The sequence below is a fragment of the Salinimicrobium marinum genome, from assembly GCF_014651535.1.
In the GTDB taxonomy this organism is placed as follows: Bacteria; Bacteroidota; Bacteroidia; order Flavobacteriales; family Flavobacteriaceae; genus Salinimicrobium; species Salinimicrobium marinum.
Genome location: NZ_BMXB01000001.1, coordinates 807,400 through 865,070 on the forward strand (window position 1 = coordinate 807,400; position 57,671 = coordinate 865,070).

Below are 57,671 nucleotides of genomic sequence, written 5' to 3' on the forward strand. Positions count from 1 at the left end.
TAAAGCTGTTTTTGAACTTATATTGACAATAGTGCCACCGGAATGTTTCAGCGCGTTAAGACAAAAATGTGCCATATCATAATAATGGTTCAGGTTAGAGTTGAGAGATTCCTTAAAAGCATCGGGCGAACCATTTTCCAGTCCTATGCTATCATTTCTTCCTGCGTTATTTACCAGGCCATAAATAGTTCCGAATTTGTCAAGGGTTTTTCGGACTACCTGCTCACAAATACCCGGTACATTAAGGTCACCTTCAATGAAATAGCATTTTTTTCCGGCATCCCGCAGTTCTTTTTCCAGCTTTTTACCACTTTCGGGAGTACGGCCTATGAAGACTGGAATTCCCTGTTCCCCGGCGATCTTTCGGGAAATAGCTTCTCCTATTCCTTTGGTGCCTCCCGTGACGATAATTACCTTATCCCTGAGCTGTAGGTCCATTTCTACTTATTTCCATTGAGTAATTCGCCGGTTAAGATAACAGGATTATTTTTTTTGAGCTCAACCCTTATTTCTTTTTCTCCATATTTTATTCTTATAGTTTGATCTTCAGGGGAATTTAAAATTAATTCCTGAAGCTTTCCTTCTTTCCAGGAAATATTCACCTCAATGTTTCCTCTTGCTTTTAAACCTTTTATACTCCCGGTTTTCCATTCCTCCGGAAGAGCAGGAAGAATGCGTAGAAAACCTTCGTGTGATTGCAGGAGCATTTCGGCTATTCCTGCCGTGAATCCGAAATTTCCGTCTATCTGAAAAGGTGGGTGTATGTCCAGGAGGTTTGGATAGATCGATCTTTGCATGAAGAGATTGACATGTTCTTTTGCTGCTTTGGCATCAAGCAGACGGGCATAGAAATTAATGACCCAGGCCCGGCTCCAGCCCGGACCGGCTCCTCCGTGCTCAAGCCGGTGTTCAATGGTTTTGCGCGCAGCTTCGAATAATTTCGGATCCTGACTCGTAATATCATCCCCGGGATGTAAGGCGTATAAATGAGAAATATGACGATGCCCTTTTTCAGGTTCTTCATATTCCCGATCCCATTCCAGAAGTCTGCCGTCTGCGCCTATCTGTAATCCTGGGCGCAGCTGTGCTCGTTGTGCTTTTATCTTCTGAATAAATTCATCCGATTTCCCCAGAATATTTGCAGATTCAATAGTGTTGTCAAATACTTCTGTAATGATCTGGTGACCCATGGCAGTGCCTCGGGATAAAGCTGCAGGCTCGCCATCGGGAGCCAGGTAACGGTTTTCCGGGGAAGTTTCGGGGGTGGAGATGAGGCTGCCGTCCCGCGGATCTTCAGTTAACCAGTCCGAATAAAACTCGGCGTAGGCTTTCAGAGCGGGGTATGCACGTTCTTTTAAAAAGGTGGTATCCTGGGTGAATCTATAGTGCTCCCAATAATGTTGTGCCAGCCAGCCTCCACCGTGGATCCATGATCCCCAGTAGGCTGTTTCGGCCTGCATCCAGGGTGCAGCCCAGAGATCGGTAGTTTGATGCGCTACCGTTCCGCTCATACCGTATTGCTCCCGGGCAAGGATTTTTCCCCGTTCGATCAGGCGGTCTGTAAAGTCAAAAAGCGGCTCCTGGAATTCGCTCAGATTTGCCGGCCCTGCAGGCCAGTAATTCATTTGTAAATTTATATTCAGGTGGTAATCTGCATTCCAAGGTGCCTGGATATGCTCGTTCCAAAGACCCTGCAGGTTGGCGGGATTTGTTCCGGGACGGGAACTGGAGATCAATAAATACCGGCCAAACTGGCATAGCTTTGCCACCAGGTCACGGTCTTTTTTTCCGTTTTTTACCCGCTGAAGCCGTTCTGTTGTAGAGAGTTTATTGAGTTCGTGATGGCCAAGATCAATGGAGGTACGGTTGTAATATGTCTTATGATCCTTCGTGTGTTCTAAAAATACTTTTTCAAAATCTTTGTTATCAAGGTTTTCCAAAGTTTTTTCGTTGTTTCTAGAGTAATCGTCATGATAAAAACTAGTACTGCTAACGATATACAGCGTAGTTTCCTGCACATTTTCAAACGTCATTGTATCGCCACCGGAGGTAACAGTACCAGGTGTTGATTCTGCTTTCAGGATGGTTTCAAAAGATACTCCATAATCTATTTCTACAGGTTCAGAATTGCGGGCGCCCCCGTACTGGGTGATCATTCCCTCCATTTTTAGCATATTTTGTTTCGGAGAGGAAACCTTAACGGTTGGGTGCCCTTGATCTTTAGGTCTACTAAGGGAAAGTTTGAAATCCATTCCTTCAGGATTCTCAGTTTTGATCCTTACTACCAGAACGTCATTGGGAGCAGAGGAGAAGATCTCCTGGGATACCTTATGCCCATCTGCTTTGTAAGTTGTTGTGGTAATTGCTTTTTCAAGGTTCAGTTCTCGCCTGTAATCGGTGATATTATCGTTCTTATATTCAATAAATAGATCACCCATAGTTTGATGGGAACGGGCGACTCCTTTATAGGAAAAACGTTCTACGATAAGACTGTCTGCCAAATGAAACTGGCCGGTTTCAATAAATTTCCGGAGTTCCGCAAGGTCTTCGGGAGTGCCTTTGCTGTTTCCCCAATCGGGGCCGCCCGGCCACAAGGAATCTTCATTCAACTGAATCCTTTCGTTCTTCGGATCTCCGAAAACCATCGCACCGAGTCTTCCGTTACCTACCGGTAAGGCATGATCCCAGCTCTCTGCAGGGGATTCGTACCATAAAATGTGCTGATTTTCAGGAAGGGATTGGGCCGTAGCGGGAATGGAAGATAAAAGCAAAACCAGTAAAGAGGCAAAAAATCTGAAAACATGTAGGTGGTATTTCATGAGCTAAATATTATAAATATATGTGAGTCTTACTGAATTCGGAATTTATTCTGCATAAAATATTCTATCGGAGGCCCTTCCGAAATAGGCTTTTCGTGAATTTAAAATCCTGAAACATTTATTAGGAGAAGTGCAAAAAAAACGATCACTCCTCATAGGCTTTGACATGCTGCCTCGAACTTCCCAATCCGTCAATACCCAGTTCAACCACATCTCCGGATCTGAGGTAACGCTGAGGTTTTAATCCCATTCCGACACCGAATGGAGTTCCGGTGGAAATTACATCTCCGGGTAGAAGGGTCATAAACTGACTAATGTAGCTTACCACTTCAGCGATGTTAAAAACAAAATCTGAGGTATTGCTGTCCTGCATCGTTTTTCCATTCAACTTTAACCATAGGTTGAGGTTGTTGGGATCCTTAATTTCATCTTTGGTCACCAGATATGGCCCGAGAGGAGCGAAGGTATCACAGCTTTTCCCTTTCACCCACTGGCCTTCACGTTCCAGCTGAAATTCACGTTCGCTGTAATCGTTATGTAATACATATCCTGCAACAGCATCCATCGCTTCAGATTCACTACAGTAGGAAGTTTTCTTCCCAATTACCACTGCTAGTTCCACTTCCCAGTCTGTCTTTTTGCTGTTCTTGGGTATAATAAGATCATCGTTAGGACCGACAATTGCTGAAGTTGCTTTAAAGAACAAGACTGGCTCCTGTGGTGGTTTCATTCCACTTTCTTCTGCGTGTTTTGCGTAATTGAGTCCGATACAAATTAGCTTTGAAGGCCTTTTTAGTGGACTTCCCAATCTTATATCTGAAGGAATTTCAGAGCAGGAATTATGGTTAGATGAGAGCCATTCTTTTAATTTTTGGATACCATCTTCTGCAAAGAAATCTTCGTTATAATCTATGGTGAACGAGGAAACATTTAATCTTTTCCCGTCTTCCAATTCAACTCCCGGTTTTTCTCTATTTAAATCTCCAAAACGTATTAATTTCATATAATTTTTATCTTCAACAGTTGTTAGCTTTTCAGCTGTTCAATTTAATGAATCCTCCATCTATGGGGAAATCTGTTCCGGTAATAAAAGAAGCCTCATTCGAGCACAGGTAGACGGCAAGATCTGCCACTTCTTTTGGTTCTCCCATACGACCAATGGGTTGTGTAGCAGATAATTTTTTAAACATTTCTTTTTCCTTTCCAGGATAATTTTCTGAAAGGAAACCGTCCACAAACGGGGTGTGGATCCTTGCGGGGGAAATACTGTTGCAACGAATACCGTAATCGAGATAATCTTTAGCAACCGAGTAAGTCATCGTCAGTACAGCACCTTTAGTCATCGAGTATGCAAATCTTTCTGAAATACCTACCGAAGAAGCTATGGAGGCGATGTTGATGATCACAGCATTCTTATTTTTCATCCGCGGAATGCAGGCATACATACAGTTGTAGGTTCCTTTGATGTTTACCTGGTACAATCTGTCGAGATCTACTTCTTCAGTTTGTTCGATCGTTCCCACATGTGCAATTCCGGCATTATTGATCAGGATCTGAAATTCCGGAAGTTTTTGAATTACAGCTTCCACCTCCTTTTGTTTACTAATGTCACAGGTATGAACAACAACAACTTCTCTCTCTTTGTTCAGTGCTGAAGCCAGTTTCACACCAATTTCAGAATTTATTTCAAGGATATGGACCGTGGCACCTTGTTCTACAAAAGCTTCAGTAATTGCTTTTCCAATTCCGCTGGCGCCTCCTGTTACAATGGCTATTTTATTTTTTAAACTGAATTTCATTTAATTAATTATTGGAGTCTTTATAATATTCTCCAATTCTGACTTCCAGATGGCTCCAGATGGAAAAGAATATTCTTTTAAAGATTCTTTTTTCATGGTAACACTGTAGCCGGGTGCTGCTGGAAGGAGATAATTGCCGTTTTTAATCACCACGGGATCAACAAAATGTTCGTGCAGATGATCCACATATTCAATTACCCTGTTCTCGATTCTTCCACTTATGGAAATATAATCTATCATGGATAAATGCTGTACATATTCGCAAAGACCTACACCACCGGCGTGAGGACAAACCGGAATTGCAAATTTTGCAGCCATAAGCAAAATTGCAAGAATTTCGTTTACACCACCAACCCTGCAACTGTCGATCTGGCAAATTCCCATGGCATCTGCCTGCATGAGTTGTTTAAAAATAATTCGGTTTTGGCAATGTTCTCCCGTTGCAACATGAATTGGAGCTACGGCTTTTGCAATTTTAGCATGCCCCAGTATGTCATCTGGGCTGGTGGGTTCTTCGATCCACCAGGGATTAAATTGGGAAAGGATTTTCATGTTTTCAATGGCTTCATCCACATCCCATTTCTGGTTGGCGTCCATCATTAGTTTCAGGTCTTCACCAATTTCATCTTTTATGATAGAGGCCCGACGAATATCTTCCCCCAGATTAGAACCTACTTTCATTTTTACATACTTCCAGCCGGCGGCTTTGGCTTCACGACACAACTCCCGGAGTTTTTTATCTGAATACCCCAACCAACCCACTGAGGTATTATAAGCGGGATAACCATTTTTTTCCAGATAGGTGATGCGCTTCTGTTTGGTGCTTTCTTTTTCCTTCAGCATAGCAATGGCTTCTTCAGGAGTAATGACATCTGTAATATATTTGAAGTCCACGCAGGAAACCAGTTGTTCCGGAGTCATATCGGCTAAAAGTTTCCAGAGAGGTTTTTCTTCAACTTTGGCATAAAGATCCCAAACTGCATTTACCACGGCTCCCGTTGCAAGATGAATAACCCCTTTCTCGGGCCCCAACCATCTCAACTGACTGTCGCCGGTGATCATCGTCCAGAAGGCTCCCATATCTTCAGTGAATGAACTAAGGGTTTTATTGAGAAGCAGAGGAGATAAGGCTTCAATGGCTTTCGCACAAATTTCATTTCCACGGCCAATTGTAAAAGTGAGTCCGTGGCCTTCCAGGTTGTTGGGATGATCCGTTTTCAAGATAACATAGGCTGCAGAATAATCGGGATCTGTATTCATAGCATCGGAACCAATAAAATTCCGGCTGGTAGGAAAGCGCACATCATGCACCTCAATATCTACGATCTTAATTTGTTGTTTCATAATCTAATTTCTTGAATACACACGACTGTAATCCTGGAGGTATTCTGTAGGTGAGTAGTTGGTGATGGCTTTGAACTGCCTGTTGAAATTGGAGAGGTTGTTAAAGCCAGATTCGTAACAAATATCTGTTACACTATATTTTTGTTCCAAAAGCATTTTGCATGCATATCCCACCCGTATCTCATTGAGGTATCGGGAAAAAGTTTTTCTGCTAACTTTTTTAAAAAACCTGCTAAATGCCGACGGATTCATATGGGCAATTTCTGATATCTCTTCCAGAGAAATGGGTTTTTTAAAATTGTTGAAGACATAAGAATATACCTTGTCCAGGTTGTTGTTTTCACTGCGATGGAAGGTGCTTAAAAAGCCTGTACTCGATAACAGAACGTAATCTTCCCATTTTGACAAAAGATTAAGGATCTCAAGCATTTTAATGACTCTTTCAAAATCATCAAGTGCTACCATCTGTTTTATTTTTCCAATGATCTCCTCATTTTTATCTTTAAATTTTATTCCCCGCCGCGCTTTTTCAAAAAGCTGACCGATATGTTTCATCTCTGGAGTTTCTAAAAAATCTTTTCCAAGAAACTCCTGTTTGAAATGAACAGCTATGGCTTCGGCTTTCAGCTCTGAACCTTCAGCAAAATAAGCTTTGTCATTTAGCCACATATGAGGCAAATTCTTGCCCAGAAGAATAATTTCCCCCTGGCTAAACTTTTCGATACTGTCCCCGACAAATCTCGTTCCTGTACTTTTAAGCACCACTACAAGCTCCAACTGTTCATGGTAGTGCCACAGCTTTAAAAAATTTGAATAGCTGTTGTAGTGTACCGAAAGAGATTTATTCCGGAGATCGGACCTGTCTAAAAAATGTAATTTCATGGTGTTAGCCTTTGACTTTTTTCGATCCTTATTCCGATTTCAGGAAATGATCAAGAATTCTTTGAAAGTTGGAAGAAACATTGGTGGGTTGTCTTGTAGAGTATAGCCATGGTCTAATCCTCCCGGTTAACTATTGCCTTCAAAAGATTTGGATAAAGCACTTCCCCGGTTTCCCTGTCAAAAATGGCAAAACCATGAGCGTCTTCATCACCGTTATCCCAATAAAAAGGAACTAGTCCATGTTCTATGGCAGATTCAGTGACATACTCCATGTAATATTGACGGTATTCTTCATGTCCATCTACGCTTGGCCTTGCAATTGCGCCGTACTCGCCAAGAATCACGCCTACTCCATTATCAATGAATTCGGTTTTCATCCGGTCGAACTGATTATCGACGTAAGATTCATTTGCCCAGTCTTCAGATTCCAGTGCATCATCTCCCCATTGATAAACATTGCTCTCTTCGTTTAATGTGAAATTAAAAGGATCGTAATAATGAACTTCCATCATTAGCCGCTCATTCACAATATCTTCAGGAATTTCAGCAAAATTTAGAGTGTGGTCAATATTGGTATTGAATCCCTGTGCCACTAGATGGCGATAATGATTTCTTCCTCCTGTAGCCCTTACAGCATCCACGAAGGTTTGGTTGAATCCATTTTGTACAGTATAGTATTCCTCAGTAGGCGTTCCATAATCACCTTCTACCATTACTTCGTTGGTACCTGCAAAAAGGAGGCGGTCGTCATAATCTCGGAAGTTTATGGCAATTTGTTGCCACATGATTTCCAATCGATTATTTACATATTCTTCATCATCATAGGTGGGCTGCATCCAGCCATTATCCCAATGGATGTTGATGATGGCATACATATTATTGTCAAGTACCAGATTCACAACTTCCTCTACACGGTTCATCCATTCTTCTGTAATGACAAAGTTCTCTTCATCTGAAAATTTGCTCCATGCAACAGGAATTCGTACTGCATTGAATCCGGCATCCTTTACAGATTGTATTAATTGCTCATTCACTCTTGGATTTCCCCATGCGGTTTCGCCACCTATGGCATCAAGAGAGTTTCCTAAGTTCCAGCCTATTTCCATTTCATTGGCAAGTTCAACGCTCGTAAGATCACGCATGCCAGTTTCATCGGGTTCGATGGTAGCTTCAGGAGTTTCGGCTGGCGGAGCTTCGGCAGCGGCTTGAGTTACTGTGATTTCCTGCGTATCATTTTCAGCAGAAACAGTTAGGGTTGCAGTTCTTTCTTCGGTAGCTTCATTAGCTTCTGCGGTAACCACCACATCACTTGTTTCCAGCCCTGATTCCGCAGATAAAGAAATCCAGTCTGCACCACCGGAAATGTTCCATTCTGCTCCACTGGTTATTTCAAATGTACTTTCACCTCCTGCCGCTTCAAAATCAATGGTAGTAGGAGTGACACTAAATTCAATTGGATCGGGTGGGGCAACGGTTCTTGATGCATCATCATCTTCTGTGCACGATACAAAACCAATACTCGTGAAGAGCATTAACAGAATCCTAAAGACACTAAATGCTAGTTTTTTCATCTCGGTTGTTTTTTGGTTAATATTTTTATTTGATTTTAATATGTATTTCCTCCAGAATATTTCTTGAAGAATTCCCTATTTTAAAGGTATAGGTGCCTGGTTCCACAGACCAGGATTTGTTTTTCGCGTTGTAGTATGCCAGTTCCTTTACCGGAATTTCTATGGAAACTGTTTCTGAACTTCCTGCTTCAACAGTTACTTTTTTGAATCCTTTCAGCTCCTGGGCGGCACGTTCTATTTGAGAATCAGACTTCGACATATATACCTGTACCACTTCTTTTCCATCTACTTCACCGGTATTTTCCACCTCAATCTCAAGGGTGATCGTGTCATTTTCTGTATAGGTTTCTTCCTTATTTACTTTTGGACTTTTGAAGTCAAAAGAGGTATAGGAAAGTCCGTAGCCAAAAGGATACATTGGCTCTATATTTTTGGTGTCGAACCAACGGTAGCCCACAAGAATACCTTCTTCATACGTGACAGATTCGTCTCCCGGAAAGCTGTTTGTGGCATGAGCGGGAGAATCCTCAAGACGTAAAGGCATAGTCCATGGAAGTTTTCCGGAAGGATTAATTTCTCCTAAAAGCACATCCACCAGGGCATTTCCTCCTTCCGAACCGTTGAACCAGCTCCATACAAGGGTAGAAGCATTTTTCTCTACCTTCTGAAGATCAAAAGGTGCACCGGCAATCATTACAATAATGGTATTTGGATTGGCTTCTTTTACACGGTCAATCAATTCTTCCTGCCCAAACGGAAGCTGAATGTCTCTTCTATCTGCAGCCTCCGATTCGTAATCTCTGTTGGATCCGGCAAAAATGATCGCCACATCTGAACTTTTTGCAGCTTCTACTGCTTCCTGAACCATGTTTTCATCTAGTTCGTCAATGGTCGCCCTGCCATAATTTTGATTTTGATCGTTTGCAGGAACATAATTTTCCTCATAACCTTTTGCGTAATTAATACTAACCGACTCCGGAAGCTTGTTTTTCAAAGCATCCAGCGGAGTGATTTCATCGCGGGTTTTTACTCCGGCACCAAATCCACCCTGAGCGTATGTCCTGGTGGCGTTGTTCCCAATCACGGCAATACTGTTGATTTCTTCAGCATTTACCGGAAGTAAATTTTTCTCATTTTTCAGCAGTACTACAGATTCTGAAGCTATGTTGTAGGCGTCCTGAAGATGAGCTTCGGTATTTCTGCTTCCTTTGGCGCGACCTGTAGAATCAATGCTTTTGATGTTGTACATTACCCTAAGTACGCGGCGTACATGTTTATTTACTTCTTCTTCCGAAAGTTTTCCTGCCTGCACAGAATCGATTAGAGGCTGTGCGAAATAATACTCATCAAAAGGAGCATTGGTACCCATCTCTACATCGGCTCCCGCTTTCAATGCTTTGACGGTGCTGTGGATGGCATCCCAGTCGGAGATGACAATACCTTTAAAGCCCCATTCATCTCTGAGAACATTCTGCAGCATATATTCGTTCTCGTTGAGATAATCTCCACGTAGTTTATTGTACGCTCCCATTACACTGTAGGCGTGACCTTGTGTAATGGCAGCTTCAAAAGCCGGAAGATAAATCTCCCGCAGGGTTCTCTCATCCAGAAGTACATCTACCGTTCCTCGATTTGTTTCCTGATTATTGACGGCGTAATGCTTTATACAGGCAGCGACATCATTTTCCTGTACCCCAACAATATAAGGTACAGTGATCATTTTGTTTAAAAACGGGTCTTCAGAAAAGTATTCATAGGTACGACCTCCCAGCGGAGTCCGGATGATGTTGAAGGCAGGAGCCAAAAGCACGTCCTTATTCCTGTCGCGGGCTTCTGCGCCCATCACATTCCCGAAGGTATATGCTAAATCAGGGTTCCATGTGGCGGATAGTCCACCACCGGCAGGCAGAAAAGTAGCGTAATCATTCTCCCAGCCTGCATTTGCCCAGGAATCCCTGGAAATTTCTTCGCGGACGCCCAGAGGGCCATCGGCCATGGTTAATTCCGGAATTCCCAGTCGTGGTACACCCGAAGTGGCAAACATACTGGTCCCATGAAGCATTCCGGATTTTTCTTCGAGAGTCAGTTGTGCGATAAGGCTGTCAATTTTCTCTTCGTATTCCATACTCAGCGGTTCACCTTCAAAAATTTCCTCTTTTGATGTTCTGGCTGAATCTCTGTTTTCGCTTTGAGCATTTCCTTCACAGCCAACAATGGCAAAGAGGCCGAGGATACTCAAAAAAGGTATTATTTTAGTTTTCATTCAATTGGAATTTATAATGCAAGCCTAATGATTCAGTTTACAGAAAATTTTATTTCCTTTAGGATCTTCTTTTTTATAGTTTTTTAAATCGTATTGCCGTTCCTCCACTTGCACCCAGCTCGAGTGTAAGCTTGTCTTCGGCTGTTACTTCTTTGTTGGTGATTTTTACTTCTAAAGGATTATTTTGATATCCTGTTCCTTCAGCATCTGCATACATCTGGGCTTCGTAAGTTGCTCCTTCATCAAGGAAGGAAAGGGAAATTTCCAGATCACGTTCATTTTCATCTGTAATGCTTCCCAGATACCAATCATCACTGTCTATATCTTTTCTTACGGTGGTAATATAATCTCCTATTTCTCCGTTCAGCACTTTAGTGTCTTCCCAGTCCATTGGTACATCTTTCAAAAACTGAAATTCCGGTTTGTCCACGTAGTTTTCCGGTAGGTCGGCCAACATTTGAATGGGTGAATATACAGTTACCAATAAAGCAAGTTGTTTGGCTGCAGTGGAATGAACCCTTCTGCCGGGATATCCCTGGCTGACTTCTACATCAAGAATTCCTGCGGTAAAATCCATAGGGCCTGCAAGGAAGCGTGTGAAGGGGAGGATGGTCACGTGATCTGGTGGGTTACCATCGCTCCAGGCATTATATTCAATTCCGCGGGCACCCTCGCGGGCCAGCATATTAGGATAGGTACGTCTTTCTCCGGTGTCTTTTATAGGCTCATGGTAAAGGACGGTCAAATTATAATCGGCTGCTTTTTCCAGAACATATCTAAAGTAATTGACTCCGAATTGACCGTGGTGCCATTCTTCCATGTTCAACATAGAGCCAACATGTCCGATTTTTACATCACGGATGCCCATTTCTCTATATAGGGCAAAAGCACTGTCAATCTGTTTCAGGTAATTGTCGATGTTCGAGCCCGTTTCGTGGTAGCCTATGATTTGCACTCCGTTTTCAGCAGCATAATCGGTTACTTCTTTAAGATCAAAATCATCTGTGGACTCTGTGAAACTGAACTGGTGCAGGGCATTTTCATACCATGAAGGAGTCCAGCCCTTATTCCATCCCTCAATTAGCAGGTGGTCAATTTCCAATTGATTGGCATAATCTATATGTTCTTTTGCATTTTTGGTAGAAGCCCCATGATTTTCACCTTCCCAGAAAGTGTATTTACCAATGTGCATTCCCCACCAAATTCCAATGTACTTTACAGGCTCTATCCAGCTGGTGTCTTCAATCTTGTTAGGTTCGTTCAGGTTTAGGATTAGGTAGGAAGTAATAAGGTCTGTTGGTTCTTCCCCGATTTGAATTGTTCTCCACGGGGTAGTAAATGATCCGGTGGTACGTACTTTCACTCCGTCTGCCCAGGGAACTAAATTTGCTTTAAGCTCAGTTCCTGAAGTCATTTCCAGGGTCATGCTGGCAAAATCTGTCAGGTTTGCTTCGTGAAAACTTATTGCCAGTCCGCTTTCACTTTCTATGGTTAACGGAGTGTGCACCGTATCTAACTTACTTACAGGAGTGGCTTCGAAAAGATTTTCATAGCGCTGCTCGTGATAAGCAGGGATCCACCAGGCTTTACCATCATCTTTTAATCTGAAAGTGGTAAGCTCATCCATTATGAAAATACTGTCGTTGATTCCCTGCTCCGGAAAAACATATCTGAAAGCCACTCCATCATCAAAAGCCCGAAATTGAACCTGAAGTTTTCGCTGTTTTTCGTTTTTCTCCTGAAGGTTTACAACCAGCTCATTATAATGGTTTCTGATGTTCCTTTTTTCACCCCAAACCTGCTCCCAGGTTTCATCAAAAGAAGATTCCTCTACAGAAGTAATTTCGAAGTTTTTACTCAGGGAATCATTATTCCTGAGAACAAAACCCATTTCTGAAGGAGAAATAATTTCAGTATCCCCGTGTGAAACAGAATATTCGGGGCTGTCATTAGTAAGTTCAAACATTATTTTATTCTGTCCATCGGGCGATGAAAGTTCGTGTACATTCGTTTCTTCCTGTTGTCCACAAGAGATCAACGAGATGAAAAGTGCGGGGAGTATGCTTAATCTTTTTATCATTTTTTTATTACTTAGCTGTATATGAAATTTATTTCTGCCATTGGGTTCTGAAAGTGGTTTTTCCACTCAAAGGATTCTCTGTAACTTCAAAATTGTTTACTCTTTTTGAAACTGTTATGGTTTGTACGGCGTCACCTTCAGGAAGGAATATTTCACCTGAAGCAGAATTAGTGCCTTCCGCAGCAAAAACTCTTAAATCAAGGTTTGTCCAATCCATCGCCTGGGTGGACTGTGCTAACTTAATATGTGGAATTACAGTTCCGTCTTTTACCAGAACAATAATTGGAATATCACCTGCTTCAATCGTATGCCATCCGGTTTCATAAACTTTGTTTGTCTGATAGTCGATCCATTTTCCTTCCGGAAGATAAACCTGTCTTCCTGAAACTTCTTCAAATAGCGGCGCAACAAGCATGCTGGATCCAAAGAGATATTGATCATCCACTAACCAGGAACCTGCATCGTCTGGATATTCCACAAACAAAGCACGCATCATCGGAAGCCCTTTTTCAGAACTCTCTTTTGCCTGGGCGTAGATGTACGGCATCAGTTCGTAACGCATATTATCGGCTTTTCTAAAGGCTTGTAAAAAGCTTTCATTGTACAGCCATGGCTCTGTTGGTGGTTCGCCGTGGCTTCTTACGTGCGAAGACAACATTCCAAAGGGCGTCCATCTTCTGTAAAGGTCTTCGGGAGCGGCAGTTACGAATCCGCCAACATCATGGCTCCAGAAACTGAATCCGCTAAGACCAATTGATAGTCCGCCGCGCAAAGTGGCTGACATGGCAGTGTTTGTGGTGGCGGCGTCACCGCCCCAATGTAAAGGATATCGCTGACTTCCAGCCCATGTACTTCTTGCCCAGATCAGGGAGTAGCCTTTTTCTTCTTTTGTCAATTCGGCGACCGCTTTGTTGTAACGAAGCGGATATAAATTGTGCTCATAAAATCCGGTTCTGCCGGAATGGTAAATTCCGTTTGAAGGTGCCGCTTCCCCAAAGTCCACTTTAAAAACGCCCACTCCCTGATCGAACAGGTGGCGGAGTTTTCCCTGATACCATTCCACTGCTTTAGGATTAGAAAAGTCGAGCACAGCATCCTCGTAAGGAATATTTCCTTTTCGGTCTTTTACAGCAAGCTCATTTTCAACAATTTCATCAAAAAGAGTGTTTTTTGGAGTGAAGTAGGGGAGTTGCCATAAAGAAACATGGAAGCCGTCTTCTCTCATATCTGCCATCATATCTACAGGATCATCAAATCGATCTGCCGCAAACTCATAGTTGTTGCGCCAGTCCACATCAAACCAGCCGGTATCGAAATGGATCACATCGCTTGGGATCTTATGCTTTCTAAGGTTGCTGGCTATTTCCCGGCCTTCCTCTTCAGAAAAGTAAGTGATTCTGCTCATCCAGAATCCGAAAGACCAAAGCGGGGGCATTTCAGTTTTACCCGTTAGGTCTGTGTACTCATCCAGAATATCTTTAGGTTCACCAAGGAAGAAGAAAAGATCGGCAACATCATCCCCAATCATCATGTTGTTGGCAGCATTAAAATATTTTCCGAAGTCGACTGTAATAGGAGAAGAGGTATGCATAAATACTCCATATCCACGGCTGCTCATGTAAAATGGAATTGGTTTATACATGGTCTCGTTTTGTACTCCGTTGGCATCATCAACCCAAAGAACCACTTTTTGTCCGCGTTTGTTGAATTGGGTAAAAGATTCTCCTAGTCCGAAGATCTTTTCGCCGGGTTCCATGCTTAAAACTGCTGCCATACTCCGAGAATAATCGCTGTTTCTTCTCACGTATGAAAATGGTAAAACAGGAGTATACGTATTTTGTAAGTCTGTTTTATGAAGTGTACTGGTCAATAATTTACCATTTTTGTCATAGAGTTTTACATGCCATGGCTGAGTAAGGATTTCCACCTTTCCATGTTCGCCGATATATTGGTGGCCGCCTTCTATTTTTGAGTAAGTCCATGCTTCGGGATTGCTTGGAGCTGTACCATTGATTAACATCAGGGATTCTTCCTGGTTGTGGAATTGCGGCCCCGAAGCCATTTTAATTCTGATAGTACGATCTGAAACAAACTGTATTTTAAATGGCAATTCTGGTGAGGCTTCATATTCCGTAGCGGGAAATTCATTTGCTGCAACCGTGTCCGGCTTCATCAGCATGTTGTTGAATGCCTGGCTTGTTTGATAGGTATGCCGTTTATATTTTACTGTTCCTTCTCCAGCTTCAGGATTAAAGGATACCAGTTCATCGGCAAAATAGAAGGTATTTGAGTAATCCTCGAAATCTTTGCTGACATCTATCGGTTCGTTAAGGACGTTTGCATTTTGAATCTGTGCACCAGCCTGTAAAATTCCGACGGTTAGACAAATCAGCCCGAGGGATATTTTACCTTTCCATGCGTTTTTCATAATTGCTGTTTTGGTAGTTTTATTTCTCATAGTCTTATTCAAAAGTAATAGTAGTCGACGCTGATTCTAATCCTTCGGAAGTCGCGGTAAGTTCAACCGAACCAGCATCTTTTTCGGATTGCACGATCACAAGCAATTTTCCATTAAGGGCAGAATGCTTTGTGCCTTGAAAGGATTCATGGTTTGTAGGATCACCACTTGCGACTCCTACTATCTTTCCGCCTCCATTCAATTCGAAATGAACCAGATTGTCTGCCCTTGGAGCTAAAGTACCATCTTCATCTGTGATGGTAACGGTAATAAAAGAAAGGTCCTGTCCGTCAGCTTTAATGCCTTTACGGTCGGCTTCCAGATTTAATACCGCAGGTTCCCCGGCAGTTTTCACCACCTTTTCCAGAACCGTTGCTCCGTCTTTTCGGGAGACAGCTTTTAAAGTTCCTGCTTCGTAAGGGAATCTCCACATTACGTGCAGGTCATCTCCTTCTTTTCTTTTTATTCCTTTGGATTCCCCGTTCACGAAAAGCTCTACTTCGTCGGCATTATTGTAATAAGCCCAAACATCTACCGTTTGTCCTTCTTCCCAGTTCCAGTGTGGCAGGATGTGCAGCAAATCTTCATCTGTCCATTCACTCTTGTACATGTAATAGGAATCTTTTGGGAATCCGGCGAGATCTACAATTCCGAAGTAGGAACTTCTTGAAGGCCATGTATAAGGAGTGGGTTCCCCTAAATAGTCGAATCCTGTCCAAATGTAGAATCCTGAAAGAAAATCATGTTTTTTGATAATTTTCCAAGTCTCTTCATGAGTAGAACCCCACGGGGTCCTTACCTGATCAAAAGCTGAAATGGTATTGTCCGGATTCCCTCCGACAAATGGAATGTCCCAGCGTACCGGCCATATTTTGATAGTGTCTGAAGGAAACTCGTAATATCCCCTAGTCGCTAAAGCCGAAGTTGTTTCGGTAGCAATAAAAGGTGTGCTCGGGAAATTTACCTGGTGTTTAGGATAGGTTTGATGTGCATAGTTGTAGCCAATGATATCCAAAGCTCCCGATCCCGCAAGGGCATTAGGCTGCTGAGGTTCATCAAACTGAAGTGTCACATCATCATCACTGGTATGGACGGGCGGATTCATTGCTGCCGTAAGAGGCCTGGTGGAATCAATTTCACGGGTAATAGCAGCCAGTTCCCTTCCTATTTCTGCACCACGCTCGCTCCATTGTTCCGGAATTTCATTTCCTATGCTCCACATAAAAATACTCGGATGGTTGCGGTCCCGTAACAGCATATCGGTATGATCACGTTCGTACCATTCATCCCAATGATTGCTGTAGTCGTGTTCTGTTTTCCCTTGCTCCCAGATGTCAAAAGATTCGTCCTGAACGATAAAGCCCATTCTATCACATAGCTCCAGTAATTCCGGTGCCGGTGGGTTGTGGGCAGTCCTGATTCCGTTAACGCCCATTTTCTGCATAATTTCCAGCTGGCGCTCTATAGCACGTGTGTTAATCGCTGCACCTAACGGCCCCAAATCGTGGTGAAGGCAAACCCCTTTTATTTTGACTTGTTTTCCGTTTAAAATAAACCCTTCTTCAAGATCAAAACGGAAACTTCTGATTCCAAAAGTGGTTTCATACCTGTCCACGATTTCATCGTCAAGCTCAATTTCGGTGACTGCAGTATAAAGTTCAGGATTTTCTACCGACCATAATTCAGGCTGCTCCACTGTAGCCGTTTGCTGAATTTTATGTTCTCTATCCTTATCAATGCTGAATTCCTCGCTGGCGGAAGTGACTTCGGAACCATTCCGGAGAATAATGGTCTTGATTACTGCATTTTTAGCTTCGGGATACTTGTTTGCAATCGTAGTCTCAATGTTAACAGTAGCACTATCTTTACTGACTTCCGGGGTGGTAACAAAGGTTCCCCATTTTGTAACATGCAATTTATCTGTGCTGATGAGCCAAACATTTCTGTAAATCCCCGATCCGGAATACCAGCGTGAATTCGGTTGCTCTGAATTATCAACTTTTACAAGAAGTTCATTTTCCACTTCTCCGTAGTTAAGATAGGGCGACAGGTCATACTGAAATCCCATGTATCCGTTAGGACGTTTTCCGAGGTAATTTCCGTTGATCCAAACTTCACTGTTATGGTAAACCCCGTCAAACATTACAGAAGTTACTTTTGTGCTGTCGCTTTCCTCTATAGTAAAGGACTTTTTGTACCAGCCCATCCCTCCGGGTAAAGCACCGCCACCTGTACCTGCAGGATGCTCGGGACTAAATTCACCTTCAATGCTCCAGTCATGGGGAACATCCAAAGTTCTCCACTCTTTTCCAAAACTGTCGATTCCTACGGAATCACCTAACCGGAACTGCCAGTTTTCATTAAAGGAGATCTTTCGGTTTTCTCCTGCCTCAGATTCTGTTGAATTTTCGCAGGAGACAGTAGAAATTAAAAAGATTAGAAAAACAAGTAAGAAATAGTATTTTTTAATCATTAACGTTGGTTTAAGGTCCTCTGAAAAAGAAAATTTCAGAGGTAAATTTTGAATTGATTCAAAAAGGAAAGAAGTTTTAAATGGGTAAAACTTCTTTCCTAATGATCATCATATAAATTGGTTGAATTTTAAATGTGTCTATAAAAGGCCAATTCAAATTCATTTAATAAAGCGATTCTCTATATAAAATTAGTACATTGTAATTTCATCAATGGTGGCTGAGACAGCGTCCATATCAGTAATATCAGCAGCTAAACCAACTACGTCTATAACGAAAACAACTGTTCCCTGGGCCGCACCTGGAGCTTCAAAGGTAACTGTGTAGGTGCCGTCACCATTTACCGTGGTAATGTTACCATCTCCCTGAGGGTTCCAATCGGCATCAGCAAAGTAAATCTTCGCATCATAAGACACGGAGGCATCAATACCACTTAAGGTAAAAGTAACTTCTATCTTTTCACGAAAAGCTACCTCAGAGCGAGCCAAACCTGGATCATCCATGGTAGAACCAAATTCATTAAACAATTCCAGGCGCAAGTTGCCATTATTTTCCAGGTCACCTATTACAAGCTTAGAATTATCAAAGTCTAAAGCAGTGGGTTCGATAGGTTCGTTATCATTGTCTTCCTCGCTGTTAGTACCTAAAATATAATGGAAAGCCAGCCATTCATCTTTAGCTTCATCATAAGAGGTGCCAAACCAGATCCCCCGGGATTCGTAATCATCGTAAGCCTTTATTACCTTTATAGTGTTTGTAGTAGGACTTAATTCGCTACTGTCCACCCCTAATAAAGTATTTCCCTGCTCAAGTATGATTTCATTAGTTTCTTCATTAATAGAAAATGTTCCTGAAGTTTCTACGCCATTTTGATTTCGGGTATAATTCATTCCACCCCATTGATCAAAACGTATCCAGGAATTTTCAGCTAACTCATCCCAGTCATCATTCCATCCCCATTCCCTTGTACTGTCAGCATTTTCTGTCCAGCCAATTCCTGAAGCAATCCAGTCTATTGGATTTCCATCGGCATCCAGTTCCCAATATCTTCCTGAAGATGGTCCACCGGTCAATAATCTTAATAACTCCCCAGATTCAAATTCAGGATCAAAACCTTCATCTATAGTCGGCTCTTCCACTTCAGGAACATAATTATCCTTGTATTCTTTAGTAATAAAGTTATACACTAGCATTGCAGGACCCTCATTGTTACAGCCGTCAGGTCTTAGCACCCCAAGTTGCATAGTGTTATCGGTGAGAGAGAATATTTTTGCATCTCCCCAATTAATTGCACATGCATCTACTCCTTCATTGTGAAGGATACCGGCATCGGTTAAGGTAAGGGTGTGATTGTCTTTATCCAGGAAGAAAGTACCCGACTGTTCACCTAAGTTTGGTAACATTTGGTGGTCTACAGTAATAAACGGTCCTCCTTCAAGGCTAAAGGTCATGGATCCATAATCCCCTGCCGGCATAAGCCATGTATTTCCCGGCCACTCCGGACTCCAGTTCCAGCAGTCACCACCTTCTTCATAGCAACCTGTAGCACCACCATCCCATTCACCTCCGCCTTCTAACCAGGCATTATCTGTCCCATAGAAATATAAGGGGCCTAAGAAATATGTGGAACTGCCTTCTTCATCAAGATCAAGTAACCATGTTTTGGATTCTCCCACACCACCTGTAAGGTTGGTCCAAAGTGGGTCATTCACATAGTTCAGGTTATCGTCAGTGACTGTTATTGTTACAGGTTCAAGCTCTACCACTCCGCCAGAAGTAATTACATCCAGCCCAATGGAATAATCTCCCTGGAAAGCAAATTGTATGGTGTCAATTGCACGGGTAGATCTTCCTGTACCATAATCCCATACAGGTGTAGCACCCGGAGTGTTGAATTTAAGAATTACGGTATTTCCTCCCTCATCAGTATTGTAATCCTGGATGATCTCATAATCTATTTCTGAAGGATATAAAGCTTTTCCCAGTGAATACTCATCCGGTGTACAGGAGGTGAGCAACATCGACGTCAGAAAGAAAGCGAATATTATTTTTAATGTTTTCATAACTGTACAGTTTAATTTTTTCTACCAGCCGGGGTTTTGGATCAAAACACCATCGGACAATGATATCTGGTTATTTGGAATTTGTTGTAACCCTTGTGTTTGCTGAATATTGGAAGCAGAAATAGTCTTCTGTGTTTCTACTCCACCATTCAGTAAGGTCGTATTTTCAGCTATTACCGCTGCTGCTTCATCAACTCCTCGTCTTAAAAGATCCCAGTAACGAACTCCTTCCAAAGCGAATTCCAGCCACCTTTCGTGTTGAATTCGTTCCAGCGAAACAGCCTGGGAAGTGAAATCGTCCTGATAAGCCCTTTGTCTTACCTGGTCAAAATAAGCCTGGGCACTTCCGCTTCCTAGCTCTGCTGCCATCAATAGTACATCTGCATACCTTATTACGTAAAAATCTTGAAACTGCCCAATTTGGAAATCTGTACCACCCAATTCTACAGCAAGACTACCTCCATCTTCTGTGGCAAGAGGAGTGTATTTCTTAGTGTAATAACCAGTGTATTCCCGTTGGTTCTCGATCTTGTCAAAAGGGATTTCCTCTTCGTCAATGGCAATTATAGAAGCTTCCCTTCTTGTGTCATCTTCACTATAAGCATTGTATAATTTTGAATTAACTGTTATCCCCCAGCCATTGGCATAAGGGTAGTGAGTGAATTCCCTCATTCCTAACATCACCATCCAGTGGTTTCCGTCTGTATTCCCATTATAGTCACTGGTGAAGGTGTGTTTGACCGAAAATACAATCTCCTCATTGTTTTCTCCTGCAAAATCATCTACTGATGCTGCCGGCCAAAGGTTTGCATATTCGGAAATCAAACCATGACCACTATTGTCAATTACATCTTCAAGATGTGAAAGAACCTCAGATTGAGAAACTAAGCCAACAAGATCAGACTGGCTGTAGTATCCTGTGTAATAGAGGTAAACTCTGGCAAGCATGGATTTCGCAGCCCATTTGGTTACTCGTCCTGCTTCTACTGCGTTATAGGGCTCTGTAGGAAGGTTTTCTGCTCCATACATAAGGTCTTCTGCAATCAAGGTATAAACTTCTTCGGGACTTGCCGGTGGTATATTTTCTGAAGAAGGTTCTGTGAGCAATGGAATATTCCCCCACAATTTTACCATTTGAAAATAAAGATATCCTCTTATAAATCGTGCCTCAGACTCATATTGTGCGCGCAATTCCGGTTCTTCGCTCCAGTCTATTTGGTCCATTTTGTTGATTAGAACATTACACCTGTAAACGGCCTGGTAATATTCCATCCACAATGTCTCATAAAGGTTGGTAAAGGTCGGGGCACGGTTTACATCAAATTCGTCTACAGCCTGAAAGTTAAAAGGATCGGCATTTCCCGTACCTCCAAACATATTATCTGACATGACCATGCTCGCAACAGGATAACTTAAACCTGCCACCCCTCCCGAGGCAATTTGTAATCCGTCATAGGCTCCTACCAATGCAGAATAGGCATCCTGCGGAGTTCGGTAAAAATTTGCGTCTGTTACTTCTGTAATGGGTTCTGCATCAAGAAAATCTTCTGAACAGGATACTGTTGTGAGCAGCCCGAGGAACAGTAAGAAATAAATATTTGATCTTTTCATGCTATTTTTTTTAAAAAGTTACGTTTAGTCCTACAAGAAATGTTCTGGGTCTTGGATAATATCCTAAGTCAACACCAGAGGAAAAGGCATAATTTTCATTTGATATACCATAACCTACTTCAGGATCCATTCCGTCATAGTTTGTGAAGGTGTAAAGGTTAAGTGCAGAGAAATACACCCTAAATTTATCAACTGCAAAATCATTAGTTATCTGCGCGACATCATAACCCAGGGTAAGGTTGCTTAGTCTTAGGAAATCACCATCCTGTACATATAAATCAGAAAAATTAGAATAATTTCTGTTATCCAGTGTTACCCGGGGCTCACTATTGGTAGAACCCGGCCCGGTCCATCTTTCAAATACAGATGTGGTGTGATTTGCAAACTGGCTGGCCTGGTTCCTGTACGATTGTACAAGTTGGTTGCCAGCGACTCCATTGGCTAGTAAGGAGAAATCAAGACCTTTATAATTAAAAGATACATTGAAACCATAGGTAAGATCGGGATTTGGATCCCCAATATTGGTTTTGTCAAGGTCATTGATCACGCCATCATTATTTTGATCTACATAAATTACATCACCCGGTCTTGCATTTGGCTGTATAAGCCTGTCGTTAGCTCTGTAATTGTTCACTTCTGCTTCGGTCTGAAAGATACCACCGGTCTCAAGCCCCCAGAAGTAACCCAGCGGATATCCACTTTCTGCTCGGTAGAATTCCGGTGCATTATCAAAAAGCTGATTTGTCTCTCCGTGTATAATTCCATCTTCTGTTGGTATATTACCAACTTCATTTTTGTTGTAGGCCCCATTAACACCAATGTTGTAGTGGAAATCGCCAATGCTGTTATTGAATCCAAGTGCAAGTTCAATCCCTCTGTTGGTTACATCGCCCCCATTGATAAAAGGAGCGTCTGCACCGGCAGTAGCAAGGATTGGAGCCCTTATTAACCAGTCTCTGGTGGTTTTTTCATAGAGATCTAAAGTTACACTTAAGGTATTCATGAGAAAGCGTGCATCCAAACCTAAGTTTGTTTGTTCAGAAGTTTCCCAGATCAGGTTGGGGTTTGCAAGTCTGCTGGGATAGGCTCCAGGAGAAAGTACTCCTTCTTCATTTCCGAAGTTGTAGTTGGTGTTGGCAAACGTAACAGGTGCTAAATACTGAAACGCTCCTGCATTTTGATTACCTACCTGTCCCCAACTTGCCCTTACTTTAAGGTAATTTAAAGTTTCAGAATCTCTTAAGAAATCTTCTTCAGAAGCAACCCAACCTACAGAAATAGAAGGGAAATATCCCCAGCGGTTTCCTTCCGAAAAATTAGAAGAACCATCGGCTCTAAAAGTGGTGTTAAGAAGATACTTATCCTTATAGCTGTAATTAAGTCTCCCGAAATAAGACATTCTTTTATTTTCATTATTCGGTCCACCTCCAAGGTCCATTTGAGCTCCTTCAGAATTCAGGGCGTTATCAAGCCATGCATGTTCGAGATCATTGAAAATAAGGTCTACGTTATTTCCATTAATATAGGTGCCCTGGTAATTAAAGGAAGATGTACCGGCCAGGACTTCAAATATATGATCATCGGCAATATCGAAATTATAGGTAAGTAAATTATCCCATAATAGAGAATACCCTTTGCTTTGATTTTGATATACCCTGTCCCTATCTCTAAAAGCATAAATGGAAAGCTGGTAGATTGGTTCGTAGGAATGGCCTTCGGAAGCATAATAATCGAGACCAAGGCTTGTCCTGAATTTTAGGTTTTCGAGTAACTGAAATTCTGCATAAACGTTTCCGAGTAACTTCTGCGTGTTACCTTCGTTCATATTATTGTAAACCATGGAAGCATAAGGGTTTGACCAACCTGCAAGCCATGGCTCGGAATCGTCTGTAGTGTCGTAATAACTACCGTCATTATCATAAAAGTAAACAGTGGGAGGAGTTCCGAAAGCAGAACGTAAGGTATTGTTGTATTGATTTCCTACTCCAACCCCGTTGCTGTTGATATAAGAAAACGTCAGGTTTTCTCCAAAAGTGACAAATCCGTCGTAAAGCTCGTGTTCCGAATTTAATCTGAAATTGATACGCTCATAATTAGAAAGATCCTCACCACCTACAACCCCTTCTTCCTGAGTAAAGGATAAAGATGAAGAAAATGTGGAGGTTTCACTACCTCCCGAAAAACCAACATTGTAGTTTTGAGTGACTGCATTTTCAATGAACATTTCCTCTATCCAATCTGTGCCCTCTCCAAGTTCAACGATTTGCTCATTGGAAAAGACACGGGAACTACCAGAATTTAATGCAGCTTCATTCATGATGATGGCATATTCGGTAGAATTAAGTAGATCGATTTTATTTGGCACACTCTGTACCCCGTAGTAGGAATCAAAAGTTATTCTGGAAGTGCCTTTTCTTCCGCCCCTGGTAGTAACAAGGACCACACCATTAGATGCCTGTGAACCATAAATAGCTGCAGAAGCGGCATCTTTCAAAATAGAAATGGATTCAATGTCTGCATTGTTAAGATAAGAAATATCTCCCGTTAATACTCCGTCTACTACATATAAGGGCGAATTATCACCGGTAGATCCCAATCCCCTGATTCTTACATCCAGACCAGATCCCGGCTGCCCGGAAGTTGAGGTGATCTGTACCCCGGGGGTTTGGCCCTGCATCGCCTGCAAAGCGTTTGTGGTACTGCGATTTTGCAGATCTTCCCCGTCAACCTGAACACTTGCGCCGGTAACCAAAGCTCTTCGCTGGGTTCCGTAACCAACCACGACAACTTCATCAAGGCTTGCAACATCTGGTATTAGTGCAACATTAATTTCAGATTGGTTTGCTACATCTATTATTCTGGTTTCAAAACCAACGAAGCTTATTTGCAGCTGTGCATCAGGTAAAGTATTGATAGTATAATTTCCGTCAAAATCTGTAACGGTTCCCTGGTCTGTACCTTCCACAATGACACTGGCTCCCGGCAGAGGTAGATTATCCTCTGCCGAGGTGATAGTTCCTGTAACCTCAATCGTTTGCGAAAAACAAATAAAAGAGAAAAGGCTAAAAAGAAGTGTGAGGCTCTCTTTATACCTGAAAGGATTTCTGAGGTAAAATTTTAACATGTTGATAGTTATTTGTAGTTAATTATATAGATGATGGTCCATTTTTAAAGTGATAATTCAAGTTTTAAATTCATTGTGCATTTCATACTTATCTGATTTTTTTATTAGACCTCTGCCATTTTATAATGTGAATTTTATCAAAATTTTATAATTGATACCTCAAATATAGCCTGTAAAAATCCCTGTTACTAAATCTTATTTTGCAAGTTATGGTACTTTTTTTGCTCTTTACCTTTAAAAAATAGAATTTAAGTATGCTTTATATCATAAATTTTCAATAAAACATGTAGTGGCAGAGAATGATTGCAGAGTAATATAATACCCGATAACCTCCTGAAGAAGTTAAAAGTGGAAATATGGAGAATTCCCGGTTCTGAGAGAGAATAGTTTACCGCGCCTGCTTCCTCAATACCTGTAACGGCGGACTTTTTAAAACGCTTAAACTACTACTAAGCCCTATGATCATTACAAGCATAGTTATTCCAGGTAATAAAATAAGGAACGGAATTAAGGAGGGTATGAACGGAGAATCGAACACCAGCCAAGCCAGCAGCTGACTACTTATTAATGACAGCAGTATCCCGGAAAAGGCTCCCAGGATACCTAGATAGAAGTATTCGAGGGCAAGGATCTTCAGGATTTGTTTGCTGCGTGCACCAATGGTTCGTAAAAGGACACTTTCTTTGATCCGTTGGTATTTGCTGGTTCGTACGGCACCTAAAAGAACAATGATCCCGGTAAGTATACTGAAAAAAGCCATGAAATTGATGAGCCATGAGATCTGATCCAGAATCTCTTCAATCACCGTAAGTACCTGCCGAAGATCTATTATGGATACGTTTGGAAATTTTCTTACCAGCTCCTGCTGCAATTCTGCAGAAGTTTCTTCATTGGCAATATTAGAAGTCAGTACCCGGAACTGTGGCGCATCCTCCAAAACACCTGCAGGAAAGAGGACTGTAAAATTTAATTGCATACGGCTCCAGTCTACCGTTCTTATGCTCTTCACGACAGTATTTAACAAAACTCCCTGGACGTTGAATGTTACTTCATCCCCAACTTCGACAAGGGCATCTTCAGCAAAGTTGTCACTTACAGAGATAGGCACCGGTTGCATTTCTTGTGCTTCTCCAATCCACTCGCCCTGCTCCAGAGTTTCAGAAGGAATTAGGGAATCACGATAGGTAACCCTGAATTCATGGTGTAAAATCCACCCATTAATTCTTGAAGCTGTATCCTGCCGAATTTTATTTGCAGACTCTCCTTTTATGCTCTGAACTCTCATAGTTACAATAGGGATGTCATTTAGAATAGGTAAATTTCTTTTTCTAAAAGTTTCAGCGACGGCTTCCTGCTGTTCAGTTTGAATGTCCAGCAGGATCATGTTGGGACTGTCTTCCTGAGATTCTAAAGTAGCCTGTGCCAGCAAAATGTCTTTAGTGAAGTAGAGTGTACTAATTAAAAATGTACCTACTCCTATTGCCAATACTAACGTGAGTGTCTGGTTTTGGGGCCTGAAAAGGCTGAGTAAACTTTGTCTTGCTGAAAACCCCCATTTGGCAGGAAAATATTTTTTAATTGCTTTCATGAACAGTTTTGCAATCCCGGCCAGGATAGAAAAAGTTATAATAATTCCGGCAACAAATCCCAGGGAGTATCTCCAGTCCTCCAGTAACCAGTACGAAAAAAGGAAAATGAAAAGAAAAATTCCCGCTAGCACCAGTAAGCCTGCTTTTCCGGAATTTGACTTTCCTTCGGCCTGAACTCTTAGCGCCTGTAGGGGAGAAACATATAAGGTGCTCATTAAAGGATAGAGTGCAAATAAAACCGACATCCAAATTCCCAGCAGTAGCCCCATAAATATAACCTGGGGAGAAAATGCCATTTCTACCTCTACTGGCAAAAGATCCTGAAGCATTATTGGAAATAGCTGTTGAAGAAGTAAACCAACAGCTGTTCCTATAATTCCGCCGATAAAGCCTATAAAGGCTATCTGAATAAGATAAATAAGGAAGGTTTGTTTTTTTGAAGCACCCAGGCATTTTAAAACAGCGACAGACTTTAATTTCTCCCTGATGTAAATATGGATTGCACTTGCTATCCCTACACACCCTAATAAAAGGGCAATAAATGCTACCAGATTAAGGAATTTTCCAAAGTTTTCATACCTCTGGCCCAGGCGTTCGCTGGTAGAAGTGTGTGTGTCAAGATCGGCGTCATTGGCATCCAGTAATGGGTCTAGTTCTTCATCCAGTCGCTCCATATCTGTTCCGGGATTGGCTACAAAATAAAATTCGTAGTCTATGCGGCTTCCGGTTTGTACCAGTCCGGTTTTTTCAATAAAATCATAAGGAATGATCACGGGAGGTGCAACAGAACTAAAAATGGCTGTACTTCCCGGCACCGAATGTAAGGCTCCGGTAACTGGAAGTGTACTTTCTCCTAATTTTATGCTGTCTCCGGGTGAAATTCCCAGCTGAAGCATTACCGTAGCATCCACTAGCACACCTCCCCTTTCCTGATATCTACTGGCAGCTTCGGGAGGCGAGGTTTCCAGTACTCCATAGAACGGAAAACCGTCTTCAATCCCGCGCACCTGCATTAATTTTGTAGCACCCGATTTTGGGAAAGCCGCCATCGAAGCAAAACTGATCTCCCGCGCATCTGCTCCGCCCAGGGAATCTATAATCTGTTCCACTCTTTCGTTCGGAGGGTTATCACTATCAATCGTAAAATCGGCGCCCATTAAGGATTTTGATTGTAAAGCAATGTTGTCCTTCAGGGTTTCGCCAAAAGATTGTATTGCGACAACAGCAGCGATACCAAGAACGATGGAAGCCATGAAAAGGGATAATTTCCGGGCACTTGCTTTTCCATCCCGCCATGCCATTTTCAGAAGCCATTTAAATCCGGCTGTTGAAGTGGTTTTATTTTTCATAATGCCGTCTGCTCGTTTGCAAGAATTCTTCCGCCTTTTAGCTTCAGGATTCGCTGGGTTTTCTGTGCCAGTTCGAGATCATGTGTAACAATCACGAGGGTAGTTCCTGCCTCTTTATTGAGTTCAAAAAGTAGTTTTACTATAATTTCACCGGTTGCAGCATCCAGGTTTCCGGTAGGTTCATCGGCAAATAAAATGGAAGGACTATTTGAAAAAGCCCTCGCTACAGCAACTCTTTGCTGTTCGCCTCCCGAAAGCTGGGAAGGGTAGTGGTGGATACGATCTCCTAAACCTACCTTTTCCAGCAATTCTTTTCCGGCTTTTGAGGCATTTTTAGCACCACGCAATTCCAGCGGCACCGCCACATTTTCCAGGGCTGTAAGTGTTGGCAGTAGTTGAAAATCCTGAAAAACAAAACCTACATTCCGGTTTCGCAGCAAAGCCCGTTCATCTTCAGAAAGCTTGCTTAGATTTGTTCCGCAAAGATCTATAGAACCAGTATCGGGTTGGTCTAATCCTGCACATAAACCTAGAAGCGTGGTTTTTCCGCTTCCCGAAGGTCCCACGATCGAAAATGATTCACCTTCTTCAATATCAAAGCTAATGTCGTGAAGTACTGTTAAGTTTTTTGAACCGCTTGAGTAGCTTTTTCCTAAGTGGTGAACGTTTAATATCTTTGCCATACTGATTGTCTTGCTGAAAAAGGCAAAATAATGAAATGATTTGGATTAAATCCCGGTGCTATGAGAAACTTACTGTTATGTTTTGCTTTATTATTTTCTGGTTTTTTGACCTCATGTGGCGACAACACGGGTAATAAAGAAGAGGAAAAAACAGAAGAGATTGTAAATTCTGAAAATGATCTTCAGGAAAAGGAGAGCAGTGAGACAGAAACAGGGGTGATCCTTTTCTTCGGGAACAGTTTGACTGCTGGACTGGGGGTGGAATCTGAAGAAGCTTTTCCGGCACTTATTCAGGAAAAACTGGATTCTCTTAGGCTGGATTTTGAGGTGGTAAATGCCGGATTGAGCGGTGAAACCACTGCAGGAGGTAGGAACAGGATTGATTGGGTGTTGAATCAGGATGTTGAGGTTTTTGTACTGGAACTTGGGGCGAATGATGGATTACGAGGAGTTCCGGTGGAAGAAACAAAAAGAAATCTCCAGGCGATCATCAATACGGTTCGGGAAAAAAATCCCGATACACAAATTATTCTGGCCGGAATGCAGATGCCACCCAACATGGGTAAGGATTATACAAGCCGTTTCAGTAACATTTTTCCGGAACTTGCTGAAGAAAATGAGGTCCACCTTATCCCCTTTCTGCTCGAGAACGTGGGCGGGATCGCAGAATTGAATCAAAATGACGGAATCCACCCTACTGCCGAAGGTCAAAAGATCCTTGCAGAAAACGTATGGGATGTTTTAGAACCAATAGTAGAGGAGAAGATGGTAGTTGAGGAATAATATCCTTGTTTTCTGAATTTATATTCCTGAAAATTTTCTGTTTCAGCAAAAAGATTTTTCTTCTTATTCTGAATTACATAATTCAGGATTTTCGGAGACTTTTAATATTCTGTTTGTTATATCTTTTTTAGCTAAAAATGCTCTTCTATAAAAGTTTTCAGCTGTAGTTGCATATCGAAATTTTCCGCATTTTCCCAATCTCCGTGTCCACCATCATAAAGAGTGAAATTATTGATCACACCTGAAGCATCCAGTTGTTCTTTTAAAAATCTTCCGTTGCTAATGGGTACTAGTGGGTCGTCTTTTCCGTAAAAAAGGATTGTGGGACTATTATTTTTTGTCACTAAATGCGCAGGACTAATGGCACGTGCAAGATCAGTAATGCCTGTGTAAGCACTTTCATCAACGAGTTGTTCCAGGGCAGTATCAAATTCCGGGTTTCCCGTATAAAAAGGATCTGTAAAATCTGTGGGCCCTACGATACTGCAAACCAGCTTTACCTTGTCCTCAAGATCATATACACTGTCGAACTGCAGGGCAAGATGGGCTCCGGCACTGGCTCCTATAAAAGCGAATTCGGCTTTTATATCAAAGTTTTTCGCTTCGGTATTTAAATATTCCAAAGCTAATTTTAAATCCAGGAATTGGTTTGGGAAGGCAGCGCGGGTTGGAGGTTTGGCAAGACGGTAATTCAGGTTTGCTATCGCATATCCGGGAAGGTTTTTTTGCAAAAGAGGAATATAATCCTTCATATCACTTTTATCTCCAGTGATCCAGCCGCCACCGTGAATGAATACAAGAATTCTGGTAGTGGAAGGAGAACGGTTGGCAGGCAGATAAATGTCTAGCGTATGGGCTGCATCTGGACCATATTTCAGATCGTTCAAAACTTTTTCAGAAACTTTGGTTTCAAAATTTTCAGTTGTAGGGATGTCATTTTTAGAGCAGGAAGTGAAAATTAGGATAAAAAAGAGAAGAAGAGAAATTTTAGACTTCATAATGCTGCTGTTAAGGATCTATTTTTCAGTTGTATAAACTGATGTGAAGTTCCTTTAAATGAGTGGTGAAAGCAATAAGGGAGAACCCCCATATTTATGAAGAAGGAATTTTCTGAAGTAGAATTGGTGACAAGTGAAGTTTTCTAAAGGGAAAAATGGAAGAAAGGGAGTCGCTGGATGCAGCGCGAGAAGATTAAAAATTAAAATGGGAAGAAGGGAGGACTGTTTAACTTCAGTCCTAAGATGAATTGATATACAATAAATCCTACCTTTTCATCTATGAAAAGATTACCGGGAAGACTTGTGAGAATGAGGATGATCAAATAGTTTTGATGCTGAGAAAAATTCTCAACATGAATTCTATTCCCGGTGATCACTTTTAGGTGGAAAAATCTGGTGCCAGATAATGACAGTGATGATGATCACGGAGAGGACTCCTCCTATGATGTATAATAATCCTGTAAGCATCGCTAAAGCTTTTTAATTGAAGGTAGTTTAAAATAGTGGGATGCTAATCCCAAACCAGAACACGGATCTCCTGTCAAAAATGCAAATGAAGGTTATGAAGATACAATAGCTGCATACTTCTATTTATGGTCTAACCAAATAACTGAGTAATACCAGGAAAATAAAGAATGCAAAAATTAATATCTGATTCGTTCTTGCCACATTCTCTCCTGATGCATTTTGGTTAGTGGTTTCTTTCTGATTTTTTTCCTGCGTGCTCATATCAATCAAATTGAGGGTTAGCTTTTTCTAAATTTGGTAACAGAGCAATTTTTTATTTTAAATTAAAGAAAAAATTATGAAAATAACAAAATGAGGGTGTTAAATTCCAGTATATGAAATTTATACCCCTTTAAAACATAGATATGTCAAACGATCGAATCAGTTAACTTTTAAAGGAATTTGCAAGGGAGCCGATTTTCCTGCAGGTTTAATAAAAAGAATCCCTGAAAAATCTTTAGGCAGATCTTCATCTATCTCCATTTTCAATTCGATGGTTTCTCCGGGAGGTATAATAAGCGGACTTTTAAAATCTGATGTTAATTTAATTTTTTCAGAATCATCGGTTTCTATATAACTTATCAGCATGGCTTTATTAGAACTACTGTTTTTTATGGTAAAAGATTGTTGCTTTCGTTCGGAAAAATTCAGTTGATCGGGAAAAACGATCAGTTCCCCTTTTTGTAAAGATTCTGCGGTAATTTCAGAATTTTCTTCGGGAGCAAATATTTCAAATGAGGTGAGTTCGGGGCCACCACCACGATTTCCGCTTCCTGCTCCTATAATAATTACATTATTGACAGCAACAGCTTGTGTACCATGCCTGCCTTTTTTCATATCGGGTAATTTTTTCCATGTTCCGGAGGAAATTTCCAGCATTTCAACTTCCGCGTGTGCAGCTTCCTGAGCATCACTTTCTCCGCCTAGCACTGTGGGATTGCCGTTGTAGACCACGGTGGCAGAACCTGCCCGGGGAGTTGGAATATTTGAGAGTACCTCCCATTTTCCAGATTTGAAATCGTACACATTTGTTTCTGTTACAGTTCCGGCAAAGCCGTTATCTGTTACGCTCCCGGATTGTCTTCCTCCTGCAACAAAAAGCTGGTCTCCAATAACCACTGGCTGAAAATGATCTCTGGCTACAGGTGCATTGGGAAGTATCTTCCAGGTGTTGCTGTAGGGATCATATTCATCTAGCCAGTTGACCCAGCCCGATGTATGCCCGTTGATTATCCCGTTTACCAGGTAGATCTTATTTTGATAAACTGTCACACCTGCAGCACCGCGCCTCCTGTTTTCGGGAATTTTGGGACCAGTGATCCAGAGATCTTCAGAAACATCGTATATAAGAACATGAGATAAAGGGGTTTCATAAGGCCAGCCTCCCGTAAAAGCACCAAGAACATATAGAAGTCCGTCGAGGGCCGCGGCCTGAAAATGATGAATTTCGAACGGAGGCTGCGCTCCCTGTGACCACTCCATAGTTTCTGTGTTGAGGATATCCAGTGGTTTGTTTCCCCTTCCGCCAATTAGAATCATGTTGTTGCCCACCAGGGTCATGGCATTTTCATGTCTTTCGTGAACCTCTCCCTTAGCAGCAAGGCTCTTCCAGGAAGGAGTTTGAGAATGAACAGCAATTGTTGAAAATAGAAGTAGAAAAAGGCATAAAAGATTTTTCATTTTCAGGAGTTTGGAAATGGTTAAGCCTTAAAAGTATGATTTTTTTAAATATTTTTCATTTAAGGTTCTTCAGAAGAAACTAAAAGATAGCCGCAGAATTTTGTTGAGAATGATTTAGAAGGTCTTGAAAAGAATTTTGGTAATTAAATCATGCTTCGCCTATATTTGTTTATGGCTAAATTAGACGGGTTTATAGCGGAGTTTGCTTCATTTGTATGGGGGCTTCCGCTTTTAATTTTACTCACCGGGGGTGGGTTATATCTTTTAATCTATTCAAGATTCCTTCCTTTTCGATATTTAGGACACTCTCTGAAGGTTCTTCGTGGAAAATATGATGATCCTAATGATCCCGGTGACATCAATCATTTTAGAGCTCTTGCTACCGCTTTGTCTTCTACCATTGGAATGGGGAACATCGCCGGGGTAGCAGTGGCTATAGCTATTGGAGGTCCAGGTGCCATGTTTTGGCTTTGGGTTAGTGCCATTATTGGAATGGCTACTAAATTCTTCACGAATACACTTGCCGTGATGTACCGCGGTAAAGATTCTGAAGGAAAGCTGCAAGGTGGTCCCATGTATTTTATTACAGAAGGACTGGGGAAAAAATGGTGGGCTTTGGCAGCATTTTTCAGTTTTGCAGGATTGGTAGGTGCCCTGCCGGTTTTTAATGTGAATCAACTTACCCAGGCAATCAATGACATTCTTCTGGAACCTAATGGAGTGCCCTTGGGATTTACCACCAATCTAATCATTGGTTTTGTGCTGGTAGCGATAACATCGGTAGTGATATTTGGTGGTATTGAACGCATCAGTAAAACCGTGGGAAAGCTGGTGCCGATAATGGTGGCATTGTATTTCTTTTCGGTTTTGATCATTCTTATCGTCAATTTTGATGTAGTTCCTTATTATTTCGGACTCATCTTCACTGATGCTTTTTCTGCCGATTATTATGGCGGAGATTCCTTTTTAGGCGGAATTGTAGGGGGGTTGATCGTGCTGGGGATAAGACGTGGTGCTTTCTCTAATGAAGCGGGGATAGGAACTGCCCCTATGGCGCATGGTGCTGCCCGCACGAAAGAACCGGTGCGGGAAGGATTGGTAGCAATGCTTGGACCGGCCATTGACACCCTGTTGATATGTTCCTTAACCGGAATGGCTATTCTTGTAACTGATGTTTGGCAGACGACAGACGCCAATGGAGTAAGTTTAACGGCTGCCGCATTTAGTGAGTCCATTCCTGTATATGGCAATTATTTACTCCTTATTTGTATTGCTATTTTTAGTATTTCCTCTCTCTTTTCCTATTCTTACTACGGAACAAAATGTCTTTCATTTTTAATAGGGGCCGATAAAAAACATTATTACAACTACTTTTATGTACTAAGTATTCTTTTGGGAGCAACTACTTCGTTGAGCATGATGATTAACCTTATCGACGGATTTTTTGCTTTGATGGCTATTCCAACCATGATCTCAACGCTTATAATGGCACCCAGGGTGCTGAAGGAAGCCAAAAATTACTTTTCTAAACTGAATATGAAATCTCTGTGATCTAACTAAAATTCTTTGAGAGGAGTGAATGCTAGTACGAATGCAGATTGTTATAGTACGGTTTTCTAACTGAAAGGAACCATCCGTCTTTCTGCATTGCTTTTCTGTGCCAGTTCTATAACTTTGATCACATCACGGGCTTCTTCAGGCTTTACCAGGAGGTCCTCTTTTCCCAAAATAGCGTTATAGATGTTTTGGTAAAGATGGGTGTAATTTCCCAATTCACTTTTTACTCGACCTTCTTCATTTGTAGTATTGATTTTGCCCCAGATTTCTTCCGGTTCCTTTCCCCAATCAGGATCCTCTTTCGGATTTTTCCCCTGTTGCAGGGCTTCCTCCTGAACATCCATTCCGTATTTTTTAAAGGTTCCGTTGCGGCCGAAGACGGAGAATCGTGCTCCCGGTTCCTTTACCAGCATTCCGGCTCTCAAGCTCACTTTCAGGTCGGGATAAAAGAGGATCAGTTCGAAATTATCTACAACTTCTGAATGTTCTCGCTGTGCCCGCAGATCCGCAAAAATTTCTTTTGGATGGCCGAACAATACCAGCGCCTGATCGATGAGATGGCTTCCCAGGTCATATAAGATCCCGCTTCCAGGAACGGCTTTTTCTTCCTTCCAGTTATCTTTTACATAATTTCTGAAACGGTCAAAATGTGCTTCATAGGCTACTATTTTTCCTAATCTGTCTTCCTTTATAATTTTTTGAATAGTGAGAAAATCACTGTCCCATCTTCTATTATGATGAACGGTAATGATCTTGTTCTTTCTTTTAGCCAGGGAAATCAAATAATCTGCTTCTTTGACTGTGGGAGTGAAAGGTTTTTCAACCACTACATTTTTTCCTGCTTCTAAAGCCTGCTCTGCAAACTGCACGTGCAGATGATTGGGTGTTGTAATGACGACAAGGTTAATTCTTTTATCTTCTGTGATTTTGGAATAATCTTCTACTACTTCAGCTGCCGGAAATTCTTTTTTTGCTTCCTCCTTATTTCCGGAGGTAAGGATCTTCACTATTTCCAGGCCATCGACACTGGAGATAATGGGTGCATTGTAAATTTGACCGCCTTTTCCGAATCCGGCGAGAGCTACTTTTATCATTTTTTCAACTTTTTGATCAGAAGCCATAAAATACAAATTATAGTAAAAATAACAGCACTTCTGGGACTTGTGATTTAAGTTTGGATAACTTTTTGATATTCAGATTGTAGGGATAGTGTTTTAGCTTCAGAAGTTTTAACTATAAAATTTAGAATTGTACTGTGGAAAACGGTTGAATAACAGCGAGAGATTAGGGTGGTTTTTCCTTTATGTTCTCATAAATTATTTTTATACTGCCGCTTGTCAGGAAGCTCTGAAAATTTGAATCAATGGAACCGGTCCAACTTAAAAATAAGTGAAGAAAATTGCGAGAAACAGATTAATAAAAATTGCTCCGGATTTAGAACGAGAGATGAAAAATTTGCTTGATAAATTACATGAATTCAGGATCCTGGTGATGAAGGAAGAAAACACCTGGATGTGGAGCCTGTTCGCTATTTTTGCTCTTATCTTTACCGCCTTTATTCTACTGTATTTTATCTTTTTCTCAGAATTATAGGAGTTTTAGAAAGTCACCGGTTTAAAATTCTTCCGGTTCCTGATGGTTTATTTCGATCTTTTCAGTTTTATGGACGATTCCCCTTAAAATATTATCCAGCTCATCTGCCGAGGACTTAATGTTTTTTATGATTTCTTCCCGGTTTACCTCCTCCAGTTCTCCCATTCCCAATAGATCTACCAGGCCTTTTAGTCGGGCAAGAGGTGCTCTTACGATATGAGACTGTGCCCATGCAATCTCCTTTAATCCGTCGTTTTGCTTTTTAATGTCCTTGATGAGTCGGCGGGAGGCAGTTACATCCAGCACGGCTCCTACCATACGGGTGGGTTTTTTATTCTTATCTCGAATGATGTAGCCACGGTCCATTACAAAAGCGACTGTGCCATCTGCTTTTACAAATCTATATTCCTGTTTCCACTCATTTTGATCTTCATTTTCCAAAGCGAATTTCAGGGACCTGGTGACTTTTTCACGGTCTGCTTTCAGGATCTTTGGCAACCAGAACTTTGCCATTGAAGATTTTTCACTTGATTCATAGCCATAGATCCTTGCAAAGGATCTACTGCGGTTCACAGTTTCTGTCATGATATCCCAATCCCAGATCATTTCTCTTGTAGCTTTCATGGCCAATTTGAAACGGGTGTTAGCAGATCTTAATGCTTCTTTTTGTGCAGTGATCTCCGATATGTCACTGGTAGCTCCAATTAACCGAATAGCTTTCCCTTCATGATTTCGAATGATATGGCCTCTGTCAATTAAATATGCATAAGTTCCATCTGCTCGTCTAAACCTGTATTCGGTTTTGATAAAATCCTTTTTGGGATCTCCAAGAGTGGTTTCAAGAATCTTTTTCCGTTCTTCAAACTCATTCGGATGTATGTTCTTATACCAGAAATTTCTCTTGTCCAGTTCAGAAGCAGGATGCCCCAGCATCTCGGTGAGACCTCTGTGAAAACGGACCACTTCATTTTGTTCTAGATCCCAGTCGTAAATGAGATCCTGTGTAGCACTTGCTGCAAGGATATATCGTTCATTAATATGTTCAATTTCCCTTGCCTGTTCTATGATGGTGGTAATATCCCTTGAATTAATTACAATTCCATTTACAGCGGGGTCATGTAGTAAATTTGTTGCCGCTGTTTCGATCCAGCGCCAGTTACCTTCTTTGTTCTGAAATCGGAAAGGTGCCGTTTTTGCCTGCTTTTTCGTTTTTAACTGCTCGAATTCATTTCGGACTCTTTCACTGTCTTCCGGATGGATAAAATCAAATACCTTTTTGCCGAGAAATTCTGTAGGAGTGATACCCAGAGCAGAAGTAGAGGTGCCACTGGTAAAGGTAAATATACCTTCAGGATCTAAAATCGCAATAAGATCTGATCCTTCCTGCACGAGAGCCTTAAATTTTTCTTCACTTCTTCTCAGCTCTTCTTCCTTTTGCCTCACGGCATGTTGTGCAGCTTTTTTTTCAACAGCATTGGTAAAATAATAGGCCAGGCTTTGTAAAAAATTTATTTCATCTGCATTCCATTTTCGCTCTTTTTTGCAGTCATCAAATCCTATAAATCCATAAAGATTTTCCTGCAAAAATATAGGGAGCAGGAGCATAGCTTTTATCTGTTGTTCAATAAAAATATCTTTTAGCTCACATTCGGGCAGTTCACTGAAATTAGCCATAAACGGAGTGTTGTTGGATAAAGGTCCGTTAATCTGCTCTATCCGGCTGGCGGGCATATTCTGCATTTCCGGATTTTCTTTTTGGGAAGTAGCAAACTCACTGCACCATTCCAGTTTTTGGCTAATCAATAACTCTCCCGATTCAGGATTTTTATTGGCTCCAAAGTAATACATCCTGTCTACTGCAATGGTTTTTCCAATGATACCAAACGTTTTTTCCAGAGCAATATCCTCCAGGTCATTTTCTACAAGAGAACTTATGAATGCTGCATTGACTTCCAGGAACTTCTTTTTTTCAAATATAGTGTTATCTTTTTCCCTGATATTGGTCAGGTCCCTTGCAATCCCGTACAATCCTGTCATTTTTTTGTCTATGATCATAGGGGCAAGCGAAATTTCCATGATCCTGGGAGTGCCATTTGAGGTAATAAAATTGTCCTCAAATTTTATGTGTTCCCCCTGAACAGCTTTTTTAAACTGATCCTTTACTTTTTCTTTTTCAGCAGGTGCAACAAAGTGCAGTGAATTTCTGTTCAATAGCTTTTCGAGCGGCATTTCCGTCAAAGTTACCAGACCATTGTTGCCGGATAGAAAGTTTCCCTTAAGATCCATGGAAAAAAGGCCATTGTGGTTCTCCTCTATAAAATATTGATATTGTTGCTGTTTTTTTAAAAGGTCTTCGCTGGCTCTTTTCTCATTTCTTTTAATTAGCACCTGTGCCGTTACATCTTTAATAAGATGAAGAATATATTCTACTTCTCCTTCTGAATTAAAAATGGGTCTGTTTTCAGATTTCCAGTAATGTTCATTAAAATTCGATGTACTGCCATCCTTAAGATCAAATCTAATAATCTCTGTTATGTCTTTTTCACCAGTACTTATAACCTTTCTGAATGATTGCTGAATAATGTCATTTCTGAAAATATTTTCTGCACCTGTAGGAGCAGCATTTTCAGTCGGATGATTCAAAAGATCAGGTTTATAAAGCCCGGTAATTTCAAGATATTCTTCATTTATCGCCACGATTTTAAAAGTGCAGGAAACTTCGGGCTTTACGAGAATACAAGGAACCGGTATTGCATCGAACAACATCTTAGGACTGGCTTCTATCATTCAGGCTCTACTTTTCTGTAGGGAGTATATAGCAAAAATTAAGCATTAAAGATATAATTATTTTAGGAAATGGTGTCATTCAGCGGTAAAACCTTGCCTTTAGTCCTAACAAATTCAGGAATATGTGTTAATAGGTAAAGGTTGTGAACGCAAATTCTTATAAAAATCCCTGTATATATAAAAAAAGGGCTTCTAAGCCCTTTCTTTTTACATCAATACATAATTTAATGCTGCTGTTCCAGCAACGTCTCATTAAAAAGTTTCAAGATCCTTCTATACTCATCCATCCAGCTGGTTGGTTCAACAAAACCATGATCTTCGACCGGATATACTGCCATTTCCCAATTTTCTTTTTTAAGTTCTATAAGTCGTTGTGCCAGGCGCACTACGTCCTGATAATGTACATTTACATCTACCATTCCATGAGCGATCAAAAGATTTCCTTCAAGTCCTTCGGCAAAGTAAATAGGAGAGGATCTTTTATAGGCAATTGGATCTTTAGAAGGTTCATTCAGGATATTTGAGGTGTAGCCGTGGTTATAATGTGCCCAGTCTGTTACAGATCGCAACGCAGCACCCGATTGAAAAGTCTCGGCTTCAGTAAATAAGGCCATTAGAGTGATAAATCCTCCATAACTACCACCATATATTCCAATTTTTTCGGCATTTACGCCGTGCTCGGACATCAGATACTCCGCTCCGTCTACCTGATCTGATAGATCTTTACCACCCATGTGGCGGTAGATGCCTGTACGCCAGTCACGACCATAGCCTGCACTTCCGCGATAATCAATATCCAGCACAGTATAACCCAAATCTGTTAACAGGTTGTGGAACATATATTCCCTGAAATAACTGGACCACCATTTATGGGCATTTTGTAAATATCCTGCTCCATGAACAAAGATAACAGCAGCTCCGTTTTTCGCGCCTTCTTCTGGTTTATATAGCCTGGCAGGTACCATCGCTCCATCTTCAGCTTCAAATTGCAACAGTTGTGGATCTCTCCAATTGTAGCTCCTGAATTCTTCAGACTGCCCTGAAGTCAGCTGTCTGGCTTCGCCTTTTGCAGAGTTATTTTTCAAGTATAACTCCCAGGGTTTATTACTGTAAGAATGCTGGATAACCATATACTTTTCATCGGGAGACAAACTTACTTCATTGTTTCCCGTCATGGATGTTAGCTGCTCCATTTTGCCACCCATTAAAGGCATTCTGTAGAAATGTCTCTCTCCGGGATGAACTTCAGAAGTTGTTAAATACCAGTATTTTTTGTTATTCGAAAGGAAAGGATCAAAAACCTCATAATCTCCCGAGGTTAATTGTTTTTTATTTCCGTTTTCCACATTAAGAAGGTATAAATGGGAATAGCCTGTTTCTTCGCTTTGAAAATAAATGTGGCGATTATCGGGTAGCCAACCAAAAGTTCCACCCCCAAAAGAATACCCAATTCCGGGGCCTGCAATCCACGCCTCATCCCGCTGCCGGTCCAGGTTTTTCAGCTCTCCCGATTCCAGATCAAGACGGGTGATCCATCGATCCTTATTGTCATGCGAACGAACATTCACCACTGCATATTCACCATTTTTTGAAAAATATGCTCCGGAAGGAATAACTTCCCTCACTTCTTTTTCCCAGTCCGTGTCAGGATAATCTTCGGTATAATCGGGAAGATCTGTAATTCCCGGTAAATTTTCTGTATTTATCAGGTATGCCGTGTCTTTCTCAATATTATAAATAGCCAGCTCAACTTTAGTCTGTTCGCTTCCAACTTTACTTCTCGCCGGAAGATTAACTGTATAGCCTGAAGCATCCACATAGTCGGGTACATCGGTTTTATCAGCATCGCTTCGGGTAATTAACCGGAAAGTAGCATATTTCAAATCGGGGGAAACTGTAATATCTGAAACTCGTCTGGCTCCGGAATAAAAAGTAAACGGCTCCGGATTCTTTGTCATTTCCCGAAAAGCTTCCGAAGCTTCTTTGTTTTCTTTGCGCTCCCGAACAACTTCCAGAAGGCCCAAATTTTCTTTTTCAAGCCATTGATCTCTTTCAGAAAGAGATGTTTCGCTATCACTGCTTTTACTGCCGGACTTAATATTGGTTAGTTTTCTGAGATTTCCTTTTTTGAAATTATACACATAAGCATTATCATTAAGTGTAAAGGAGATGAAATTCTCATCTGCCAGAAATTGTGGATCATTGATGTCTTCTCCCAGGTTCAAAAGTGATTGTTTGGTACGCCTTTTTACATCATATAATAGGAGGGCCCCGTCCTTTACATACAGCTTTTTTGTTTTGGCATCATTAGAGACAGCATTTGAAGGAATAAATTCTTCCTGATCTTTCCAATGTACCTTCACGATCTCATCACTATTTTTAATGTTGATCTTGTAAAGTGAATCTGAGGGATCTTCCTGAAGATTATAGTAGAAATAGATATTTTCTCCATGTTCTCCCCATTTTACGTTGGAGGGGAAAGTTCCCATCCAGGAAGGATCTTTCATAATTTTTTCTACTGAAAGCTCAGATCGTTGTGCCAGCGAGAACTGGATAGATAATCCTGTAAGGAGAAGGCAAAAAAAGGTTTTGTTCATTTGAATTATTTTTACTGAAATTGAGGAGCAACGCAGCCTCACCTGATGAACCAGCAAGATATAAAATTTGATCATAATTTTTTCAGCCGAAAACAGTTCATAAAAAAAGATCCGCCATGCCGGATACCGGAGGCGGATCTATATAAGGTTTTTATAAAATCTTTTATGTTACTGAAGTTTCTCGGCCCTCAGGATGTTGTTTAGTCATCAAACTGGCAACTATTTCTGCCAGGCCAAGAATTAAATGAGGCAGGTAAACTTCGTCGGCGAAACCGAATATCCAGGGAGAAGCAGCAAGAAAAAATCCGGAAAGCAGGTCTATTGTCAAATGTACTTTCATGGATAGGATCTTTAAAAGCCCCAGTTCATAATCTGTAATGAAGCTGTAGAGGAGGGCGCTGAGGCCTAGAATGATTGGAACCCATTGCGCGGCACTACCATCGGCAAAACCAAATAACCAGGGTGCAACAATTAGCAGGATTCCCATTAGGTAATCTATCATCCCATGTACTCTTGTGTTTATAAATCTCATAATGATATCTTTAAATTTGCGCTGTCACGTGGGGTTTGGTTTGCGCAACTTCCATGGTAGCTGCTTTTAAAGTTTTTAGCTCTAAAATGCTTTTTTCTATAATAGACATATGTCTTAGCAGAATCTCTCTTGTAGAGCCTTCATTGATGACGGACATGGCGTGGTTATAATCCTTCAGGATCTTTTTATCCTTTTTAATAGCCTTTTTTAAAAGGCTAATCAGGTTTTCTTCCGGAGAAATGTTGATTTTTCTTTTAGATGGTGAAAAAGGACCATAGGATGAATAAGCTTCTTTTAGGAAACCTATTTCTTCGCTTAGTTCAATGGCAAACTGAAATCGCTTTGAGGCTTTTTTTCTGAAAAATGTTTGAAGGTTCTCTTCCTTTACAGATTTCATAATTCTCTTGTAACTTTTAGCAATAAAAAAGTTACTTTCCAGTAGTTCGTTTAATCGTGCGGTACATTTTATACGATCACTCATGGCTAAAATTTTTTAAATTTTAAGGTGTGTAAGTCAATCAGAGGGGATGATAAGGTTCATATTTTTTTTTCTTTAATTAATTTTCAGGTTCATTTAAGATTTCTCTCCAGATGAGTTGAACTTCTTCAGGGGTTCCAGAGCCGGACCTTCCAGTACTCCTCCTTCCTGATTAAACCTGCTGCCATGGCAGGGGCAATCCCAGGTTCTTTCGGCATTATTCCAGTGGACCACGCAATACATGTGGGTACAGAAGGCAGAATGAAGATTCAGTTCGCCACTTTCACTTCTGCTGGCAGCCACTTTATGTCCGTCTTTTTCTATTATTTTTCCTTCGCCGTTTTTCAGGAACTTTAATTCATCCTCATCTCCTTTGAAAGGCAGGTCCTTGATGAATTGTGTGGCTACATTAAGATTTTCTTTTAAGAATTCTTTGGCCGATTTTGCAGGAGTGAATCTTGAAGCTTTATAAACTTCAGTATAAGGATTTTCATTTCCGGCAATATGATCTGAAATGATCATCCCCGATAAAACCCCGTAAGTTAAACCATCTGTAGAAAATCCTGTGGCTACGTAGATTCTGGAACCTTCAGATTGAGGTCCTATATAAGGAAGTTTATCTGCCGGTTTATAATGTTGTCCTCCCCAGCGGTGAGTTACTTCACCAATGTCAAAATGGTCTTTTAGAAATGTAACAAGTTGTTCAATATGCTGACTGTTATCTTTTGCCTGTCCAACCTTGTGAGGCTGACCTACGGCAATTATAAATTTTTCCTCTCCCCTTGAATAGGATCTTACAGAAACTTTTTCTCCCGAACCATAATACCCCCAGAAAATGCCTTCAGGATATTCCCCGGCACTCAGTTTAGCTGCAACTCCGTATTCCCTGTAAGGCCCTAGTACAGTGTGAAACATTACTTTTACGCCCTTGGGAGTATGCGTGGCATGCACGGCGTATTTTGCTCTTACTATGCCTCCTGTAGTGCTAAGAGTCACTCCTTCGTCGTTTTCCTCAAATTCATCTACTCTTGTATTTTCATAAATTTTACAGGATTCGCTTTCTATAGCGTTAGCAAGCCCCTGTACATATCGCATGGAATTAAATTGTGCCTGCCCCGAAACTCTAACTCCACGGGTCATTTTAAAAGGTATCTCCTCACTGGAGGCTATTTCCATTTTTACTCCTGCTTCAAGAGCAGTTTCATATTCTTTATCGACTTTGGATGCATTTTCTTCGTTAGAAGAATAGAGATAAGAAGGAACCCGTTTAAAATCACAATCAATCTGGAATTTTTTTACATTTTCCTCTATAAGTTGCACCGCACTATTTCTTGAACCGGCTACTCTTCGTATAATCTCATTATTATACTTTGACTGCAGAGAAGATAATACCTGGTCAATATTGTAATAAAGATTTCCGGTACTATGGGAAGTGGTGCCACCGCCTACTTTACGAGCTTCAAGTACGGCAACAGAAAATCCTGCTTCAGCTAATAACTGAGCAGTGGAAATTCCGGTAATACCTCCACCAACGATAGCGACATCTACTTGAATGTCTTTAGTTAATTGAGGAAAATTTGTAGTTCCGGAAAATGAGTTCCATAGAGATTGAGTAAACATAAATCAGTTAATTTATTCTATTATTAGTATTTTTAATAAGAGATAAAAAAAGAGGCTGTTAAAAGAAACAGCCTTAAAGCTATCCAGATCTTGTTATTAGCAGACTTTAATAACCAGTATGTTATGAAAGTGAACTAAAAGCAGTATCGGGATATGTTTAAAAATTTTCTAAACAGCCTCTTTTAAGCCAATTATTTCTTTGCTTCTCTGTTTAATCGCTTTTCAGCCATTTCAGTTAACAGGTCATCTGTCTTATATTCTTCATCAAGCGTCTTTTTTAGCTTGGATGCAATATCATTATGTCCAAGTTCTTTGGCATATCTTGCAGCCGTACCATATCCAGAGATTTCATAATGCTCTACTCTTTGAGCTTCAGCAATAAGTCCGGCATCTTTCACGTCTTTTTCAGTGTCTTCTTTCAGGAAAGATTCTGCTTCTTTCACAAGTCCTTCCATGGCTTTACATTTTTCACCGGTTGGCTTGATGCCAAGAGTATCACAGATCTCTTCCAGTCTTTTTTTGTGCTCCTTTGTTTCTTCAAGGTGCTTTTCAAAAGCTTTTTTTAATTTATCGTCATCTGCATTCTTTACCATTTTGGGCAATGCTTCAATAAGTTGAGACTCGGCACTATACAAATCCTTCAATTGGTGTTCAAAAAGGTCTTTTAAATTTTTCATTTTTCTGATTTTTTTATTTATCCTAAACTACTAACTAACAAATTGAAACCTAGTTAAATGTCTAATAAATCTTTGTTGTTATTTTATTAAACCAGAACCGGAAATGCTAGCCTGAATTTGTTTTGGATCAATATCTGCTTTCTTTTCTTCCTGAAGAAAAGTTTAACTTCGTAAAAACTACATTACCAATATGAGATTAGAAGACTATATTCGAGATATTCAGGATTTTCCGAAACCGGGAATTATATATAAGGACATCACCCCGCTACTGCAAAATCCTGAAGCCATGCGGGAAGCTGTGAACAGATTTCTTGATGAATTAGGCGGTGCAGAAATACAGAAAGTGGTGGGAATAGAATCTCGCGGATTCTTTTTCGCAACCTTGTTGGCAGAGAAATTAAATGCCGGGTTTGTTCCTATTAGAAAGCCTGGTAAATTACCCTACAAAACTTTAAGAGAAAGGTATTCTCTGGAATATGGGGAAGATACGCTGGAAATTCACTGTGACGGCATTTTGCCTGGAGAAAAGGTGCTTATCCATGATGATGTGCTTGCTACCGGAGGAACTGCAGCAGCGGCTTGCAAGTTGATAGAGAAAATGGGAGGAGAGATCGTGCAGTGTAATTTCCTGATGGATCTCGCTTTTTTAAAAGGAAAGGAAAAACTTACTCCAAATAAGATAGTTTCCTTGTTTACTTTTTAATGGAACAAAAGAGTAAGATGCGATTTCATGATTTGTTAGGAAAAGTTATTATTTCAAACTGTTTTTGGTCACCCAGGTTTTCCAGCCAATAATAGCCTTTTGAAGTTTTGTAGCCTTCGCCAGGTCCAGTTGCTTTTGACTGTAGTTTGGCAACATTTTTTTGTTGAATTTCGAAAGTACTTTGAAAAGTCCGTTTTTCATAATTTTCTGTAGTTGGTTTCTATCAAAGATACTGAAAATCAAAAAACCACTTTATACAAGCTATAAGTACGGAAAAATGAGATTTTAGATTGATTTCCGGGCAGGATTATTCTAATATTGGTGAGGTCCTTCCTTTCTTAATACTTACTATAAAATGAGGTAACATCATTTTCTTCAGGTTAAATTATTCGAGTCTTTCCAGCTCAGTTTCCGAAGATGTGTAACTGATTCTAAATGTGGCTGAATAGTTTAAAAAGCCACCTTTGGTTAAATTCAAAAAAAAGATTCTGTTATCTTCGCACGTAAAAATTAAATTCTATGAGTATTTTTTACATTCTTCTTGGACTGGTATTATTGGTAGTAGGAGGAGAGTTTCTTGTGCGCTCCTCTGTAGCCATTTCATTTAAGCTGAATATTTCAAAAATGGTTATTGGATTAACCATTGTTTCCTTCGCTACCTCTGCCCCTGAACTTCTTGTTAGCTTACAGGCAGCGCTGGGAGGTTTTTCAGATATTTCCTTAGGTAATGTAATAGGTTCTAATATAGCCAACATAGGCCTGGTGCTGGGAATCACCGCCATTATCTCACCAATTCTGGTAGACAGGGATTTTTATAAATTCAATTGGCCGGTGATGATGCTGTTTTCTGTAGTGCTTTACTTTTTTCTATTGTCGGGTGGCGCTTTAAGCAGGGAAGAGGGGATAGGGCTAATTCTTGCTTTATGTGTCTATTTGTTTTTTCTTATCCGTCGTGCCCGCTATACTAGGGAAGTTGAGACCGAAGATTTTGATGACAACCTGCAGGTTGTTTCTAATTTTAAAATGATCATTTGGCTCCTTATTGGTGGAGTTGCCCTTTGGGGAGGTTCTGAGCTTCTGGTTTCCGGGGCTGTAGATCTTGCCACAATGATGGGAATAAGTGAACGGGTTATTTCGGTTACGATGATTGCTGTTGGAACAAGTGTTCCGGAACTGGCAGCTTCAGTTATTGCGGCCCTGAAGCAGGAAAAAGCAATTTCCCTCGGAAATCTTATAGGTTCTAATATTTTTAATATTGCTTCAGTATTGGGTATTACTGCTGTTATTCAGCCAATTATTGTAAAATCTGATGCCATTCTTACAAATGATATTTTCTGGATGATAGCATTTGCTTTTATCTTAATTCCTATGGCATTTCTTCCGAAGAAATTGAATTTAGGGCGCATCAAAGGAGTAGTATTATTTATAGGATATGTAATTTTTATCAGTTTAGCCTTCACAGAGTAGAAAATAAGGGGGTGTATTTAAGAATATATTAAAAGTAACACAAATCGCCCCATAAAATATAGAGGGGTTGGAAAAAATATGTAGTTTTGTCTAGTTTCATTTTAAAAAAGAAGATTAGAACATGGCTACAATTAGATTTCAGGCCCTCAGGGAAACCTTAAACAGAAAACCGGTTGAGATTCATGAGGACGAACGCCGATCGGAAACTTTTGGACGTAACGTTTTCAATACAAGTGTAATGCGGCAATTCCTTACTAAGGAAGCATACCAGAGCGTGGTAGACGCTAATATATCTGGGAAAAAGATAGACCGTACCATTGCCGATCACATTTCTACAGGTATGAAGGAATGGGCAATTGCTAAAGGAGCAACCCATTATACACACTGGTTTCAACCACTTACAGGTTCTACAGCCGAAAAACATGATGCTTTTTTTGAAACAATTGGAGATGGTCTTGCTATAGAAAAATTTGGAGGGGGAGCATTGGTGCAACAAGAACCCGATGCTTCGAGTTTTCCAAACGGCGGAATAAGAAATACTTTTGAAGCCCGTGGTTATACGGCATGGGATCCAACTTCTCCCGCATTTATATATGGTACTACTTTATGTATTCCTAGTGTATTTGTTTCATATAAAGGAGATGCACTAGATTATAAAACCCCTTTGCTTAGAGCGTTGCAGTCTGTAGATCATGCAGCAACTGCTGTGGCAAAATACTTTGATAAAAACGTGACGAAAGTTCAGGCTACTTTAGGATGGGAGCAGGAATATTTCCTTATTGATTCTGCTTTGGCTGCTTCCAGACCCGACATACAGTTAGCCGGAAGAACCTTGCTGGGACATTCTCCTGCCAAAGGCCAGCAATTGGATGATCATTATTTTGGTTCAATACCGAGCCGGGTGCTTTCTTATATGAGAGATCTTGAGAAAGAATGTATGTTACTGGGAGTTCCTGTAAAGACGAGGCATAACGAGGTTGCACCAAATCAATTTGAATTAGCTCCTATTTTTGAGGAAGCTAATCTGGCAGTAGATCACAATTCTCTGTTAATGGATGTGATGAACAGAGTGGCAGAGCGACACAATTTTGTGGTATTGTTCCATGAAAAACCTTTTGCGGGAATCAATGGTAGCGGAAAACATAACAACTGGTCTTTAAGCACAGATACCGGTACAAACTTATTGAGCCCCGGGTCAACTCCTATGAAGAACCTTCAGTTTCTTACATTTTTCATAAATACCATCAAGGCAGTTCATGATAATGAGGAGCTTTTAAGGGCAACCATTGCAAGTGCATCAAATGATCACCGACTAGGAGCAAACGAAGCCCCACCTGCAATCATATCAACATTTATTGGTTCTCAGCTAACAGAAGTGCTGGATGAATTGGAAAAAGTCACTGATGGTAAACTTTCTCCTCAGGAAAAGACCGACATCAAATTGAACGTAGTAGGCAAGATCCCTGAAATCCTTTTGGATAATACAGATCGTAACAGGACTTCTTCTTTTGCATTTACAGGTAATAAATTTGAATTTAGAGCAGTAGGCTCTACAGCAAATTGTGCGCAACCAATGACTGTCTTAAATGCAATTGTTGCGAAGCAATTGATCGATTTCAAAAAAGAAGTTGATGAGCTTATCAAAAATGATAAGATGAAGAAGGATGATGCTATTTTTAATGTACTGAGAGAATACATCAAAAAATCACGAGATATACGATTTGAAGGTGATGGTTATGGAGAAGCCTGGGAAAAGGAAGCTGAAAAAAGAGGTTTAAGTAACAACAAAACCACTCCACAGGCTTTAAAAGCAAAAATTTCTGATAAAACCATATCTCTTTTTGAAGAGTTGGCTGTAATGAATAGGGTCGAAATAGAAGCCAGGCATGAAATCGAGCTGGAAGAATATGCGATGCATATTCAAATAGAAAGCAGGATACTTGGGGACATTGCTCGAAACCATGTAATTCCTACAGCAATCCGTTATCAGAATATCCTTATCAAAAATGTTCGTGGTTTAAAGGATATCTATGGAGACAATTTCAAAACGTACTCTAAAGAACAATTACAGATCATAGAGGATATATCTTTACATATTGAAAAAATAAACAGCGGAATTACTGACATGATCGAAGCCAGGAAAGTTGCAAACAAACTGGAAGATGCCGAAAAACGTGCTTTTGCATACTGTGATGATGTGAAGCCATACTTTGATACTATTCGTTACCACTGTGATAAGCTGGAATTGTTAATAGATGATGAAATCTGGCCGTTGACTAAATACAGGGAGTTGTTATTTACTAGGTAATTTGATAATTTTTTTGATATTCTAACGAAGCTGTCTCATTAATCCGAGGCAGCTTTTTTGTTTTTTAGCTGCAGCTGCTTGTCTTTTTGTAAGAATTTTAGTATTTTTAAGTGCTGATAATCAGCCTTATCAGCCTTATCAGCCTTATGAGCCATAAATTCAAAGATTATAATCAGCAACAAAATTGGCTTTTACCACCCTCCATTGAAGAATTGATTCCCGAGGATCATCCGGTTAGGATTGTGAATGGGGTTATTGAACATTTGGACATTCAACCATTGATAAAAGCCTACAGTAAAGACGGTCAACCGAGTTACCACCCCAAAATGATGTTGAAGGTGATGGTCTATGCTTACATGGACAATACCTATTCAAGCCGCAAGATAGAGAAAGCCATGCGTGAGAACATCAAATTTATGTGGCTCTCCAATAGACAAGTAGCCGATCATAAAACTATTGCACGTTTTAGAAGTAAAAAACTTAAAGGGGTATTCAAAGATATCTTTAAGCAAGTATTACTGTTATTGGCGCAGGAAGGTCTGGTGACTTTAAAAGAAGTGTATACCGATGGCACCAAGATCGAATCTGTGGCCGGACGCTATACCTTTGTCTGGGGTAATGCTATAAAAACCCGCAAAGAAAAAATGATGCAGCAACTCGAAGAGATGTGGGACTATGCACAGAGTATTGCTGATGATGAAGATAAGGATTCTACCCCTCCGAATTTTAAAAAAAGTCGATAAAGAGAAGGTGGAGAAAACGGCTCAAAAGATTAATAAGATCCTAAAGGGTAATGACAAAGCCACTCCTAAAGCCAAAGCCAAGGCTCGCTACATTGTAAAGAATTTTACTGCTAATCTGGAGAAGTATGAAAAGCAGGAGGAAATCCTGGGCAATCGAAGTAGCTACAGCAAGACCGATCCCGATGCGACTTTCATGCGAATGAAAGAGGACCATATGAAGAACGGGCAATTAAAGCCCGGATATAATGTACAGATCAGCTCCGAAGACCCAATTACACCTTACATCAGGATACTAATGATATCCACACTTTAAAACCTCATTTGCAGGATTATAAATACCTATACCAGAAGGTAAGTATAAAGAAAACTGTGAGGGTTGCTCAATAAGAAGTGTTTGCTTTAAAGGCAAGCATACTCGCATGGTAGAGCGTAATCATAACCTGGAATATTATAAACAAAAAGCCAGGGAAGATCTTTTATTTGAAATAGGAGAACTGAAACGAAAAAAAGAACGACCGATGTGGAACCGGTGTTTGCCCATATCAAATAAAACAGAAAATTTAAGAGATTTACCCATCGCGGACTCGACAAAGTGGAACTAGAGTTCGGATTACACGCCCTGGCACATAATATTAGGAAGAAGAGTGCGTAAGAATGTCCTTCTTTACTTTTTTTTGAAGAAAATTTATCACAAAAGGTCAAATCATCGGGTATAAATCTGCCCAAATAAAAATCCGCCTCATTTTGGTAAATGAGACGGATTCTTTTTTTCTAGTAGGGTAAAAACCCTGAGGTTTGCATCGAATGAAAAAATTAGGAACTTTTGAGCGTGAGCTCAAATAAACACCTCCATAATAGAAAATGGGTCTTTGTTGCTATACCATTTGGATCGGCTATTAAAGAAGACTTATTTGGAATAGAGGATTAATATGGGATTTGAATACCGAATAAATTATTTTAGCTAATGCCTCGGGGCTTACCTCGAAGATAATTTTCCAGAAAGTAGGTTGCTTAAAATGGTTATAAATATCTTGAAATTAGATCATAAAATAAATGAATGATAGATTGCAAATGCAAATCTATTACACTGATTCTAAAATTTTCCAAAAAAGCTTTTTAAATGTGTGAATTTGCTTACAGTATATTTTCAGTTTGTGTTTTAAGTCTTTTTTAACATTCCTGCTTTCTGTCTGTTCTTACTGGGATGGAGCGATAGAATCGAATTTTTCACCTTTTACAGTTTATCGAAAAGTACGTAAATCACATTTTTAACAGCTATATTTTTATCTACATTAGCCATGTGATTGAGATATAATCTTTCCTCTACAACATTTCTCAATTAATTTTTTAGGCAAAAAAACTTTCCCCCGAGTGAAAAGATGCTGTTGATCAATGATAAAGCTATGTTGCCTTTTCAGATGTGTAATTATTAACCATTTTAAATATTTTATTATGAAAAAAGTAGTTTTAAGCGCAGCAGCGCTAATGTGTGGAGCAATGATGTTTGCTCAAACCGGGAATACGAGTACAGCTACCCAGGCCGGCGGAAATAATCAAGCCACTGTAGACCAAATTGGAACTAATCAGAGTACTATTACTCAAGAACATGCAGACAATGTAGCCTTGGTCGATCAAAACGGTACTAACACTTCCACTATAGCACAGGACGGTGAAGAACATTATGCGGACGTATGGCAGGATGGTTCCAATAATTCCTCCCAGCTTGAGCAGGGAAGTTCTCGTGCTCATGATGACAACCAAAGTGGGATAGTCCAAGATGGTAATAGTAACAGTTCTTATGTAAAACAAATAGCAGACTATAACAGAGCTTATGTAAACCAAGTTGGAAATGACAACACAGTTGATTTAATCCAAGATTCAAATCCAAACGGTAGTCTTGGGAACTATTCCAATATAAATCAGGAAGGCAATGAAAATTACGCATACAGCCGCCAAACAACTTTGTCTAGCGCTTATCTTCCCAGGGGGCAGAATAGCAATATTGAAGATGTGGATCAGATAGATAACTCGAATTATTCTAGTCTAGATCAGACCGGAGATGATAATTATTCAAAAGTTAATCAATCTGGAAATTTTTCAGGCAGTTTTAATGGAACTTTTTCTAATGAGGCGGCAGTAATACAAAATGGAGACTTTCTTTCTTCTGTAATTACGCAGAATGATGGTGGAGGTAATGCAGACAACTGGGCGCAAGTTAATCAAAGCGGTATTGGACATACTCAAACTCTTACCCAAAGTGGAGCAAACATTGCAACTATAAACCAGAGTAATTAGGGAATACAAAGCAATAAAATAGAGAGAATAAATTAAAAAGTTAATTCATCTGGGTGTACACTATCCCGCAAAGAGTGTAAAGTTAATATAAAGGGTTGGATTTTTTTAAAGTCCGACCCTTTTTCATAAATTGAAAGAAACTGATTTAAAATAATGCCCTAATTCCTGATAGGCATTGACAACTTTTTAGTGACTTCCCTCGTAGTCAATTATACATATTTTATCACTGTCTCATCTATAGGTAAGGATAGTTTATTTTAATTTACTTCCTGATTTTCCCATTTGGGTTCTCGATAATGTTGGTGGTATAAATGATTTATTCATTTATAGTGAAAACTTTAAGAATTCGGTAGGATCTTCCCAGTTGTCCCTCCAGCTTTTCACAGCTTACGAGTTCTTGCCTTCACATAGCCTGCAAAATCTTCCAGGCACTATTGGCAGCTTGCTAGTTGGGTGCGGTGTAGATATGCTTCATATCTGCTGTAAAGGATATTTTGTCATTCCATACCATATATCTACAGGTTTGTATTAGATGTACCATACAGATATAGTTAAGAACACTAACAAAAGTAGTTTGGGTTTTAATATTTTTTAATGCAAAGGGAAATAATTTAATAATTAATTCTAATAGTAGAATAAATCTCTTAAACCCTAAGTTTTAAAACTAACAGTCCTGAGGTTTGTAAGAATTCAATTACAAGAATATTTAAATTTGTGTTTTAACTAAATATTAACAATCTTCTTTTTTGTACGTATTTTCTGAGCAAATGTAAGAAAACCGGATTTTTCCCCTTTTGCACTTTATCGAAAACTGTGGGAATCACGTTTTTAACAGCTTTATTTTTATCTACATTAGCAATGTGATTGAGAGAATTTTTCCTCTACAATAAATCTCGATCTATTTAAACAGTGAATGCTATCCCCTCGGGCATGATGATGTTTTGTGTTGTTCATTTGCCTTTCAAGCAAGTAATTTATTAACCATTCTAAATATATTTTTTATGAACAAAGTAGTTTTAAGCGCAACAGCGCTAATGATTGGAGCAATTGGTTTTGCTCAAAATACCAGTACTGTCGGTCAAACCGGAAATGGTAATCAAGCTGAAGTTGATCAAATTGGAGCTAACACCAGTGTGGTATCTCAGGAATTTACTGATAACATGGCTGATGTTTACCAGGAAGGGACCAATAATTCTGTTGTGACACAAGCAGGTATAGTTTCTGATGCAAGCGGTTATCTGAACCAAGCTTATGTTCGCCAATTTGGTGACGCTAATGATTCTGATGTTGAACAAAATGGAGATGAAAACTATACATTCGTCATTCAGGCTTTTGGAAACAACAACGAATCTGATGTTCTGCAGGGAACCCAGCGAGCCGAATACAATTCAGCTATTGTAAAGCAATTTGGGAGTGATAACGTATCTGATGTCGAGCAACATAACGATAACAACGTTGCGTTTGTAAAACAGTTAGGTGATGATAATGATGTAGAGAGTTATCAAAATGCGAGATCTGGTAGTACTGATGGAAATTCTGCCACACTTATTCAGATGGGCAATGACAATGAAATATGGAATGAACAAATAACAGATAGTCGGGATAATGGTGCCATCAGCAATGTATCTGTAATTTTTCAGTACGGAAATGACAACGATGGAATCACAAGACAATATGGAGACGGTAACGTTGCCGATATGACTCAGGTTGGTGACGATAACAGAGGAATTATTCGTGCGGATGGTGATGACAACTATGGATATCTAAAACAGTGGGGAGATGGTAACGATTCCTGGCACAGGGCTGAAGGAAACGGAAACATGGGAATGGTATTCCAGTTTGGAGATGATGATCACTCTGATTTGCATCAAGTAGGTAATGATAACAGGGCTTTCGTAAAACAATGGGGTGGTTCTGAGAACTATTCTAATGTTCAACAAAATAATGATAGTAATATATCATGGACTTTTCAGAATGGTTCTGGTAATATTTCAAACGTTACCCAGAGTTCACTGTAAATTAATATAATTTATAAGAGTTGGATTATTATAAATATAATAATCCAGCTCTTATAAAAAAACCTGATTGAGATGAGACTATTTTATAATATCTGTGTTTTTTGCTTTATATACTTTTCTGGTACCCTTCTTTCTTTTTCTCAGGAAAGTGACTTATTCACTTCAGAATTAGGAAGCATTGATAAGGAAAAACAATATTCTGCCTTGGCTCTTCAGGACTGGAAAATATCAGAATCGCAATTAAGTTCTATACCTTCAGGAAACAATATTTTTATAGAACAAATAGGCAATAATAATAGGGTAAATGCTCAAATTTCTTCTCCTAATTTGGACGCAAGGTTTACCCAAGCCGGTATGGGAAACGAATTTTCTATAGATCTGAATGCCGAAAAGGTGAAATATACTTTAGTGCAATCGGGCGACAACAATTATCTTCTGGACCATACTTTTGCACCTTCTCGAACTGTTGAACTGAGTCTTCAGCAAAATGGTAATAACAATCATGTCGAAAAATATGGCACTAATTCTATTACTAATAAACTTGAATTTAATCTTACAGGTGATTCAAAATCATTAATTATTAGAAGTTTTCAATGATCAGGTGGGCCAACATAAAGGATTATAAATTAGGTTTATACCTAATCGTTTTATTCTCCTCCGAATTCGTTGATGCTCAAAATTTCAATTCCGAGATAGAGGCTGTAATAAACACCAATGATACAAAAGATGATATTCTAGAAATTGTTGGTACAGCAACAAACAAAACAGAAAGCAATTATAGTCTTAGGTATGAACTTTCTGTAATTACTTCTAGTGGTAATAATAGTAACTCCTCTAAAAACTCTCAGTCCGGTCGTTTTACTTTAGAACCCTTTGAGACAAAAAATCTTTCCCGAACTTCTGTTTCTGTTAATCCTAATATTCGAACGATTATTCTTTTGCTGATTTATGATGAGGATGATAATATTATTGGGACAGATCGCAAATTATACGACCAGGATGAGCAGGAAAAAGTTGAAGCCGAAATGTCATTTAAAAAAGATAATGAAGGTATTCAATTACTTGGTATGGTGACGGAAAATACTAAAACAAAACCCGGTAAGGATTTTTACGATTTCTTCTATCAAAAATACAGTCTGAGTCCAAACCAGGGAAATAAAATTATCCAGATTGATGAAATGATCAGTTTTGGAAGAACAACAAGAATAATGGTAAAAGTAGAAGATAGAATTGTTTATCAGTTTTTTGCACGTCCAAAACTTGATTTTCTTCAGGAACAAGCAGATGAAGCTTTAAAACAGGTTAACAGATATTTCGAATATCTTAAAAACAGAAATGAAAATATAACCCGATACTAACCCAAATATATTAACCTATGAAATCTTTTTTTGTACTCCTGTTCTTTATGGGTGCTTTGTCCTGCCAGGCGCAGGATTTGGTGTATACACCAAAAAATCCAGCTTTTGGAGGAAATCCATATAATTCGCAATGGCTACTAGCTTCTGCCGAGGCACAAAATTCTTTTGAGGATCCATCAGCTACAACGGGACGTGCGCAACAAACTGAACTAGAAAGATTTACTTCCAGTCTGAACTCACAACTTTTAGGCCAGGTAAGTAGGAGTATGTTCACCAATCAGTTTGGGCAGGATGGACTTTCTCCCGGAACCTACACCTTTGGGAGTTTAGCCTTGGATATATATCCGTCTAATGAGGGACTCGTAATAAATATTTTAGATACCAATACAGGAGAACAGACCCAAATCGTGATCCCCAATTAATTAACCTACATCTTATATGAAAAATTTTAAAAGTGCAATCCTGATTGTTCTTTCGGCTACGACATTATCTTGTGGAACTTATTTCAATCAGCCGGTGGATGTTCAGGAAGCAAGAATCGGAGAGAGTACGGATGTTACAAAAACATTAAAAAATTTACCTCTTCCTCAGGAGCCTGTAGTAGTAGGAGTCTACAATTTCAGGGATCTCACCGGGCAGTACAAACCTTCTGATGTAGGAAGCACCTTCAGTACAGCAGTTACCCAAGGAGCAACATCCATTCTTATTAAAGCCCTTGAAGATTCTAGATGGTTTACTCCTATTGAACGTGAAAACATAGGGAACCTGCTTAATGAACGCAATATCATACGGTCAACCCGGCAGGAATATCAGGGATCTAGTACGAACCAGCCTCAGGTGCCTCCACTACTTTATGCTGGAATTCTTTTAGAAGGTGGTATTGTCTCTTATGATACCAATATTATTACCGGCGGAATGGGAGCGAGGTATTTTGGCGTTGGAGGAAGTACACAATATCGCCAGGATAGAATTACAATCTACCTTAGAGCTATCTCTACTTCCAGTGGAAAAATCCTGAAAAATGTATATATTTCCAAGACTATACTTTCACAGGCGGTGGATGTGAGTTTGTATAAATACGTAAGTTTCCAAAGGCTTTTAGAGGTCGAATCTGGTTTTACGAGAAATGAACCTGTTCAATTGGCAGTGAAGGAGGCAATAGAAAAAGGTGTTGAAAGCTTAATTGTTGAAGGATTAAAAGATAATCTTTGGTCTACACAGGATGAGGCCATAGCACAAGAACTTATTGACCGCTATGATGAAGAGCAGGAGGAGGCGGAACTTACGGAGCTTTATAATAGAAAATTGACAGAAAGGAATCCCTCAGGTTACTTTGAGGTGGACTTTGGTGCCAGTTTGTTAAGCGGGGATTATTCAGATAATTCTCCGGGCTTCATGGGAAGGATAGGGTATACACAACAATTCACTCCTTCTTTTTCAGTAGGTATTGCAGGGAACTTTTTTGAGTTAAGTAACAACGGATCTTTTCAGGAGCAATTCGCGGGAATAGATCTTAATGCTCAGTTTAAATTACTGCCAGAGGATAATATTACACCATTTGTTTACGGCGGACCGGGATATATATTTTCTCTGGCATCAGATACACCGGAAGATCTTTCTACTTCATTTTTTAAGGTTCAGTATGGAGCGGGAATAGAATATTTCATTTCCGATAACATCGGATTAAAAATATTTGGAGACCATAACCTCACTTTTTCCGATGAAGTGGACTACACGGTAAACGGCAAACGGGATGATTTTTATTTCAATTTCGGAGCTGGTATTAATTTCTACTTTGGCAACTAAGTTTCAACCTCAAAATCTATATTAATGAGAACTATAAAAAATATGTTAATAATGATGGTATTTCCAGCCTTTCTTATAGGTTGTAGTGAAGATACCATTGATGATACAGGGCTCGGTACAATTACCGGTAAGGTGGTGGAACTGGGATCAAATGAACCTGTGGAAAACGCCAGAATTTCTACCAATCCGGCCTCAAGTACTGTGTTTACTGATAAAAATGGAGATTTTGTGCTGAATGATATTCCGGCAGATGATTATTCCATAGAAGCCAGGAAAGAGGGGTTATTAACACAATTTGAGGGAGCTTCGGTTATGGGGGATGCTACCGTTAATGTGATTTTCGAAATGCAAACGGAAACCTCCGGAAACCGCCCTCCGGGAACACCAACCGCTGTTTCTCCTGTAGACAATGCACAGGATGTTGAAATCCCGGTGATTTTTAGCTGGACTTCAACAGATCCTGAAGAAGATGACCTTACGTATCAACTTGAAATAAGAAACGATCAGGATGAGGAGATCTTCTTGTTTAATAATATCCGGGATACAACTTATACTGTAGAAGGGTTGGATTTTGGTTCCAAATATTTCTGGCAGGTGAGAGCTTCAGATGATGTTAATCAGGAAGTTTTGAGTCGTTTATACTCTTTCAGAACCATGAATGTACCGGAGAGCAACAGAATTTTATTCACCCGAATAATTGGAGGGAATTCTGTAATTTATGCTAGAGACATGGAAGAAAATGAATATCAAATCACTTCTCCAAATAAAAATAGCTTTAGACCCAGGAAGAACAATTCCGGGAATAAAATAGCATTTTTAAGGGTCGTGAATGGGCAGACACATATCTTCACCATGAACCAGGATGGAACTCAGCAAAGGCAGGTGACTTCAGATATTCCTGTGAACGGGTTTAATTTGAATCAGGTGGATTTTTCATGGGCAAATGACGGGGCAACACTTCTTTACCCAAATTTTGATAAGCTATACAGGGTAAACGCTTCGGGAGGCGGAACTGCTTTGGTTTATCAAAATCAGAATGGAAAATTCATCACTGAAGT

39 protein-coding genes and 1 pseudogene (2 of these 40 only partly in view) are annotated in these 57,671 nt (G+C 40.2%); 14 read left to right on the plus strand and 26 right to left on the minus strand.

Translation table 11 applies throughout. The features are described 5' to 3' along the window. The 16 genes from IE056_RS03440 to IE056_RS03515 all read right to left on the minus strand — a co-directional run. On the minus strand, positions 1-438 hold the 5' portion of the coding sequence (locus tag IE056_RS03440; RefSeq protein ID WP_189603269.1) for an L-fucose dehydrogenase. The gene continues 345 nt to the left of window position 1, outside the view; 438 of the gene's 783 nt are visible here — the first part of the coding sequence; its start codon is at positions 436-438; its stop codon lies off the left edge, out of view. Between the two features lie 2 nt (positions 439-440). Further along, positions 441-2,819 carry a glycoside hydrolase family 95 protein gene (locus IE056_RS03445; RefSeq protein ID WP_189603270.1) on the minus strand — a complete coding sequence of 793 codons (2,379 nt, stop codon included), beginning with the start codon at positions 2,817-2,819 and terminating at the stop codon, positions 441-443. Positions 2,820-2,964: 145 nt separating this feature from the next. After that, entirely contained in the window at positions 2,965-3,822 is an 858-nt protein-coding gene (locus tag IE056_RS03450; protein WP_189603271.1) for a fumarylacetoacetate hydrolase family protein, read from the minus strand. Between the two features lie 31 nt (positions 3,823-3,853). Next, the gene (locus tag IE056_RS03455; protein WP_189603272.1) at positions 3,854-4,618 is read right to left on the minus strand and encodes an SDR family NAD(P)-dependent oxidoreductase; all 765 of its coding nucleotides are present in this window, start codon (positions 4,616-4,618) and stop codon (positions 3,854-3,856) included. Then, on the minus strand, positions 4,619-5,962 hold the full coding sequence (locus IE056_RS03460) for an L-fuconate dehydratase (protein ID WP_189603273.1): 1,344 nt from the start codon (positions 5,960-5,962) through the stop codon (positions 4,619-4,621). A 3-nt stretch (positions 5,963-5,965) separates the two neighbouring features. After that, positions 5,966-6,844, minus strand: coding sequence for an AraC family transcriptional regulator (locus tag IE056_RS03465; protein ID WP_189603274.1), 879 nt, complete (start codon positions 6,842-6,844; stop codon positions 5,966-5,968). Positions 6,845-6,957: 113 nt separating this feature from the next. Beyond that, entirely contained in the window at positions 6,958-8,415 is a 1,458-nt protein-coding gene (locus IE056_RS03470) for a cellulase family glycosylhydrolase (RefSeq protein WP_189603275.1), read from the minus strand. A gap of 25 nt (positions 8,416-8,440) precedes the next feature. Beyond that, the gene (locus IE056_RS03475) at positions 8,441-10,678 is read right to left on the minus strand and encodes a glycoside hydrolase family 3 C-terminal domain-containing protein (RefSeq protein WP_189603276.1); all 2,238 of its coding nucleotides are present in this window, start codon (positions 10,676-10,678) and stop codon (positions 8,441-8,443) included. 73 nt (positions 10,679-10,751) lie between these two features. Continuing rightward, a complete protein-coding gene (locus IE056_RS03480; protein WP_189603277.1) occupies positions 10,752-12,758 on the minus strand; it encodes a glycoside hydrolase family 97 protein in 2,007 nt (668 codons plus the stop codon). Between the two features lie 28 nt (positions 12,759-12,786). Beyond that, positions 12,787-15,186 (minus strand): glycoside hydrolase family 31 protein, encoded by a 2,400-nt coding sequence (locus IE056_RS03485; RefSeq protein ID WP_229793636.1) that lies wholly within the window; start codon positions 15,184-15,186, stop codon positions 12,787-12,789. Positions 15,187-15,220: 34 nt separating this feature from the next. Then, on the minus strand, positions 15,221-17,689 hold the full coding sequence (gene galB / locus IE056_RS03490) for a beta-galactosidase GalB (protein ID WP_189603279.1): 2,469 nt from the start codon (positions 17,687-17,689) through the stop codon (positions 15,221-15,223). A gap of 189 nt (positions 17,690-17,878) precedes the next feature. After that, the gene (locus IE056_RS03495) at positions 17,879-19,750 is read right to left on the minus strand and encodes a hypothetical protein (RefSeq protein ID WP_189603280.1); all 1,872 of its coding nucleotides are present in this window, start codon (positions 19,748-19,750) and stop codon (positions 17,879-17,881) included. A gap of 21 nt (positions 19,751-19,771) precedes the next feature. Next, the gene (locus IE056_RS03500; protein WP_189603281.1) at positions 19,772-21,361 is read right to left on the minus strand and encodes a RagB/SusD family nutrient uptake outer membrane protein; all 1,590 of its coding nucleotides are present in this window, start codon (positions 21,359-21,361) and stop codon (positions 19,772-19,774) included. 10 nt (positions 21,362-21,371) lie between these two features. Then, on the minus strand, positions 21,372-24,485 hold the full coding sequence (locus IE056_RS03505; protein WP_189603282.1) for a SusC/RagA family TonB-linked outer membrane protein: 3,114 nt from the start codon (positions 24,483-24,485) through the stop codon (positions 21,372-21,374). 388 nt (positions 24,486-24,873) lie between these two features. Beyond that, positions 24,874-27,423 (minus strand): ABC transporter permease, encoded by a 2,550-nt coding sequence (locus IE056_RS03510; RefSeq protein WP_229793637.1) that lies wholly within the window; start codon positions 27,421-27,423, stop codon positions 24,874-24,876. Beyond that, positions 27,420-28,106, minus strand: a complete 687-nt coding sequence (locus IE056_RS03515; RefSeq protein ID WP_189603283.1) for an ABC transporter ATP-binding protein — start codon at positions 28,104-28,106, stop codon at positions 27,420-27,422. The genes IE056_RS03510 and IE056_RS03515 overlap by 4 nt, the downstream gene beginning before the upstream one ends. Before the next feature lie 60 nt (positions 28,107-28,166). Here IE056_RS03515 and IE056_RS03520 point away from each other — a divergent pair, with 60 nt between their 5' ends. Then, complete coding sequence (locus IE056_RS03520) at positions 28,167-28,889, plus strand: arylesterase (RefSeq protein WP_189603284.1); 723 nt, start codon at positions 28,167-28,169, stop codon at positions 28,887-28,889. Positions 28,890-29,020: 131 nt separating this feature from the next. Here the strand turns inward: IE056_RS03520 and IE056_RS03525 are convergent, their stop codons facing one another. Together IE056_RS03525 and IE056_RS03530 are read right to left on the minus strand one after the other, a co-directional pair. Further along, positions 29,021-29,887 (minus strand): alpha/beta hydrolase, encoded by an 867-nt coding sequence (locus IE056_RS03525; RefSeq protein WP_189603285.1) that lies wholly within the window; start codon positions 29,885-29,887, stop codon positions 29,021-29,023. Between the two features lie 888 nt (positions 29,888-30,775). Further along, positions 30,776-32,074: a Kelch repeat-containing protein gene (locus IE056_RS03530; protein WP_189603286.1), complete on the minus strand. Its 1,299-nt coding sequence runs from the start codon at positions 32,072-32,074 to the stop codon at positions 30,776-30,778. A gap of 171 nt (positions 32,075-32,245) precedes the next feature. Between IE056_RS03530 and IE056_RS03535 the strand changes: the two genes are divergently transcribed. Continuing rightward, positions 32,246-33,625, plus strand: coding sequence for an alanine/glycine:cation symporter family protein (locus IE056_RS03535; RefSeq protein ID WP_189603287.1), 1,380 nt, complete (start codon positions 32,246-32,248; stop codon positions 33,623-33,625). A gap of 65 nt (positions 33,626-33,690) precedes the next feature. On the opposite strand, the gene IE056_RS03540 is transcribed toward IE056_RS03535, so the two are convergent. Then, positions 33,691-34,725, minus strand: coding sequence for a Gfo/Idh/MocA family oxidoreductase (locus IE056_RS03540; protein ID WP_229793638.1), 1,035 nt, complete (start codon positions 34,723-34,725; stop codon positions 33,691-33,693). Positions 34,726-35,077: 352 nt separating this feature from the next. Between IE056_RS03540 and IE056_RS03545 the strand changes: the two genes are divergently transcribed. Beyond that, entirely contained in the window at positions 35,078-35,224 is a 147-nt protein-coding gene (locus tag IE056_RS03545; protein ID WP_189603289.1) for a hypothetical protein, read from the plus strand. 21 nt (positions 35,225-35,245) lie between these two features. Here IE056_RS03545 and IE056_RS03550 read toward each other — a convergent pair whose 3' ends face one another. From IE056_RS03550 to IE056_RS03575, 6 genes are all read right to left on the minus strand, one after another. Then, positions 35,246-38,011 (minus strand): PAS domain-containing protein, encoded by a 2,766-nt coding sequence (locus tag IE056_RS03550; RefSeq protein WP_189603290.1) that lies wholly within the window; start codon positions 38,009-38,011, stop codon positions 35,246-35,248. Between the two features lie 224 nt (positions 38,012-38,235). Then, on the minus strand, positions 38,236-40,608 hold the full coding sequence (locus IE056_RS03555) for a S9 family peptidase (protein ID WP_189603291.1): 2,373 nt from the start codon (positions 40,606-40,608) through the stop codon (positions 38,236-38,238). Between the two features lie 163 nt (positions 40,609-40,771). Beyond that, a complete protein-coding gene (locus tag IE056_RS03560) occupies positions 40,772-41,140 on the minus strand; it encodes an SPW repeat protein (RefSeq protein ID WP_189603292.1) in 369 nt (122 codons plus the stop codon). Positions 41,141-41,150: 10 nt separating this feature from the next. Then, on the minus strand, positions 41,151-41,621 hold the full coding sequence (locus IE056_RS03565; RefSeq protein ID WP_189603293.1) for a ferritin family protein: 471 nt from the start codon (positions 41,619-41,621) through the stop codon (positions 41,151-41,153). 93 nt (positions 41,622-41,714) lie between these two features. Then, the gene (locus IE056_RS03570; RefSeq protein ID WP_189603294.1) at positions 41,715-43,238 is read right to left on the minus strand and encodes an FAD-dependent oxidoreductase; all 1,524 of its coding nucleotides are present in this window, start codon (positions 43,236-43,238) and stop codon (positions 41,715-41,717) included. Between the two features lie 191 nt (positions 43,239-43,429). Continuing rightward, a complete protein-coding gene (locus IE056_RS03575; protein WP_189603295.1) occupies positions 43,430-43,915 on the minus strand; it encodes a YciE/YciF ferroxidase family protein in 486 nt (161 codons plus the stop codon). 190 nt (positions 43,916-44,105) lie between these two features. Between IE056_RS03575 and IE056_RS03580 the strand changes: the two genes are divergently transcribed. Next, complete coding sequence (locus IE056_RS03580) at positions 44,106-44,618, plus strand: adenine phosphoribosyltransferase (RefSeq protein WP_189603296.1); 513 nt, start codon at positions 44,106-44,108, stop codon at positions 44,616-44,618. 48 nt (positions 44,619-44,666) lie between these two features. Here the strand turns inward: IE056_RS03580 and IE056_RS03585 are convergent, their stop codons facing one another. Continuing rightward, positions 44,667-44,819, minus strand: a complete 153-nt coding sequence (locus tag IE056_RS03585; RefSeq protein WP_189603297.1) for an SsrA-binding protein — start codon at positions 44,817-44,819, stop codon at positions 44,667-44,669. A gap of 318 nt (positions 44,820-45,137) precedes the next feature. On the opposite strand from IE056_RS03585, the gene IE056_RS03590 reads away from it, so the two are divergent. From IE056_RS03590 to IE056_RS03635, 10 genes and pseudogenes are all read left to right on the plus strand, one after another. Further along, positions 45,138-46,085, plus strand: coding sequence for a calcium/sodium antiporter (locus IE056_RS03590; protein WP_189603298.1), 948 nt, complete (start codon positions 45,138-45,140; stop codon positions 46,083-46,085). Between the two features lie 121 nt (positions 46,086-46,206). Next, a complete protein-coding gene (locus IE056_RS03595; protein ID WP_189603299.1) occupies positions 46,207-48,393 on the plus strand; it encodes a glutamine synthetase III family protein in 2,187 nt (728 codons plus the stop codon). Between the two features lie 146 nt (positions 48,394-48,539). After that, positions 48,540-49,788 (plus strand): annotated as a pseudogene (locus tag IE056_RS03600) (transposase). Positions 49,789-50,588: 800 nt separating this feature from the next. After that, positions 50,589-51,431 (plus strand): hypothetical protein, encoded by an 843-nt coding sequence (locus tag IE056_RS03605; protein WP_189603300.1) that lies wholly within the window; start codon positions 50,589-50,591, stop codon positions 51,429-51,431. Positions 51,432-52,465: 1,034 nt separating this feature from the next. Beyond that, positions 52,466-53,449 (plus strand): hypothetical protein, encoded by a 984-nt coding sequence (locus IE056_RS03610; RefSeq protein ID WP_189603301.1) that lies wholly within the window; start codon positions 52,466-52,468, stop codon positions 53,447-53,449. A gap of 72 nt (positions 53,450-53,521) precedes the next feature. Next, complete coding sequence (locus IE056_RS03615; RefSeq protein ID WP_189603302.1) at positions 53,522-54,046, plus strand: hypothetical protein; 525 nt, start codon at positions 53,522-53,524, stop codon at positions 54,044-54,046. Beyond that, the gene (locus IE056_RS03620; protein WP_189603303.1) at positions 54,043-54,807 is read left to right on the plus strand and encodes a CsgE family curli-type amyloid fiber assembly protein; all 765 of its coding nucleotides are present in this window, start codon (positions 54,043-54,045) and stop codon (positions 54,805-54,807) included. Before IE056_RS03615 ends, IE056_RS03620 begins: the two co-directional genes overlap by 4 nt. 17 nt (positions 54,808-54,824) lie before the next feature. Beyond that, positions 54,825-55,229 carry a curli production assembly/transport component CsgF gene (locus IE056_RS03625; RefSeq protein ID WP_189603304.1) on the plus strand — a complete coding sequence of 135 codons (405 nt, stop codon included), beginning with the start codon at positions 54,825-54,827 and terminating at the stop codon, positions 55,227-55,229. A gap of 16 nt (positions 55,230-55,245) precedes the next feature. After that, complete coding sequence (locus IE056_RS03630; protein ID WP_189603305.1) at positions 55,246-56,613, plus strand: CsgG/HfaB family protein; 1,368 nt, start codon at positions 55,246-55,248, stop codon at positions 56,611-56,613. A 24-nt stretch (positions 56,614-56,637) separates the two neighbouring features. Then, positions 56,638-57,671: the 5' portion of a carboxypeptidase regulatory-like domain-containing protein gene (locus IE056_RS03635; RefSeq protein WP_189603306.1), read on the plus strand. Its footprint extends 469 nt past the window's final position; 1,034 of the gene's 1,503 nt are visible here — the first part of the coding sequence; its start codon is at positions 56,638-56,640; its stop codon lies off the right edge, out of view.

Bases quoted from the DNA above. Each gene is read 5' to 3' on its own strand.
- IE056_RS03515 (WP_189603283.1), bottom strand. From the start codon at position 28,106: ATGGCAAAGATATTAAACGTTCACCACTTAGGAAAAAGCTACTCAAGC.
- IE056_RS03610 (WP_189603301.1), top strand. From the start codon at position 52,466: ATGATTGGAGCAATTGGTTTTGCTCAAAATACCAGTACTGTCGGTCAA.
- galB (WP_189603279.1), bottom strand. From the start codon at position 17,689: ATGATTAAAAAATACTATTTCTTACTTGTTTTTCTAATCTTTTTAATT.
- IE056_RS03450 (WP_189603271.1), bottom strand. From the start codon at position 3,822: ATGAAATTAATACGTTTTGGAGATTTAAATAGAGAAAAACCGGGAGTT.
- IE056_RS03550 (WP_189603290.1), bottom strand. From the start codon at position 38,011: ATGATAGAAGCCAGTCCTAAGATGTTGTTCGATGCAATACCGGTTCCT.
- IE056_RS03500 (WP_189603281.1), bottom strand. From the start codon at position 21,361: ATGAAAAGATCAAATATTTATTTCTTACTGTTCCTCGGGCTGCTCACA.
- IE056_RS03630 (WP_189603305.1), top strand. From the start codon at position 55,246: ATGAAAAATTTTAAAAGTGCAATCCTGATTGTTCTTTCGGCTACGACA.
- IE056_RS03460 (WP_189603273.1), bottom strand. From the start codon at position 5,962: ATGAAACAACAAATTAAGATCGTAGATATTGAGGTGCATGATGTGCGC.
- IE056_RS03545 (WP_189603289.1), top strand. From the start codon at position 35,078: ATGAAAAATTTGCTTGATAAATTACATGAATTCAGGATCCTGGTGATG.
- IE056_RS03570 (WP_189603294.1), bottom strand. From the start codon at position 43,238: ATGTTTACTCAATCTCTATGGAACTCATTTTCCGGAACTACAAATTTT.
- IE056_RS03540 (WP_229793638.1), bottom strand. From the start codon at position 34,725: ATGATAAAAGTAGCTCTCGCCGGATTCGGAAAAGGCGGTCAAATTTAC.
- IE056_RS03470 (WP_189603275.1), bottom strand. From the start codon at position 8,415: ATGAAAAAACTAGCATTTAGTGTCTTTAGGATTCTGTTAATGCTCTTC.
- IE056_RS03565 (WP_189603293.1), bottom strand. From the start codon at position 41,621: ATGAGTGATCGTATAAAATGTACCGCACGATTAAACGAACTACTGGAA.
- IE056_RS03620 (WP_189603303.1), top strand. From the start codon at position 54,043: ATGATCAGGTGGGCCAACATAAAGGATTATAAATTAGGTTTATACCTA.
- IE056_RS03590 (WP_189603298.1), top strand. From the start codon at position 45,138: ATGAGTATTTTTTACATTCTTCTTGGACTGGTATTATTGGTAGTAGGA.
- IE056_RS03525 (WP_189603285.1), bottom strand. From the start codon at position 29,887: ATGAAGTCTAAAATTTCTCTTCTTCTCTTTTTTATCCTAATTTTCACT.
- IE056_RS03520 (WP_189603284.1), top strand. From the start codon at position 28,167: ATGAGAAACTTACTGTTATGTTTTGCTTTATTATTTTCTGGTTTTTTG.
- IE056_RS03615 (WP_189603302.1), top strand. From the start codon at position 53,522: ATGAGACTATTTTATAATATCTGTGTTTTTTGCTTTATATACTTTTCT.
- IE056_RS03575 (WP_189603295.1), bottom strand. From the start codon at position 43,915: ATGAAAAATTTAAAAGACCTTTTTGAACACCAATTGAAGGATTTGTAT.
- IE056_RS03475 (WP_189603276.1), bottom strand. From the start codon at position 10,678: ATGAAAACTAAAATAATACCTTTTTTGAGTATCCTCGGCCTCTTTGCC.
- IE056_RS03560 (WP_189603292.1), bottom strand. From the start codon at position 41,140: ATGAGATTTATAAACACAAGAGTACATGGGATGATAGATTACCTAATG.
- IE056_RS03480 (WP_189603277.1), bottom strand. From the start codon at position 12,758: ATGATAAAAAGATTAAGCATACTCCCCGCACTTTTCATCTCGTTGATC.
- IE056_RS03445 (WP_189603270.1), bottom strand. From the start codon at position 2,819: ATGAAATACCACCTACATGTTTTCAGATTTTTTGCCTCTTTACTGGTT.
- IE056_RS03580 (WP_189603296.1), top strand. From the start codon at position 44,106: ATGAGATTAGAAGACTATATTCGAGATATTCAGGATTTTCCGAAACCG.
- IE056_RS03535 (WP_189603287.1), top strand. From the start codon at position 32,246: ATGGCTAAATTAGACGGGTTTATAGCGGAGTTTGCTTCATTTGTATGG.
- IE056_RS03455 (WP_189603272.1), bottom strand. From the start codon at position 4,618: ATGAAATTCAGTTTAAAAAATAAAATAGCCATTGTAACAGGAGGCGCC.
- IE056_RS03555 (WP_189603291.1), bottom strand. From the start codon at position 40,608: ATGAACAAAACCTTTTTTTGCCTTCTCCTTACAGGATTATCTATCCAG.
- IE056_RS03585 (WP_189603297.1), bottom strand. From the start codon at position 44,819: ATGAAAAACGGACTTTTCAAAGTACTTTCGAAATTCAACAAAAAAATG.
- IE056_RS03530 (WP_189603286.1), bottom strand. From the start codon at position 32,074: ATGAAAAATCTTTTATGCCTTTTTCTACTTCTATTTTCAACAATTGCT.
- IE056_RS03605 (WP_189603300.1), top strand. From the start codon at position 50,589: ATGAAAAAAGTAGTTTTAAGCGCAGCAGCGCTAATGTGTGGAGCAATG.
- IE056_RS03465 (WP_189603274.1), bottom strand. From the start codon at position 6,844: ATGAAATTACATTTTTTAGACAGGTCCGATCTCCGGAATAAATCTCTT.
- IE056_RS03595 (WP_189603299.1), top strand. From the start codon at position 46,207: ATGGCTACAATTAGATTTCAGGCCCTCAGGGAAACCTTAAACAGAAAA.
- IE056_RS03495 (WP_189603280.1), bottom strand. From the start codon at position 19,750: ATGAAAACATTAAAAATAATATTCGCTTTCTTTCTGACGTCGATGTTG.
- IE056_RS03625 (WP_189603304.1), top strand. From the start codon at position 54,825: ATGAAATCTTTTTTTGTACTCCTGTTCTTTATGGGTGCTTTGTCCTGC.
- IE056_RS03505 (WP_189603282.1), bottom strand. From the start codon at position 24,485: ATGTTAAAATTTTACCTCAGAAATCCTTTCAGGTATAAAGAGAGCCTC.
- IE056_RS03485 (WP_229793636.1), bottom strand. From the start codon at position 15,186: ATGAAAAACGCATGGAAAGGTAAAATATCCCTCGGGCTGATTTGTCTA.
- IE056_RS03510 (WP_229793637.1), bottom strand. From the start codon at position 27,423: ATGAAAAATAAAACCACTTCAACAGCCGGATTTAAATGGCTTCTGAAA.